Source organism: Actinomadura coerulea, assembly GCF_014208105.1.
Lineage (GTDB): Bacteria > Actinomycetota > Actinomycetes > Streptosporangiales > Streptosporangiaceae > Spirillospora > Spirillospora coerulea.
This window is the reverse complement of sequence record NZ_JACHMQ010000001.1, coordinates 5,722,990-5,780,494: the sequence shown is the minus strand read 5'-3', so window position 1 is coordinate 5,780,494 and position 57,505 is coordinate 5,722,990. Positions and strand designations below refer to the sequence as shown.

Here is a 57,505-nt window from a genome sequence, read left to right as displayed (position 1 = left end):
GGGCGGTGAAGACGCCGTCGCGCCGGATCCGCTCGTCCAGGTCGCGCAGGCGGTCGCGGTGGGCGTCGACGGTGAAGCCGGGGACGATCCAGATGACCTTGCGCAGGAAGTAGACGACCGCGCCGATGTCGAAGAACTCCATGCGGAGGCGCTCGGAACGCAGGTCCGTGATGTCGAGCCCCGCGGCCCGGGCCCCGGCGCTCTCGACTTCGGGGTCCCGTGCGTGGCGGGCCTCGGGCTGGGGGCCGAGGAAGAACTCGGTCAGCTCGAAGACGCTCGCCGGGCCGACATGCTGGGCGAGGTAGGTCCCGCCCGGGACGAGGACACGCGCGATCTCGGCCCACCGGACGGTGGCCGGATGGCGGCTGACGACCAGGTCGAACGCCTCGTCGGCGAAGGGGAGCCGCGACTCGCCGGAGCCGGCGACGACGACGGCGCCCCTGGGGTGCAGGAGGCGCGTGGCCTTCGCGATGTTCGGCGGCCACGACTCGGTCGCCGCCATCGCGGGCGGGAACTCCGCGGCGCCCGCGAGCACCTCCCCGCCGCCCGTCTCGATGTCGAGCGCCGCCCGCGCCCGGCCCAGCCGCTCGCTCATCAGCCGCTGGTACCCCCAGGACGGGCGCTGCTCGGTCGCGCGGCCCTCCAGCCAGGAGAAGTCCCAGCCCGCCACGGACACCGTCCCGGCCTCGGCGACCAGGTCGTCGAACGTCCGCTCCGTCATCTCGGGAGCCCCAGCATCGTCCGGCAGGGGGTGAGGCCCTCGATGGTGACGGGGACGGTGCGGTGGCGTTCCCAGTCGGCCCGGGTCAGCCGGTACCGCTGTTCGACGGTCACCGCCCCGCGGATGACGTGGCGTTCGATGCCGTTGGGCTGGTACCCGAGCTTGCGCGACACCGCGTTCGAGGCGTGGCTGTCCTCGAAGGCGGCGGAGGCGGCCTCCTCGGCGTCCAGGCCCGCGAAGGCCAGATGCAGGACGGCCGCTCTCATCTCCGTGCCGATGCCCTGGCCCTGGTGGCGCCGGCCGAGCCACGAGCCGGTCTCGACCTGCCGGAGGACGACGAGGTCGTGCGCCCACAGAGTCTGCTGCCCGACGACTTCGCCCTCATGGAACACGGTGAGGTCGAGCTCCCACTTCTCGGGAGTCCATTCCGCGAGCGTCTTCCAGTGGTGCTGGACGACGCCCCGCGCCACCTCGGCGGGCGGGCGGTCCGTCCAGGGCACCATGAACGGCATCGTCTCCGGGTCGTGGACGCCCTCGGCGGCGAGGTCGGCCAGCGCGGCGAGTTCCTCGGGCGAGGGCAGGCGCAGCTCCAGCCGCGGTGTCGTCAGCCGCAACCCGAGCGGCGGGAAGTGATCGACCAGCATCCCTTCACCATGGCCCTTCCGCCCGTCCCCGGCACCTTGTTTTGTCATTGCGGGCGAAGGCGCACGACCCGTGGTCGGACGATCCCGCTCGCTACGCGCGAACCGTCCCGGACTTCCTGGCCTGACCGGCGGGTCAGTGGCCCAGGACGAGGAAGACGATGCCGCCGACGACGTGGGCGATGACGGTCACGGCCAGGACGGCCACGAACAGGGCCTTCGCGGTGGGGTGGTCGAAGTGGGAGCCGGGGCGCCCGCGCTGGGACGACCTGCTCTGGGCCTGCTGTTCGAGCTCGTCCAGGGACGGCAGGAAGGACGGTCGCTTGAGGGCCATCGGGGAGCGTCCTCCTTGGTCGGGGGGCTGGGTCCACCTGCTTCAACGCGCCGCGGCCCTGTTTCTAATCCGCCGCCCGCGACCACCCGCGGCGTGTCGCGTGCTCGTCCAGCTCCAGGTCGATGAACGCGCCGATCATCGCGCGCCACACCGTCTCGGCGACCTCGGGCGAGAGCCCGGCGTCCGCGGCCCTCTCGCGCGCCAGCGCGACGACCCGCTCGACCCGGTCGGGCGCGCGGACGCCCTGTTCGTCGCGCTTGAAGGCGGCGGCCGCGCGCACCAGCCCCTCGCGTTCGGCCAGCAGCCGGACGAGCCGCCCGTCGATGGCGTCGATCCGCGCGCGCACGTCCGCGAGTGTCTCAGGAGTGTCCATGCGCATCAGCATGCCGCACGGCGGTCAGGAGAGGCGCAGCAGCAGGGCGAGGAGGGCCGCGCGGTCGTCCTCGGGCAGGGGCGCGAAGAGCTCGGCGAGGACCTCGTCGACGATCTGCCGGCCGGTGGCGAGGAGCTTCTCACCGGCGGGGGTGAGGTGGTGCTCGACGCTGCGGTTCCGGCCCGGGCGCCGGTCGATCAGCCCCTGGGCGGCCAGGCGTCCGGCGAGCGTCCCGAACGCCTGCTCGCTCTGGAACGTCTCCGCCGCCAGGGCGCGGGCGGACGCCCCGGGAGCGCGGCCGATCGCGCGCAGGCCGTCCCACTGCGCGGGCGTGGTGCCGGCGGCGGCGAGGCGGCTGTCGAGCGCACGGTGCTGCCGGTGGTGGGCCTGCCTGACCGCTCTCGCGAGTTCCTGCAGTTCGACGGACATGCGACCAGGGTAGAAGCGGCCGCCCGCCGGGTCCGTCAGCGACCCTTGGACGACGCGATGAGGTCCCGGTACCAGCCGTAGGACGTCTTCGGCGTGCGCTTCTGCGTCTCGTAGTCGACGTGGACCAGCCCGAAGCGGGGGTGGTAGCCCTCCGCCCATTCGAAGTTGTCCAGCAGCGACCAGGCGAAGTAGCCGCGGACGTCGACTCCCTCGTCGACGGCGGTGCGCACGGCCGCGATGTGGGCGTCCATGAACTCGATGCGGGACGGGTCGTCCACGGCGCCGCCGGGACCGGGCTCGTCGGCGAACGAGCAGCCGTTCTCGGTGATGTAGAGCGGCGGCAGGTCGTAGCGGGAGTCGAGGGTGCGCAGCAGCGACAGGAGGGCGTCGGGCACGATCGGCCAGCCCATCCCCGTCGTCGGGTACTCGGTGATGTCCACGATGTCGAACGGCAGCGGGCCCTCGGCCGGGGTCGCGATCCGCGTGGGGTTGTAGTAGTTCACCCCTAGGAAGTCGATGGGGGAGGCGATGACCGACATGTCCTCGGAGCGGATGAACGGCGCGTCCCCCATCAGGTCGGGGTAGCGGCCGAGCAGGACGGGGTCGGTGAACAGCCGGTTCATGAACGCGTCGAAGGCGTCGGCGGCGGGCCGGTCGGCGGGGGAGGCCGCCCAGGCCGGGGAGTAGTGGTTGGTGAGCCCGACCGTGCGCGCCCCCCGGCTGCGGAGGGCGTTGACGGCGAGGCCGTGGCCGAGGAGCTGGTGGTGGGCTGTGGGCAGCGCGTCGAGCAGGAGCGTCCTGCCCGGGGCGTAGACCCCGAACGCGTAGCCGTAGGCGGTGACGACCACGGGCTCGTTCAGGGTTATCCACATGTCGACGCGGTCGGAGAGGCGCTCGGCCGCCAGGTAGGAGAATTCGGCGAACCGGTAGGCGGTGTCACGCTCCATCCAGCCGCCGGCGTCTTCGAGCGGCTGCGGGAGGTCCCAGTGGTAGAGGGTGGCGGCGGGCGCGATGCCGGCGGCGAGCAGGCCGTCCACCAGCCGGTCGTAGAAGTCGAGGCCCTCGGCGTTGACGGCGCCGCTCCCGGAGGGCTGCACGCGCGGCCACGCGATCGAGAACCGGTAGGCGTCGACGCCGAGGCCCGCCATCAGCGCGACGTCCTCCGGCCAGCGGTGGTAGTGGTCGCACGCGACGTCGCCGGTGTGGCCGTCGCGGGTCCGTCCGGGCGTGTGGGAGAACGTGTCCCAGGTGGACGGTCCCCGCCCGTCCTCCCCGACCGCGCCCTCGATCTGGTAGGCGGCGGTGGCGACGCCCCAGCGGAAGTCCTCCGGAAGACCCATCCGCGCTTCCTTCCCCCATGGTCCGACCGAAAATGCGAATAGCCTTCGGATATTAGTGGCGGGGTGGTGCGGGCGGAAGACTCCCGCGACCCAGAGGTATGGCACGCAGTGCATGCTCGGCACCCCCGCGCGGGAGGGACAATGGCCAGGTGACCGAGATCCGAACCCCGCTCCGCCGCCGTCCCGCCCAGCGCCGCAGCGCCGAACGCGTCCAGCGGATGCTGGACGCCTGCGCCGAGATCCTGGACGAGGACGGCTACGACGGCCTGACCACCACGCGCATCGCCCAGCGCGCCGAGGTGGCGATCGGCTCGGTGTACCAGTTCTTCCCCGACAAGCGCGCGGTCGCGCAGGCGCTCGCGCTGCGCAACCTGGAGGAGTTCGGCGACCGGATCTCGGCGCGGCTCTCCGCGGGCAGGTTCGGCGACTGGTCCGACACCGTCGGCGCGATCATCGAGATCTTCGTGGAGATGCACCGCACCGTGCCCGGCTTCCGGGTGCTGCGCTTCGGCGACGTCGCCGACGTCAACCTGCTCGACTCCGACGCCGACAACAACGCGGTGGTCGCCGACCGGCTCCGCCGGATGATCGTGGACACCTTCGGCGTCCAGGACACCCCCGGCCTCGCCACCGCGCTCGCCATCTCGGTCGAGGCCGGCGACGCCGTGCTGAAGATGGCGTTCCGGCGCAGCCCGGAGGGCGACCCGCGGATCGTCGCCGAGGCCGAGCGGCTGATCCACGGGTACCTCGCCGCGCACATCCAGGAGTCCTGACCCGGACGTCGGACGCATCCGGAAACGCCGGATGAAAGGGACTTGCTATGGCAGACTCCCCTCCGCAAACCGACACGGAACGGGTGAGTTCGCTGGACGAGGAAAGACTCCAGGCACAGCGCAAGCTGCTGATCCGGCAGCGGGTGCGCCTGATGGTGAACCAGTACGAGGTGCACGCGGAGGGGCCGGACGGCGGGGAGGGCGAGCTGCTCGCCTTCGCGCAGCAGAAGCGGCTGGCGTTCAAGGAGCAGGTCACCCTGTACTCGGACGACTCCAAGACCCGCCCGATCCTCGGGTTCAAGGCGCGCAAGCGCATCGACCTCGCGTCGGCCTATGACATCACCGACGCCCACGGGCAGCCGATCGGGGTGTTCCGCAAGGACTTCAAGAAGTCGCTGCTCGCCTCCACCTGGCACCTGGAGCAGCCGGGCCTCGGCCTGACGACCGGCAGCGAGCGCAACAAGCTCGTCGCCGTGCTGCGACGTGTCTGGCAGTTCATCCCCTACGTCGAGAACCTGCCGTTCGCGTGGCCGTACCACTTCGACTTCTACGCCGGCGACCAGGTCGTGTTCAGCGTCGAGAAGAAGTTCGGCTTCCGCGACCGCTACATCGTCGAGATCAACGATCCGCGCCTGGACCGCCGCCTCGTCATCGCCCAGGCCGTCGGCCTGGACGCCCTCCAGTCCCGCTGACCCCGGGCCCTGCCGCCCGCTCGCCCGCACCCCCCGCCCGGGGGGCGCGGGCGAACGCGTTCCGGCGACTCCCTGGTTTAACCGGCCTTTACATGTTACGAAGGTATGTAAAGCCATGGGCGGTGCACACCCGCGTCGCGATCGTGCGGCGTCACCCCTGGAGGAGGATCCCCCCGTGAGTTCCCACGACCTCTACGCCACGCCGGTCCCGACCGACACGTGGAACGTCCCGATGGCGGGCGACACCCGCTTCACCTGGGAGTACGACGAGGGCCGCGACCGGCTGCTGAACCTGTACCAGAAGGGCAAGGACAAGCAGTGGGACGCGCAGAAGCGCATCGACTGGGACCTTGAGGTCGATCCGATCAACATCGCCGGGCTGCCGGAGAACTTCAACCCGCTGTTCGGATCCGACATCTGGGACAAGATGGGGCAGAAGGAAAAGGACGAATTCGGCCGCCACCAGGGCTCGTGGCTCTTCAGCCAGTTCCTGCACGGCGAGCAGGGCGCGCTGAACGTCTCGGCGCGCATCGTCCAGACCGTCCCCGACCTGGACTCGAAGTTCTACGCCGCCACCCAGACCATGGACGAGGCGCGGCACGTCGAGCTGTACGCGAAGTTCGTGCACGAGAAGATCGGCATGTACTACCCGATCAACCAGGACCTGGCGAAGCTGCTCGCCGAGTCGCTGGAGGACAGCCGCTGGGACCTGCCCTACCTCGGCATGCAGGTCCTGATCGAGGGCCTCGCCCTCGCCGCGTTCGGGCTGTACCGGGACATGTCGACCAACCCGCTGGTCAAGCAGCTTCTCGCGTACGTCATGCAGGACGAGGCGCGGCACGTCGCGTTCGGGCGGCTCGCGCTCAAGGACTACTACGCCGAGCTCACCGACAAGGAGCGGGCCGAGCGCGAGGAGTTCGTCGTCGAGGGCTGCTACCTGATGCGCGACCGCTTCAAGGGCCGCGAGGTCTTCGAGCAGCTCGACATGCCGGTCGAGCGGTGCATGGAGTACGTCGACAACTCCGACATGTACACCCTTTATCAGTCGCTGCTCTTCAGCCGCATCGTCCCGTGCGTCCGGGATGTGGGCCTCTGGGGCGACAAGGTGCAGGCCGCCTACGAGGACATGGGGGTCCTCGACAACGCCAAGGCCGACCTCGAAGCCCTGATGCGCCAGGACGAGGAGATCGCCGAGAAGGTCGACGAGGAGCGTTACGCGACCGAACTCGCCGCCCGCAAGGGCGAGGTCGACGAGGCCATCTCCCTCGGCGCCGCCGAGTAGCCCGTCCGGCCCGCGCGGGCGGGGGCGTCCCGAGGGGCGCCCCCGCCCTTGTTTTATCGAAAATTGTCGGCATTTGGTATTCCGCCGAACAGCTATGATCAGTTCATCTAGATCTTTCTGGTTTCCCCAAGTCATTTTCGAATCGGCCGCGTGCGGCACCGCGGTGTACTAGCGTCCCCGCTCGACGGTGCGCCGGGATTCACCAGCCGCTCGGGCGCACGCCACATGTGCAGGGCCAATCCGAAAACCCCGGGGGAAAAGATGAACCGCTCCGCCAGAAGCCTGCTGAGGGTCTCCGTCCTCGCCTCGTTCGCCGCCGCGGTCGCCGTGGCGGCCGTGCCGACGGACGCCGCGCCCGCGAAGGCGGCGCCGAGCGCCGCGGCCGGCCCGTCCACGCTGCTCCTCTACGAGACCGCCGCCACGGGCCATACCGTCATGCGCACGCTCCCGGAGCCGGTCGCCGGGACGGGCGCCCGGACCGCCGCCCTGGGCGGCGGCGCCGCGGACGGGGTGCTCCGGGCCGCTCCGGCGGCGTCTCGGATGCGCGCCGCCCGCGCCCGGTGCCGGGTGCGCCCGGCCGAGACGGTCGAGTCGAAGACCGGGCTGGGGTTGCCGGACGCGCAGCTGCCGGCCGTCGGCCAGGCCCCGATCGGCGGGCTTCCCCAAGGCGACTGCCCCGGTGCGACCCACCGCGACGCGCGCGACCGCAAGCCGGGGACGGCGCTGCCCGTCCTGTCCGGCGGAGGGGGCGACGTCCCCGGGACTCTGCTCGGCGGTACCGGCACGCTCGGCAAGGGCCTGCCCACCGGCAAGCTCCTGCCCGCGGGCAATGTCGGCCACCGCGAGGCCGCGCGGTCGGCCGTCCCGAACGGCCGCGCCGCCGAGGCGCCCATCAGCCTGGCGGGCCCCGGGCCGAACTCCGGGTTGCCGGACCTCGGGTCCCTGCTCGGCGGCGCGACTCCGGGCGGGCTGCCTCTCGGCAAGGTGCTCTTCCCGCCGGCCGCGCGGTACGCCGGGCCCGCTCCGTCCGGCGACCTGGTCGGGCAGGCCGACGGCACCGTGAACAAGGCCGGGGCCGGCCTCGGCCCGGCCGAGGGCGGCGTCGGCAACGTGGTGGACGTGCTGAAGGCGCGTGACGGCTCCCGCAGGATGGCGGACGGGGAGCCGGAGGACGGCCCGCTCTCCATGCCGGACGCGTCCGCGCTCGGCGTGCCGAAGGTGCCGGCGCTGCCCGCGGTTCCGAGGGTCCCGGCCCCCTCCGGGCGCGGCTGACGCGGACCCGTCGTCCCAGCTCGCGGGGCGGTCCGGTGGGAGTGATCTTCCGCCGGGCCGCCCCGTTCCGTTGTGCCGGATCCTTTGTTATCCGTCCGAGATCGGCGGTATGCACGCAGTAAAGACGATCTTGAAATGCGGTCACCCAGGGAAGTTGATCAGCTTCAGCGGGCAAAAGCTGAGGTGACAAATCCCACAAACAACGGCTCTACGTCTTGATCTGTGGAGGACACAACGTACGGTCAGGGAGTTGTGCGGCGCTTCAGCGATTTCGATAAATGAAGATGCCTTTCCAGCCGCACCTGCCGGACGCCGATACGCGATCAAGCGGGCGCGCCTGAGAGAGCGGCGCGGGGCGGGCTGAGGAGCCCGCGGGGCGGCGGGGGATCCGGGGACGGTCGACGTCGCCCGGCCACGCCGCGAGAGAACGGCGGTGATGTCCGCCTGGCGTCCGGGGTCCTGTCCCCTAACAAAGGACTCCTCTGTGGGTAGCCCTGTCAGGCGTCGTCTTCGAGCGCGCCTACGCACCATCCTGATCGTCCCCGGCGCCGCCGTCGCCGTCCTGGCCGTGGGCGCGTTCGCCCTGGCCGGGCGCGACGGCCCCGCCGACTCGGCCCAGGCGGCGCAGACCGCGCCGCAGGCCGCGGACCCGCTGGCGGACCGTCCGCACGGCGAGCCGACCCGGGCCGACCGAGGCCGGCCCCGCTCTCCGGAGCCGTCGCCTTCGAAGACTCCCAAGAAGATCAAGAAGAGGTCGCCGAAGGCGGACGACCAGGTCGCGAACCTGGCGAAGCGCAAGAAGAAGAAGCAGCACAAGGTCCTGGGTTCGGGATCCTGCGAGGCCTCCTACTACTGGGAGGGGCAGATGACCGCGAGCGGCGAGCGCTTCGACCCGACCGAGCTGACGGCGGCGCACAAGACGCTGCCGATGGGCTCGAAGGTGCGGGTGACCAACAAGAACAACGACCGTTCGGTCGTCGTCCGCATCAACGACCGCGGCCCGTACGCGGGCGGACGCTGCCTGGACCTGTCCAAGGCCGCCATGAAGAAGGTCGGCGGCACCGGATCGGGTGTCATTCCCGTCCGCTACGAGGTCCTGTCGAAGGGCTGATCCCGTCGGTTCCCATCCGCTCGGCGGGCGCCTCGGCGCGCCCGCCGGGCGGTCAGGACCCGCGGCCCAGCCCGGCGCCCGTCCGCGCGCCGGGGACGTTCCCGGCGCCGGACGACCACGAGCCGTGCCGCCGCTCCATCGGCTGCGTGTCGCCGTTCGCCTCGACCGGTCCGCCGGCGGGCGCGGCCTCCGCGGCCGCTCCGGGCGCGAGCGTGGCGAGGCGGTCGCGGAACCAGTCGGTGAGGACGCCGTCGACCCGGACGGCCTCGGTGATCGGCGGGCGCGGCTCGGTGCCGGGCTCGGCGGCCAGCGCGTGCCCCATCCGGAACGTGGTGGACTCCGCCTGCCCGCCGTGCCTGCGCAGCTCGTCGCGGAGCGCCGTGATCTCCCGTGCGGGGACGACGCGGTCCTTGGCGCCGCCGACGAGCAGGACCGGGACGCCGCGCGCGGCGATGTCGGCGGCGCGGGCCCCGAGGTCGAGCCGGTCGGCGAGCGCGACGGCGTGCTCGCTCCAGACGCGTTCCGAACCGGACCGCTTCTCCACCGCCCGCGCGGCGCGCGCCGGGGCGACGACGGGGGCGACGAGCGCGGCGGTGCTCACCGGGACCGCCCCGTGCGCGACGGCGAGCAGAGCGGCGGCGGCGCCCGCGCTGAAGCCCGCGAGGCCGACCGGGCCTTCCGGGACGCCGAGGTCGCGGCGGATCTCCGCGAGCGCGTCGGGCAACCGCCGGACGGCGTTCTCCAGGGCCGTGCAGTACGCCTCGATGCTCTCGGTCTCCAGGATCGCGCCGGAGCCGAGGCCGCCGGGCGAGCGGCCCGGCAGGTCCAGGTAGAGGCGCCACACGGGCACGCCCGTCATCGGGATCGCCGTCGCCAGCGCGCTCGCCGTCCGGGGCGGGTCGAAGCCGGGCCAGGCCACGATCAGGCGGGTCGGGCCGGACGCGGTCGCGTCGACGGCGGTCGGGGGCAGCGCGACGTAGGCGTCGCCTGCCGCGGTGCCGTGGACGGGGCGGTTCGTATGGTCGCCGCTCATATCGGTACGTCAGCTCCTGCGATGCTCGACGGGCCATGCCGGTCGTGCCGGGCGGAGGCGGCGCTCCCCCGGATCCCCCATGCTCGCAGCGGACGCCAGCCGACACGCCGCGAACCGCCGCAGGCCGACCACGAGAGTGATGAACAACTCACCCGAGGTCACTTGAATCGGGCTTGACCAGCGGATCCGCTCGCCGGCCCTCCCGGCGGCGGCCCGGACGGCCGGGCCGTGACCCGCGCCTCATGATCGATCGAGGGGAACAAACCCGGCACTCGTCGCGTCCTAGTCGTACGTGGGCGTTGCGGGGGCGCGCCCTCACCTACGTCAGATACAAGGAGTGCTGGTGGACAGGAAGCGCAGTGCGGCCGCCGCCGGGCAGGCCTGGCATATCTACCGCGAGACGCTCGAACCCGACGCGCCGGGATTCTGGGAGCGCGTCCGCGCCGTCCCCAGGATGCTGAAGTCGGTCCTGCGCGGGCAGTACAAGGGGATGTCCTTCGGGACGCTCGGACTGCTCGCCCTCGGGCTCGTCTACATCATCTCCCCGATCGACGCCATCCCCGACGTCATCCCCGTCGTGGGCATCGCCGACGACACGGGCCTGGCCCTCTGGCTGGCCTCCGTCCTGGTGAAGTCCGCGGGCGACTTCGTCGCCTGGGAGCGCGGCGGACGCCCCACCGTCATCGTCGGCGAGCCCGTCGACTGACCCGCACGGCCTCAGGGCGCGGCCGGGCCGAGTTCCCTGGCGAAACGGTCCGCGGCGTCGCGCATGATGGGCACGACGCTCGGAACGGCCTCGTGCGTCATCCGTCCTGAAGGCCCCGACACCGAGATGGCCGTCAGCGTCGGCGCGCCTTGCAGCGCCACAGCGACGCAGCGGACACCGACCTCCTGCTCCTCGTCGTCTACCGCGTAGCCCTGCCGGCGGATCCTCTCCAGTTCCGCCAGCAGGGCTTCTGCGTCCGTGAACGTGTTGGGGGTGTGCGCGTCCATGCCCGTCCTGGCGAGGATCTCGCGGACCCGCTGGTCGGGCAGTTGCGCCAGGAGCGCCTTCCCCACCCCCGTGCAGTGCGGCTGGACTCGCCGCCCCACCTCGGTGAACATGCGCATCGAGTGCTTCGACGGCACCTGCGCGACGTACACGGCCTCGTCCCCTTCCAGGACCGCCATGTTGGCCGTCTCGCCGACCTCCTCCACCAGCCGGGACAGCACCGGGCGCGCCCACGTGCCGAGCAGGCGGCTCGCGCCCTCGCCGAGCCGGATGAGGCGCGGGCCCAGGGCATAGCGCTTGGACGGCTCCTGCCGGACATAGCCCTGGTTGACCAGCGTCCGCATCAGCCGGTAGATCGTCGGCATCGGCAGCCCGGAGGCCTCCGTCAGCTCCGACAGCGCCATCTCGCCGCCCGCGTCCGCCAGATGCTCCAGCAGATCGAACGCGCGGGCCAGCGACCGAACGCCCTCCGTCACCCGTGACTCCTCTCCCTAGCGATCACCCGATTCTACGGAGATTCGATTTCGCTGTGCGAAAGAGGGTGGGTTGCTGTGATGCGGCACGTTAATTCAGTGAGTGACGCGGCAATAACTCCTTGTGTCCAGCATCGCGGCACCGCCTCCGGGTGGCCGTGAGGAGACCGCGAGGGGGAGCGTGTGCGAGGGGAGCGTCGGAGGGCCCGCTGGGGCGCGATCACGGTGAGCAGCGCGCTGGCCGCGCCGCTCACGCTGATGAGTCCCGCGGCTCAGGCGATACCGGAGGCGGCCCCGTCCAGGGTCAGGCTGCGCGTGTCCATGTCACCCGGCGGCGTCACGATCCAGGGATCGGAGTACACGCTGCCGTTCACCGTCCGGGTCCGCACCGAGGGCGGCGTCGCCCGCAAGGTCGGCCTTCGCCTCACGGCCGACCGCCCGTTGTCCTGGACGAGCCGCACGCCGGACTGCTCGCCCCTTGGCTCCGGCCAGGGACTGCGCTGCACCCTGGGCGATGTGGATTCGGGTGGGCGTCTCAGTAGCGGAACCGTCTTCTCGAAAGCCGCCCGGCACGCGCTGAAAAGCGCTTCGCCGATTCCGTCCAGCGCCGGCCCGGCTCATAGCCCGTCCACCGGGAACGAGCTCACGCCCTGCGAGCAAAGCAAGGCGAGCGCGGCCGCCACCCACCCGTGCACGTCGCCTTCCGGCGGCGAGCTCACACCCCGCGCCAAGCCGAACCAGAGTTCGCAGCCTGCTGCGGGTGGCGCGGAGACGCACTGTGTGGCCGTCCCCTCCGACAAGAGCGGTCGCCAATGCACGTCGTCTTCCGGCGGGGAGTCGGCGCATGGGGTCAAGCCGCGGCCCACCGCGCAGCCTGGTGGAGGCGGCGCGTCACCTTCCGGGGACGAGCCGGCTCATAGTGCAGGGGCTAACCCTAGTTCGCAGTCGGGTGGGGGCCGGCCCACGCATTGTGCAGGGGGCAACGTTGGCGCGAGCGGGCGTGCGTGCCCGTCGCCGTCCAGGGGTGGCTCGACACCCGGTGTTAAGCCGTCCGGTACTTCACCGGGAGCGGGAGGGACGCCGTCGAAGTGTGTGGATGGCAGTTCTGACGGAGCCGGGCGGCCGTGTGCGTCGTCTGGTGGTGGATCGACCCACGGTGGTAAGCCGAGCCCCAGTCGGAAGCCTGCCCCCGGGGCCCACCCACGGCCGGTGGGGCCGGGTGGGCCGTCTACGCCCTGCGTGGGGAGCAGCACGACCGTGGATGGGTGGCCGTGTCCGACGACGGTTGGCGGGAAGTCGCCTCACATCGCTGCGCCGTCCCATGGCGACAAGCCACGCCAGAGCGCGAAGCCGCCCTCTGACGTCCTGCCACCCCACAGCGCGAAGCCACGCCACAGCGCGAAGCCGTCCGGTAGTGCGAAGCCGGGTGGTGATACGAACTCGTTGCACGGCGGGAAGCCCCCGCACGGTGTGAAACCTTCGCAGGGCGCGAAACCCTCGGAGGGTGTGAAGCCTTCGCAGGGTGCTATGCCTTCGCAGGGTGTTGAGCCGAGTGTGAGCGCCAAGCCGGGGGAGAGCGCGAAGCCGGCGGAGAGTGCGAAGCCAGGCCAGGGTGGTGAGCCGAAGGCGGGGGGCCAGCCGGGCGGGGGCGGCCTCCCGGGCGGGGGCGGTCTGCCGTCGGGAGGCGGGCCTCCTGCGGACGGGCCGCAGGCGCCGGGTGGGGGCGTGCAGCCGGGCGACGGGGCTGCTCCGATTCCGCCCGGACAGGCGCTGCCGACGCCGTCGGCGCCCGTCGTCCTGCCGCCGGTGAGGCCTCCGAACCTGCCGCCGGTGGCCGATGCGAGTCGTACGAGCCTGATGTCCCCGGCCGGTGCGGAGGAAGGCGACGGTACGGACTGGGCGGTCGTCGTCGCCGTGGCCCTGGTGGCCGAGATCGGCCTGTTGTGGGGCGCGGCCTGCATCGTGGCGGCGCGGCGCCGGGGGGCGCTCGGCCGCGCCGAGTCCCGGGCAGAGCAGGACAGAACAGGCTGACACCGGCGAAGGGGCTAAGGCGAATCGAACGGACGCACATCCCCGTCCCGCATCCGAATCAGCGGGTGAGTGTCCTGGTATCGACCCGAAAAGGGCCCGGTGTCAGTATGCTGACCGGCGACGGTAAACGCGGGCGTGACGGACAGGGGATCCGGTATGTCAGACGCGACGCTGCAGTGCCCGAAGTGCGACTCCAGGCTCGACACCCACGAACGCCACGGGGTCGTGATCGAGGAATGCCCGGGATGCAAGGGCGTCTTCCTCGACCGCGGCGAGCTGGAGCAGCTCATCGACGCGGAGAGCCGCTACCTCGCCGAACTCCCGGACGAGGTGAACCCGGAGACGACGTACCAGGGGCGGCACCGCCGGGGCATCATGCAGCAGATCTTCTCCGCCGGCCGGTAGCCCCGGGCACGGTCGGTGACCGGCCGTGAGCCCAGGTGTGAATGGGCATTTCCTCTTGTCACGGGGATGACAAACCGTGCTTCGGCGAATGTGACCGGCAGCTAATATCGCCCACTGACTACCATCCGGTAGCTTGTGATCATCGCCGGTCACCGGGGCGTTCCAGACAGAGTCGTCCGGCAGGCGCGGCGCACCTCGCCGGCGGAGTGCGACCCCCTCACAGCACCGTCCACGGCCCCGTCCGGCCCGTCCCCTCGGGAGATGATCAATGGCATTGGGCTCGCTGCTTCCCGAACTCCTGCCCGGCGGCTCCGGCCGCACCCCGCTGATCGAGCGGGCCGCGCGGTGGGCGAGGGAGAAGCCGGACGCCCCGGCCTACACCTTCGTCGACTACTCGGCCGACCCGGCCGGCGCGCACCTCACGCTGAGCTGGGCCGAGACCGACCGGCGGGCGCGCGCCATGGCGGTGACGCTCCGGCAGGTCACCGGGCCCGGGGAGCGCGCCGCGCTGCTGCTGCCGCAGACGCTCGAATACATGATGACCATGCTGGGCGCCCTGTACTCGCACGTCATCGCGGTTCCGCTGTTCTCGCCCGACCTGCCGGGGCACGCCGACCGGCTGATCGGCGCCTACACCGACGCCGAGCCCGCGGTGATCGTCACGACGCGGAACGCGCTGCCGCACGTGGAGAAGTTCCTCGCCGACCACGACGTCCCGCAGCCGAAGGAGATCGTGTTCGCCGAGGAGGTCGACCTCGCCCTGGCGGACCGCTGGCGGGACGAGACGATCGCGTTCGACGACGTCGCCTACCTGCAGTACACGTCGGGATCGACGCGACGTCCGGCCGGGGTGGAGATCACCCACGGGAACGTGACGGCGAACGCCGCGCAGCTGTGGGCCGGGTGGGCGCCCGAGAAGCCGGACCCCGAGCTGGTGAGCTGGCTGCCGCTGTTCCACGACATGGGGCTGATCGCGACGATGGCGCTGCCGCTGGTGCGCGGCGACCACGCCATCTACACCGACCCGGTCTCGTTCATCATGAACCCGATGCGGTGGCTCCAGCTCATCGCCGGGCGTCCCGGCAAGAACGTCTACACCGCCGGGCCGAACTTCGCCTACGAGTACGCCGCCTCCATGGCCGCGCCGGAGAAGATCGCCGATCTGGACCTGTCCGGGCTGACGACCTGCCTGAACGGCGCGGAGCCGATCCGCACGTCGACGCTGTCGATGTTCGCCGACGCGCTCGCGCCGGCCGGGCTGCGTCCGGGGGCGCAGGCGCCGGGCTACGGGCTGGCCGAGGCCACCGTGTTCGTCACGGCCGCCGCCGAGGACGTCCCGCCGAAGATCATCTCCGTGGACCGGGAGGCGCTCACCCGAGGCGACCTGCGGCTCCGCGAGGACGGCGCGGAGGGGACGACCGAACTGGTGTCGTGCGGGCGCCCGTGCGGGCAGTTCGTCGCGATCGTCGACCCCGAGGCCCGCGTCGAGCAGCCGGACGGACGGGTCGGCGAGATCTGGGTGCACGGCCCCAACACGGCGCCGGGCTACTGGCGCAACTCCGAGCGGAGCCAGGAGACGTTCGGCGGCGAGCTGTCCGAGCCCGGGGACCTGCCGTCCGGGCCGTGGATGAAGACCGGTGACTACGGGGTCGTCCACGAGGGTGAGCTCTATGTGACCGGCCGTATCAAGGACCTCATCATCGTGGACGGCCGCAACCACTACCCGCAGGACATCGAGGTCACCGCCCAGGAGGCCCACCCGGCGGTCCGCCCCGACCACGTGGCCGCGTTCGCGCTCACCGGGGAGGAGACCGAGCGGCTGGTGATCGTCGCCGAGCGCAACCGCCGCGTCCCCCTCGGGCGGCTCGACGTGGACGAGGTGGAGTCGGCGGTCCGCGCGGCCGTCAACGTCGAGCACGAGATGAGCGTCCACGCGTTCGTGTTGATCGAACCGGGTGGCGTGTCGCGCACCTCCAGCGGGAAGATCGCACGGGCCGCCACCCGGCAGCGCTACCTGGACGGCGACCTGGCGACGACCGCGGACCGCCTGGCGACGCGCAGGTGACGACGGAACCGGCCGCGCGGGGGCGAGTGAGCCTCCGGGCGGCCGCGGCGAAACAGGAGGATCATGCTTTCGGGGCTGGGGCGTCTCATCCACCGGCGACGCTGGACCAGCCTCGTGCTGATTCTGATCATGACCGGGGTGGCGGGCGCCTGGGGACTCGGCGTGTTCGCCAAGTTCAAGGAGGGCGGCTTCGAGGACCCTGACGCGTCCTCGACGCTCGTCGCCAAGCTGGGCGCGACGTACTTCGGCAGCACCAACCCCGACGTCCTCGTCCTGTATTCGAGCGACACCATGACGGTGGACGACCCGCGCTTCGAGGCGAGCGTCGTCACCACCATCGCGCGGCTGCCCAGGGCACAGGTCGACGAGATCATCTCCTACTGGTCGTTCAACGGCGACGCCGCGCGCACGTTCGCCTCCCACGACCGGCACTCGACGTTCGTCGCGGTGAAGCTGAAGGGCAAGGAGGCCGCGGACAAGTCGGAGAACTACCACGCCGTCAAGGACCGCCTGGCCGCGCCGGGGCTCGACGTCCGGTACGGCGGCAACGTCCCGTTGGGCGAGGAGTTCGGCCAGCAGGTCGTGGCCGACATCGTCCGCGCGGAGACCATCACCGCGCTGCCCCTGCTCATCCTGCTCGTCATCCTGTTCGGCGCCGTGACGGCCTCGGTCCTGCCCATCATCGTGGGCGTCTTCTCGACGGTCGGCGGACTGGCCGTCCTGCACGTGGTGACGTACGCGGCGGACGTGACGTCCTTCGCCCTGGAAGTCGTCACGATGATGGGCGTCGGCCTGGCGATCGACTATTCGCTGTTCATCATCAGCCGTTTCCGTGAGGAACTCCAACGCGGCATGACCGCACAAGGTCTGCCACCGGGGAAACCGTGGAAGCGAGAACGCGACAAGGCGGCGCGCAAGGCCGCCAAGCAGGCGCACAGGACGGCGCTCAAGCCCATCCGTGAGGCCGCCTTGGCCGCCACCATGGCGACGGCGGGCCGCACCATCATGGTCAGCGGCGTCACCGTCTCGGCGGCTCTCGCCGGCCTCCTGCTCTTTCCGCAGATGTTCCTCCGCACGATCGGGCTCGCCGGCATAGCAACCGTCATGGTCGCGGTGTTCGGAGCAACCGTCCTGCTGCCGACTCTGTTGGCTCTTCTGGGGCCGCGTGTCGAGGGCGGGCAGATGTGGTGGCGGCGTCCCACGGCCAAGCGCGCGCGGCGAGACCCCGAGAGCGGCTTCTGGTTCCGGCTAGGCAACAGCGTGATGAAGCACCCGCTCCCGTACTTCGCGGCCGTGCTCGTCATCCTGGGCGTGATGTTCGTGCCGTTCCTGAACGTCCAGTTCGGCAGCGTGGACGCCCGCGTCCTGCCCAAGGACAGCCCCACCCGCGCCGTGGTGGAGACCATCAAGAAGGACTTCCCCAACGGGTCCGTCGAGCCCATCGACGTGGTGGTGTCCGGAGACCTCATCCCGCGCGACTGGACGCCGTCCGGCAAGGGCGACCCCATCCCGCCCTATCTGGAGCAGTTCAGGAAGCAGCTCGCGTCGCTCCCCGGCGTCACCGAGGCCCAGTTCACCGGCTACTCCGGCTCGTACGGGGGCGTGCGCATCTCCGTCACGCACAAGTACGAGCCGATGGACCAGCACGCCCAGGACCTCGTCACCGAGATCCGCGGGATGGGCCTGTCCAAGGACGGCTACCCGATGCACATCGACGTCGGTGGCAGCACCGCCGGCCAGATGGACCTGATGTCGAGCCTGATGAGATCCCTGCCGAAGATGGCGCTCGTCGTCGGGATCGCCACGTTCGTCCTGCTGTTCATGTTCTTCGGCTCGATCGTCCTGCCGCTCAAGGCCATCGTCATGAACGTCCTGTCGATCGGCGCCTCGTTCGGCGCGATCGTCTGGGGCTTCCAGTACGGGCACCTCGCCGGGCTGCTGAACTTCACCCCCACCGGCGGCGTCGAGGCCACCAGCATGATCCTCATCCTCGCGGTCGTGTTCGGCCTGTCCATGGACTACGAGGTCTTCCTGCTGAGCCGCATCCGCGAGGAATGGGACCTCACGCACGACAACCGCGTCGCCGTCGCATCCGGCATGCAGCACACGGGCGGCATCATCACCAGCGCCGCGCTGCTCTTCCTCCTCGTCATCGCCGCGTTCAGCATGGCCGGGATCACCGTCGTGAAGCTGATCGGCGTCGGCATGTTCGTGGCCGTCGTCGTGGACGCCGCCCTCGTCCGCTCCCTCCTCGTCCCCGCCACGATGCGGTTCATGGGCGCGGCCAACTGGTGGCTTCCGGGCTTCCTCGCCGGCCTGCACGCCCGCATGGACCTGCGCGAACGCACCGCCCTCGTCCCGGCCGGCGGCACCGTCGCCCCGCCCCGCCTCCCGGAGGAGCAACCCTTCCCCTACGCCATCAACTGGGCGGAATCGACCCCGCCTCCCGCGGCCGCGCCGCCGAACGGAAACGTCCGCCCGGACATCGCCGAGCCGGACGCTCCGGCGGAGGTGCCGCGCGCCCGGCGGCGGCCGGACGCGAACGCCGCGTTCCACGCCGTCCCGCAGCCGAACGCGGACGAGTCGCCGGAACTGGTCTTCCAGACGGCCCCCGACGGGGCGGCGCCCGGCCGGGCGCCCGAGCCCGAGGGCGCGCCCTGGGCGCCGTGGGCGGACGGCCCGCCGCAACCCGCGCCGCGCCCCGCCCCGCGCACCCGGCGCGTGATCGTCCCCAAGCCGGACGGCTCGGGCTGGCACTGGGGCGAGGAGTCCGGCACTCCCTGACACCGGGTGAAGCGCCCGGCCTTCCCCTCCCGCCCGAGCGCCGTCACAGGAGCGAGTCGATGATCTCCTGAGCCCGTCCGATGCCGTCCTCGGCCCTGACGCGCCGGCCCAGTTCGCTCGCCCGGTCGGACATCCCCTGGTCCCGGACCGCACGCCGGATCTTCCTGGCGAGCCGCGGGACGGTCATCGCGCGGAACGGCAGCGGGGCGGGCCCGGCCCCCAGCGCGGCGACGCGCTCGCCCCAGTACGGCTGGTCGCCGAAGAACGGGCACACCACGGTGGGCACACCAGCCCGCAGCCCCGCCGCCGTCGTACCGGCGCCCCCGTGGTGCACGACCGCCGCCATGCGCGGGAACAGCCATGAGTGCGGCACGTCCCGGACGGCGAACACGTCCTCGTCCGACGTCGCCGGGTCGCCCTGCACGATGCCCCGGACTCCGGCGAGCTTCAGGGCCGTCCGCACGGCCAGCCCGGTCATCTCGGCGTCCTTCGGCACCATGCTCCCGAACCCGACGTACACCGGCGCGGGCCCGGCCGCCAGGAACTCCGCGAGTGCGCCGGGAGGCTCCCACTCCGGCTCGTCGAGGAACCAGTAGCCCGTCAGGTTCACGTTGGAGGCCCAGTCTCCGGGGCGCGGAACCACCACCGGGCTGAAGCACGCGAGCACCGGCCCGCCGTCGGCCCGCCGGCCCCGCAGCGGCAGCCGCGGCAACCCGAGCGCCTCGTCCCGCCACGGGTTGATGAACGGGCGCGACAGCTGCCACGCGATCTGGTCGACCGCGCGGAAGCTCGCCCGGTTCGCCCACGGCCCGAGCACGCGCGCCTGCGGGACGAACGGGTGCGGGAACGCCCCGGTCGGCTCGCTCGGCTGGAAATGAATCAGCGCCCACGGAACACCGAGATGTTCGCCCAGATGCCGGGGAAGGAAACCGAGCGTGGGTCCGAGAATCAGATCCGCGCCCTTACAGGCGTCCGAACACTCCGCCAGCAGCCGTTCGGCCATCGGCCCGAGGATCCGCCGGAAGCCGCCGAGGAACTTCACCGGATTCCGCCCGCCGGCCAGCAGCTCCTGCCCGGCGTCCGATTCGAGGATCTCCGTCGGATCCGCCGTCAGCGGCGCGAGCTCCAGCCCCGCCGCGACGACCATCGGCGAGTACCGCGCGCTCGCCACCAGCCGCACCTCGTCCCCCCGCGCCCGCAGCGCCCGTCCCAGCGCCACGCAGGGCTGGATGTCCCCCCGCGACCCCGCCGCGAAGATCACGATCCGGCTCACGTCTACCTCCTACCAGGCGTCATTGCGCGGGACGATGCGAGGCTCCTCCACCGGCTCCGCCTCGGGCACGTAGGGCTCGTACCACCCCTCCGGAGGCGCCGGCCGCCCGTCCTCGCCTTCGGCGGACTCCGCCGCGTCCCCGCCGCGCTGCTCGTCCTCAAGCGGGAGACCGGCCTCGGGTGCCTTCTCCGGCTCCCCCGCGGGTTGCCCGAGATGTGTGGAGCCGTGCTCCTCGCCTTCCTCCGCGCCGCCCTGGACCGCCGCTCCAGGGGCGGTATCGGCCGCGTCCTCGACCGCCAGGGGTTCGCCTTCCTCTTCCGGACGGGAACCCGCGTCGCTCATGAGCGCCGGTCGCCCTTCCGGCTCGGCGGCGACTTCGTGAGGGGCGGTCTGAAGGGGCTGGACGAGGTCGTTCGGCGGGATCTTCGGACGCTCCCCGAGGGGGGCGGTGAAGCCGGGCGCTTCGTCGGCCGTGCTCTGCTCGCCGGTCTGGTCGGACGGCCCGGACGGCCCGGACGGCCCGGACGGCTGGGAGGCGGGCGTGCCGGGTGACGCCTCGGGGGGCGGCCAGTCTTTCCAGGGGTTGGGTGCGGGAGGGGGCGGGGGCCAGGGGGTTTCGGCGGCCCAGGTGGCGGTGTCGTCCCGGGGGTTCGGGGCGGTGTCGGTCCACCAGTGGGGGCCCGGGGTGGGGTCGGGCATGGGGTCTTCCTCCCAGGTGAGGGGGAGTGGGAGGGGCTCGCCCGGCGGGGTCGCGACGGCGACGGGGGCGGTCAGGGCGGGGACGGGCTCGCGGGGGGCCGGGTCGGGGCGGCGGGGCTCGGGTTCGACCAGCGGGGAGGACTTGCCGTGCTTCGGCCCCAGCCAGCCGCGGCGGCTGGGGAGGGTGAGGCCGCTGATCAGGCCGCCGACGAGGACGAGGGCGGCGCCGAGGATGAGCCCCGAGGCGGTGCCGCTGCGGAACGTCTCCAGCTCGGCGGCGCTCGCGCCCTCCGCGGGGACGTGGTGGACGAGCAGGCCGATGATGGCGATGCCGAAGGCGCCCGAGGCCTCGCGGATGACGTTGATGATGCCGCTCGCGACGCCCGCCTGCTGCTCCGGCACCGCTTTCAGGACGTACATGACGAGCGGCATGCCCATCGCGGCGCCGACGCCGACGGTCATGACGCCGGGCATGAGGTCGGCGTAGCCGTCGCCCTGCTGGATGGTGGAGAACAGGAACATGCCGAAGGCCATGAGGGCGAGGCCGCCGCCGATGGCGGGCCGGGGGCCGAGCTTGGCGGCCAGCCAGAACGCGACGGGCGTCATGACCATGATGGCGATGGACGGCGGCAGCATCACCAGGCCGGCCTGGGGCGGGGAGAAGCCGAGGAAGCGCTGCAGGAACGTCGCCGAATAGAAGATCATCCCGTTGAAGCCGATGCCGTAGAGCATCTGGGAGAGCAGGCCGCCGGCGAAGACCCGGTTGCGGAAGAACCGCAAATTGATCATCGGGTCGGGGGCCCAGTTCTCCACCAGCACGAAACAGGCCAGGGCGATGAACGCGAGGGCGAACACGCTGAGGACGGACGGGTCGCTCCAGCCGTGCTTGTTCCCCGACTCCAGCCCGTAGGTGAAGGCGAACAGCATCGTGGCGGAGATGAGGACGCCGGGCAGGTCGACCCGGGCGTCGCGGTTCTCGCCCTTGCCGGTGAGGACGACCAGGCCGAGCAGGATGACCAGGACGCCGGGCACGATGTTGATCAGGAAGATCCAGCCCCAGCTCCACTGCTGGACGATGAAGCCGCCGATGGTGGGCCCGAGGGCGGTGGCGCTGGCGCCGGCGCCGACCCAGACGATCGTGCCGAGGGAGCGCTGCTTGTCGGTGCGTCCGACGGTGACCATGACCTGCGTCGCGGGGAGGGCCAGGGCGGCGCCCGCGCCCTGCGTGACGCGGGCGAGGATGAGGGTCGCCGAGTCGGGGGCGAGGCCGCAGACGGCCGACGCGGCGGTGAAGACGACCATCCCGGTCACGAAGGTGACGCGGCAGCCGAAGACGTCGGTGAGCCGTCCGCCCGCCACCATCAGGCAGGAGAACATCAGGATGTAGCCGGTGGCGACCCAGTCCTTGGCGGAGTTGGACATGTCGAGGTCGCTCATGATGGTGGGCAGCGCGTTCGCGACCACCGTGTTGTCCATGGTGATCATGAACGCGCTGACGGCCACCACCGCCAGCGCCCATCGGTATCGGCCGCGGGTCAACAGTCCGTACGGCGTGAACTCCCGCACCGGCCGCGGAAATCCGCCGCTTCCCCCTAAAAACAGTCGTCGCTATTGTTACTATTGGTTGGCGCTTCGTTACTCGGCCCTGACTCCGGGCCGTGGTACCACAACTATCCCATCAGGCCACATTGGTTACTGCCGAGTCTTGTCATCGCCGTGACAAGACGAGAGGGAGAAAAGTGGTCTGGGTGCGCATCGTGAGTCGGTCATCGTAAGACAAAGTGGTCCCTCCGCTTCGACGAACGATCCCGGCTTCATGGGGGGAACCCACCGCATGCAGAGCAACGATCGTTCCGGAGCCGCGCGGGAGAACGCGCAGGACGAGACTCGGATCAGCGAGGATTCGGTCCGCCGGCACCTGGTCGAGCAGATCGCGCGCCGCTCCGGGACCACCGCCGCCGAAGTCGACCCCGACCGCCCGCTCGAGGAGTTCGGTCTGGCCTCCAGGGACGCCGTCGCGATCGCCGGCGAGCTGGAGCAGATGCTCGGGCGGTCCCTCCCCGCCACCCTCGTCTGGGAACATCCGACGATCAACAAGCTCTCCGTCGCGCTGGCCGGCGGGCCCCCCGCGCAGACCCCGGCGCCGGAGCCGGCCGCGCGGCGGGCCGCGAGCGACGAGCCGATCGCCGTCGTCGGCGCCGGGCTGCGGTTCCCCGGCGGCGGCCGCGACCTGACCGGGCCGGACGACTACTGGCGCTTCCTGACCGGGCGCGGCGACGCCGTCCGCGAGGTGCCGGACGGCCGGTGGGACGCCTTCGACGACGGTTCCCCCGAGGTCGGCGACCTGCTCGGCAGCACGACGCGGCTCGGCGGCTTCCTGCGGGACGTCGCCGAGTTCGACGCGCAGTTCTTCGGCATCACCCCGCGCGAGGCCGCGGTGATGGACCCGCAGCAGCGGCTCGTCCTCGAAGTGGCGTGGGAGGCGTTCGAGCACGCGGGCATCGGCCCGGCGTCGCTGCGCGGCAGCCGCACGGGCGTGTTCGTCGGTGTGTCGGCGCCGGAGTACGCCGCGTTCACCGCCTCCGACCTGGCGTCCCTCGAACCGTTCACGGCGACGGGCGCGTCCCTCAGCATCATCGCCAACCGGCTGTCGTACCTGCTCGACCTGCGCGGCCCCAGCATGATCGTCGACACGGCGTGCTCGTCGTCGCTGGTCTCCACGCATCTCGCCGTGCAGGCGCTGCGCGGCGGCGAGGCCGACGTGGCGCTGGCCGGGGGCGTGAACCTGCTGCTGTCGCCGACCGTCACGATGACGTTCGACCTCGCGGGCGGGACGGCGGCGGACGGGCACTGCAAGGCGTTCGACGCCTCCGCCGACGGCATGGTCCGCGCGGAGGGCTGCGGCGCCGTCGTCCTGAAGCGGCTGTCGGACGCGGAACGGGACGGCGACCGGATCCTCGCCGTGATCCGCGGCTCCGGCGTCAACTCCGACGGGCGCTCGAACGGCCTCGTCGCCCCGAACTCCGACGCGCAGCGCTCCCTGCTGCGGGACGTGTACGCGAGCGCGGGCATCGACACGCGGCAGGTCGACTACGTCGAGGCCCACGGGACGGGGACGTTCCTGGGCGACCCGATCGAGGCCAAGGCGGTCGGCGAGGTCCTCGGCGCGGGCCGCGACCCCGAAGAGCCGCTGCTGCTCGGGTCCGCGAAGTCCAATCTCGGGCACATGGAGTCGGCGGCGGGCATAGCGGGCCTCATCAAGACGGTCCTCGCGCTGCACCACCGGGTCATCCCGCCGAGCGCGCACTACAAGGAGCCCAACCCGCACATCCCGTTCGACGAGCTGCGCCTGGCGGTCGTCGCCGAGGAGACGCCGTGGCCCGACCGGGGACGTCCCGCACGGGCCGGTGTGTCCGGGTTCGGCTTCGGCGGGACGAACGCGCACGTCATCCTGGAAGAGGCTCCCGCGCGGGAGACGACCGTCCAGCCGGCCGCGGTCAGGACGTTCCCGCTGTCCGACACCAGCGACGACCGCATCCGCGACCACGCGGCCCTGCTGGCCGAGTGGCTCCCGAACCAGGACGTGAAGCTCGCCGACGTCGCCCGCACCCTGCACCGGCGCGCCGGCCGCGGACGGTCCCGGGCCGCCGTCGCCGCCAGAGACCGCGCGGGGCTCGTCGAAGGGCTGACCGCCCTGGCCGAAGGGCGTCCCCACCCGGGCGTGGTGACGGGTACGGCGCTCGGCGCGCCCGGCCGTCCCGTGTGGGTGTTCTCCGGGTACGGGGCGCAGCGCGCGGGCATGGCGCAGCGGCTCCTGGAGGAGGAGCCCGCGTTCGCCGAGGCCATCGACGACCTGGACGGCCTGTTCGCCGAGGAGGGCGGCCCCGACCTGTGGGCGCTCCTCGAAGAGGGCCGCAGGCCGGACGGCCCGGCCGACGCGATGCCGGTCCTGTTCGCGATCCAGATCGGCCTCGCCCGCATGTGGCGGGCGTACGGCGTCACGCCGGGCGCGGTCGTCGGCCACTCGATGGGCGAGGTCGCGGCGGCCGTCGTCGCGGGCGCCCTCACCCTGGAGGACGGCGTCCGCGTCATCTGCCGCCGGTCCCGCCTGCTGACGCGGCTCGTCGGCGGCGGGGCGATGGCGGTCCTCGGCGCGTCCGCCGCGGAGGTCGCGCGCCTCGGCGAGGGCCTGCCCGAGGTCTACGCGGCCGTGCACTCCTCTCCGAGGCAGACCGTGGTGACCGGCGACGCCGGCCAGGTCGCGGAGATCGTCGAGAGGGCCGAGGCCGAGGGCCGGCTCGCCCGGATGGTGCGGGCCGAGGGCGCCGGCCACTCGCCCCAGGTCGACCCGCTCCTCCCCGAACTGCGCGAACTCCTCGCCGGCGTGGGCGCCGAGCGGGGCGCCCCGCTCGCCGAGGGCATCAGGCTCTACACCACCGCCCTGGACGACCCCCGCGCGTACCTCGGCTCCGCGTCCGCCCTCGGCGTCGACCACTGGGCCGCGAACCTGCGGAACGCGGTGCGCCTCACCGACGCGGTCGCGGCCGCCGCCGACGACGGGTTCCGGACGTTCGTCGAGGTCAACGCGCACCCGATCCTGGCGCACGCGGTCGGCGAGACCCTGGAGGGGACGGGCGCGCTCGTCACCCACACGCTCAAGCGGGCGCCGAAGGGCCAGGAGACCGACGACACGCTGACGTTCCACGCGCAGCTCGCCACCCTGGCCGCGCACGGCCACGCGATCGGCAGGCCCGCGGACGGGCGGGTCGTCGACGTTCCGCAGTCGCCGTGGCGGCACGAGCGGCACTGGGTCGACCTGTCGGCGCGCACGTCGGGCGGGCGCGACGAGCATCCGCTGCTCGGGGCGCATGTGGAGCTTCCCGGCGAGGACCGGCACGCCTGGCGCGCCGACGTCGGCCTCGCGGCGCAGCCGTGGCTGCGCGCGGCGGCTGTTCACGGACTGCACCCGCTGCCGGTGTCGGCGTTCGCGGAGATGGCGCTCGCCGCCGGGGCGGCCGCGCTCGGCACCGAGGACGTCCGCGTCAACAGCCTGTGGATGGAGCGGCCGCTCGCGCTCGCCGACCACACGACCGTGACGACGACGTTCACCGAGGGGGAGCAGCGGGTGGAGATCCACGCGCTGACCCCGGCGGGCACGTGGACGCGGCTGGCCAGCGCGGACGTCGGGGAGGACCACCGTCCCCCCGCGGCGTCCGGGCCGGGCGCGGCCACCGAGGTCGCCGCGGCGGAGCGCGGCAGCCGCCACTACCGGCTGCACCCCGAGGTCTTCGGCCGCTGCCTGTCCGTCCTGTCGGACGAGGCGGCGGGCGGCGACGGCGGCGTCTGGCGGGCCGAGACGATCGGCAGCCTCCGCGTGTTCGGCCCGACGCACCGCGGCGGCCACGTCCAGGCGAAGGTCGTCCGGGCCGACGAGGGCGTGACGGGCTCGGTCGCGCTCCTGGCGGCGGACGGCCAGGTCCTCGCCGAGGCGACCGGCATCGTGCTCCGCCGGGTCGAGCGCCACGACATCCCCGTCCCGCTCGCCGACAAGCTCGTCGAACTCGTCTGGGACGAGACGCCCCTTCCGGAGGGCGCCGAGCCGTCCGAAGGCGGCACCTGGCTGGTCCTCGCCGAGGAGGGCGACGCGCTCGGCGACGCGACCGCCTCCGGGCTGGAGCGGCGCGGGAAGCGCGTCATCCGGCACCGGCCGACGAACCGGCCGCCGGACGACCATCCGGCCATGGCCGAGCCGGTCGAGGGCGTCGTGCTCGTCCCGTCCGCCGATCTCGTGGACGAGGAGCTCGTCCTCGCCGTCGCGGGGGTGAGCCGCTCGCTGCCCGACGGTCCCCGCCTCTACGTCGCGACCCGCTCCGCGCTGCCCCTGGCGGGCGAGGGCGTGCCCGGCCACGCGTTCGTCAGCGCGCTCACCCGGGTTCTGGCGTTTGAACGCACCGCCCAGCGGGCCACCCATGTGGACGTCGACCGTCCCGCCGATCTGGTCGCGGAACTGCTCGCGGGCGACGACGCGCGGGAGGTCGCCTGGCGCGCCGGCACCCGGCGCGTGGCGCGCCTCGCGCTGGCCGTCCTGCCGGAGACGCCGGCCAGGAAGAGGCGCGCCGTCCGGCGCGGCGGCGCGTACGTCGTCACCGGCGGGTACGGCGGGATCGGCCTGGTCACCGCGCGGCTGCTGGCCGAGCGGGGCGCCGGGCGCATCGTCCTGTCCGGGCGCGGCGGCCCCGGCGCCGACGCCGAGAAGGTGATCGCCCGCCTGCGGGAGGACGGCGTCGACGTCGGCGTCGTGCTCGGCGACATCGCCCAGCCCGGCACCGCCGAACGCCTGGTCAGGGTCGCCCAGGAGGGCGGGACCAGGCTGTGCGGGGTGGTGCACGGCGCCGGAGCGATCGACGACCGGCTGATCGCCGACCTCGGCCCGGAGGATCTCCACAGGGTGTGGACGGCGAAGGTCGAGGGCGCGCGGCGGCTCAGCGAGGCCACCTGGGACCTCGACCTCGACTGGCTCGTCACGCACTCCTCGGCGGCCGCGCTGCTCGGCTCCCCGGGGCAGGCCGCCTACGCCGCCGCGAACGCCGCGATCGACGCGCTCATGGCGTACCGGCGCGCGAACGGGCGCCCCGGAACGACCATCAACTGGGGCACGTGGTCGCAGGTCGGCGGCGCCGCCGAGACGTCGGTCGCCGTCATCGACCCGATCAGCCCGGCGGAGGGCGCGGAGGCGCTGGAGGCGCTCCTCGTGCACGGCAGGGCGGCGACGGGCGTGCTGCGCTTCGACCCCGCCACCGCCGTCGGCCTGTTCCCGGAGATCCGGAACATGCCGTACTTCGCCGCGCTCACCGAGGCCGCCGGGGAACTCGGCGGGGACGACGCCGGCGACTGGCCCGGCGTCGAGGCGCTAGGGGGGCTCGACCCGGCCACCGCCCGCAGAATGATCGCCGCGCAGGTCAGGCACCGGATCGCGGCCGTGCTCGGCTTCGACCCGCAGCGCCTGGACCCGTCCGTCCCGCTCACCGACCTCGGCCTGGACTCCCTCGTCGCGGTCCGGATCAAGAGCGGCGTCGAGCACGACCTCGGGCTGACCGTCCCGGCGTCGGTGCTGCTCCAGGGCGCCAGCGTGAACGTCTTCGAGGAGTGGGCGGCCGGCGAGCTCGGCCTCGCCGACGCCCCCGCCCCCGCCCCCGCGGCGGTGCCGAACGCCGAGTCCGGGTACGTCATGCCGCGCGACGCCGCCGAGCGCCTCGCCGTCCGCATCTTCGAGGACGTCCTCGGCCTCGACCGCGTCGGCGTCACCGCCGACTTCTTCGCCGACCTCGGCGGGCGGGACCGCGACGCCGACCGGGTCGTCGCGCTCGTCGCGCGGGAGCTCGGCGGCGAGGTCACCCGCGGGGAGCTGTTCGAGACGCCGACGGCGCAGAACGTCGCCGAGTACCTCAGGGCGGCCGACGAGGAGGCGGCGCGGCAGACCGTCCGGCCGCTCCACGGGCTTTTCTCCGGGGGGCGTGGGGGGTCGTCCCCCCACGATGACTCCGGCGGCAGGCGGCCGATCTTCATCGCGCACCCGGCCGGCGGCACCACCGCCTGCTACCGCCAGCTCGTCGACCTGCTCGGCGACGACCAGCCGGTGTACGGGCTGGAGCGGTTCGAGGACGCGCCGCCGGTCGAGGAGCGCGCCGCCCGCTACGTCCGGCACCTGCTGGAGGCGCAGCCCGAGGGCGCGTTCCGGCTCGGCGGCTGGTCGTTCGGCGGCGTCCTCGCCTACGAGACGGCCCGGCAGCTGCGGGCGGCGGGCCGCGAGGTCGAGTTCGTCGCGCTGTTCGACGCCGGCCTCCCGCTGGCGGTGGACGACGAGTCCGACACGCTCGCCCGGCGCTTCTCCGCGTTCGCCGACTACATCAACGAGACCTACGGCCTGGAGGTCGCCCTCACCTACGAGGAGCTGGCCGGGCTCGACGAGGAGTCGCAGTTCGCGCTGGTCATGGAGCGTGCGGCGCCCCTGGTGGACCACATCCCCCCGGCGGCGCTCACCCACCAGCTCACGTCCCACCAGGACACCCGCTCCCTGGAGGCGTACAAGCCGGAGCCCTACGACGGCCACGTCGTCCTCTACCACGCGCCCGAGGAGACCCCCTGGGCCGTGCGGGACGCGCGCTACGCGCTCGACGGGACCAACGGTTTCGGTGGGCTCTGCGCCGACCTGGAGATCGTCACGATCCCCGGCGCGCACCATCTCAACCTGCTCGATCCGCCCGGTGTGGGCGTTCTCGCCGCGCACCTGGAGGCCCGGCTCGCGGGACGGCGGGAGAGCGACGCCGTCCCCGCGCCGATCACGGCCCGCTGAGGGCCGCCCCCCGAACCCGTTCCACGGAGGACATCCCCATGGCCCACCCCGGCCCGTCCCACGCCCTGCTCGACGCCGTCCGGTCCGGCGCGAGCGGTCCCGAGCTGCAGGAGATCGACCTGCCGACCCGCTTCCGCGCGGCGTTCACCCGCAAGGACGAGGTCGGGATCTTCGAGGGCCAGACCGACAAGGACGTGCGCCGCTCCCTGCACGTCGGCGAGGTCGAGATGCCCGAGCTCGCGCCCGACGAGTGCGTCGTCGCGGTGATGTCCGCCGCGATCAACTTCAACACCGTCTGGTCGGCGATCTTCGAGCCGGTCCCCACGTTCGCGTTCCTGGAGAAGTTCGGCCGGCAGGGCTGGTACGGCGCCCGGCACGACCTGCCGCACCACATCCTCGGTTCGGACGGCTCGGGCGTCGTCGTGCGCACCGGCAGCGGCGTGAAGAGCTGGAAGGTCGGCGACAAGGTCGTGCTGTCCCCGTCCTACGTGGACGAGGAGGACCACGGCTCCTACGACGACGGCATGATGTCGGAGAGCCAGCTCGCGTGGGGCTTCGAGACGAACTTCGGGTCGCTCGGCGAGTACTGCATCGTCAAGGCGAACCAGCTGATCCGCAAGCCCGCCCACCTGACGTGGGAGGAGGCGGGCTCGAACACGCTGTGCGCCGCGACCGCCTACCGGATGCTCGTCGGTTCGCACGGCGCCCGCATGAAGCAGGGCGACGTCGTGCTGATCTGGGGCGCGACCGGCGGCCTCGGCTCCTTCGCGACGCAGCTCGTCAGGAACGGCGGCGGTATCCCGGTCGCCGTGGTCTCCTCCGAGGAGAAGGCGGAGATCGTCCGGTCGCAGGGCTGCGAGCACGTCATCAACCGCAACGACCTGGAGCTCGGCGAGCAGGGCCTGCGGCACCCCAAGGCCGGCCGGATGCTGGGCGAGGCGATCCGCCGGCTCGTCGGCGAGGACCCCGGCATCGTGTTCGAGTACCTCGGCCGCGAGACGTTCGGCGCGTCCGTCTACGTCGCCAAGCGCGGCGGAAAGATCGTCACCTGCGGTTCCTCCACCGGGTACCGGCACGAGTACGACAACCGGTTCCTGTGGATGCGGCTGAAGAGCATCATCGGCTCGCACGGCTTCAACTACCACGAGGCCGTCGAGACCAACCGGCTGATCGGGCTCGGCATGATCCATCCGACGCTGTCGAAGGTCTTCCCGCTGGACGAGGCCGGGGACGCGACCCGCGCCGTCCAGACGAACCAGCACATCGGCAAGGTCGCGGTCCTGTGCGCCGCCACCGGCGAGGGCCAGGGCGTGGACGACCCGGCGCTGCGCGAGCGCATCGGCGAGGAGAAGCTCAACCTCTACCGCCGCTGACCCACGCCGGCGGGACGGGCCCGGAGCGCGGGGCCCGTCCCTTTGTTTCTACGCCTTCTGAAGGCGGGTTGAAAAACGTTTCGTTGACAGTACGAGGCGCGGATAGCGATTCTTTGGGACGGCATTAGCGCGCGCTAGCAGACCGCCCCCCGCCAAAAGGAGTCGCGTGATGCAGCGTCGAACCCTGCTCGCCTGCGCCGTTCTCGCCGCCTTTACCGCCATTCCCGCCGCGAGCGTCTCCGCGGCGCCGGGCCCCGCTCCCGACCCGTCCGGCCCGAAAAGCGGGCACGTCGCGGGCGCCCGCACATTCATCCCCGACGCCCGCAACGCCCAGGCCGTGCGGAGATTCCGCGACCTGCACCGCTCCCGCCTGCGCCGTGAGCAGATCCATCACTTCTGGGGCGTCGAGCCGGCCGCCGGCTCCCACGACGGGCTGACGGCCACCCACAGCGTCGACACGAGCTACCGGGTGTCGAACGGCGCCGACTTCACCTACACGCCCACCATCAAGGCCGCCGGGTCCTGCATGGAGATCACGACCGTCTACTCCCAGGCCGTCGGGAACGAGATCTGGGCCTGGGACTGGTGCGGCGGCAACGGACCCGCCAAGGAAGTGAAGATGGACGCGAACTTCCTCCGGACCTACACCAGGAGCGTGAACGGGCGCCCCTCCTACAGCGTTCAGCTCGTCAAGACGAACGCCTCCACCAACGCGTGGTCGGCGTACCTCTACAACCACACCACGAATTCCTGGAGCCTCTTCTACAGCAAGTCGGGCCGGGACACGAGCTCGCTCGCCTACGGCTGGGACATCTTCGAGATCTACGCGTCCCGCGACCCGAGCACGGGCAACGCCTACTACTGCGCGGACGCGAAGAACGTCGTCTTCGAGAGCAGTTCCATCCAGCTCCGCCGGAACGGCGCCTGGAGCCCGGCGACCGCTTCGGACTCGCCCTGGCAGCCGACCGCGACCCCGAATCCCCGCGACTATCTGTGCCCGTCGCTGCGATTCGTCCGCGCCGGCGCGAACGACCACTGGATCGTCAGGCAGTAGCTCAGGTGGGCAGCGGCCGATCGTTCACGACGTGCTTCATGACGAGCGTGGAGTTCAGCCGCTGCACCCCCGGCAACGCCGCGAGGACGTCGTCCTCCAACTCCTGATAGGCCTTCAGATCCGCGGTGACGATGCGCAGCAGATAGTCGGGATCGCCGAAAAGACGCTGGGCCTGCACCACCTCCGGCACCCGCGCGACGGCGGCCTCGAAGCCGAGCAGCGTGTCGCGGTCCTCCTGCCGCATGGTGACGAAGACCAGCGCCTGGAAGGTCAGGCCGAGCGCGGCGGCGTCCACGACCGCGCGGTATCCGCGGATCGTGCCGCCGCGCTCCAGCTCACGCAGCCGCCGATGGCACGGCGAGACGCTCAGCCCCACCCGCGCCGCCAGCTCGGTGACCGTCAACCGGCCGTCCTCCTGGAGCACGGCAAGGATCTTCCGATCGATGGCGTCCACAAAGCAGATTCTTCCACAAAACGATTTCAATCGGCCAAAAGTTGAAACCATTTTCCGCCAGTTCAAACGTATTCTCCCCGCAATGGCCGCCAGCCGGGGAGGAACGCGATGGCGACGGAACCGGTGCTCGCGTTCTGGGCGGTGGCGCTGCTGCTGATCGCCGTCCCGGGCGCGGACTGGGCGCTCACCATCGGCGCCGGACTGCGCGGCGGGGTCGTCCCCGCCGTGGCCGGTCTGGTCACCGGCTACGCCGCGGTGACCGCGATCGTCGCCGCGGGCGTCGGCGCACTCGTCGCCGGTTCCCCGTCCGCCCTGACGGCCCTCACCGTCGCCGGCGGTCTCTACCTCGTCCAGCACGGCGCGACGACCTTCGCCCGCCCCTCCGCCCTCGACGTCCGGACCGGCGCCGGCGCCGGCTGGAGCACCTACCTGCACGGCATCGGCGTGAGCGGCCTCAACCCCAAGGGCCTGCTGATCTTCCTCGCCCTGCTGCCCCAGTTCACCGACCCGCGCTACGCCTGGCCGATCCCCGCGCAGCTCGCCGTCCTGGGCCTCACCTTCATGACCACCTGCGCCGCGTTCTACCTCTGCCTCGGCACCCTGACCCGCACGGTCCTGGACCCCCGCCCCGCAGCAGCCCGCGCGGTCACCCGCCTCTCGGGAGCCGCGATGACCGCCCTGGGCGCATGGCTCGTCCTGGACCACATCCTGCCCTGACCAGCACCGACACCGTCCTCCCCGGCCAGCCCGATGGCGCGATCGAGCTATCGCGATCCTCTCTGCCATGGCCCGCAGGGAGGAAAACACCTCATTAGCTCAACGTTGCCAAGTGATTACTCTTAGCTTGCTCTCATGCCCACCAACAACCACGAGCTGCCGCTGGAGATGGTCCGCAACAGGCCGCAACTCGTCCCCGAGATGTTGCGGAGCGTCTTCGGCCTCGACGTGTCCTGCAACGCGCGAGCCACGCTGGCCTCAGAGTCCTACGCCGACACCAACCCCGCCGAACTGCGCTGCGACGCCACCGTCCTCCTCGGCGACCCGGAGTCGCCCGCCCTGGGCGTCGTAGTGGAATCCCAGCTGCGAGTCTTAAGCCAGAAGACCTTCAGCTGGCCCGCCTACCTGGCGTCACTGCGCCTGCGGCGCCGCTGCCCCGTGATGCTTCTCGTGCTGTGCCCGGACGAGGCCACGGCCAAGGGGTGCGCCGTCCCGATCGACATGGGGCACCCCGGCTGGGTGCTCGAACCCCTGACCGTCCATCCCGGGACGCTCCCGCCGATCACCGACCCGGCCCAGGCCCGCCGCCTCCCCGAACTGGCGATCCTCAGCGCCCCCGCCCACGTGGACGGCCCTCAGTCGGACGCCGTCATCCGAGGCCTCCCCGCAGCCATCGGCTCACTCACCGGTGACATCGGAAAGCTTTATCATGACTACGTACTGTCGCGGTTCTCTGACGCCGCCCGCAAACTCCTGGAGGAAACGGTGAAAATCGATAACTACGAGTGGCAGTCAGAGTTCGCCCTCACCCACCGCGCCGAGGGCCGGGCCGAGGGCCGCGCCGAGGGCTGCGCCGAAGGTGAGGCCAAAGCACTCCTGCTCATGCTCAAGACGCGCGGGCTCGAAGTTTCTGCGGACGTGCGTGCCCGGGTCGAGGGGTGCACCGATTCCGAGCAGATCGAGCGCTGGATCCAGCGTGCGGTCAGTGCCGATTCGGCTGAGGATCTCTTCACCTGACGCCTTGACCAGCAGCGCGGTGGACGATCGCATTGCCGCACGAAGAAGACCGGCTCGTGCCCCGAAGGGAACGAGCCGGCCCGGTGGTGTTGCTGTGGTCGTGCCGACCCGCGCCCGAAGGCGCGGGCCGACACGATTCACTTGCTGCCGTTCCGCGAGTTACGCGGCGCGGCTGGTGCGCGAGGCCGCCTCAGCGGCCTGCGCCTTCTCGAGTTCGGCCATGATGACCTCCCAGAGAAGGGCGAACCAGATGACGGCCTGGTAGACGTACGCCTGGTTCAGGTTCCCGAGGGCGCGGCCCCCGGGGGTGTTCTCCTCGGAGGCCTGCCGCACCCGGTTGAAGGTGCCCATCAGCTCCCCCATGAGGGTCTCGGCACGCTGGAGCATGCCGAGCTGGAGGAACACGATGGCCAGCCAGCCCGTGATGTTGTTGAACAGCCCCTCCTCGGCGAGGGAGATGCCGTCCTGGAACTCGGCCGCGTGGTAGCGGACGTGCCCCTTGCCGACACGGAGCCCCTTGAGGGGTCCCGCGGTGGTGTGGGGTTCGTCGATGGCGAGCGCCGTGGCGCGCACCAGCTCCTCGTCCCCGGACTCGAACATGTCCGGCGCCTGCATGAAGGCGAGGAGGATCGACGAGTCCAGCACGGGCACGTCGGGCGCGGCCACGATGACGCCGCGCTTGACGCAGTTGTCCCGCACCCACGGCATGACCTTGGCGGCCAGGGCCTTGTACTCCCGAGCCTTGTCCTGCTCCCCCGCCATCTCGAAGATCTTGGAGAAGTAGGCCAGAGCCTGGCCGTTGAGGATCTGCGCCGAGGCGTAGACCCTCAACTTCGCGCCGTTCTCCTGGTTCTCCGCGGGGCGGATCTCCCAGACGCCGGAGCACGGCTTGAACATGGCGTCCCTGGCCTGCTCGGCGAGGGACGCCACGAACTCCAGGTCGATCAGACCCTGGAGCGCCAGGCGGTAGCACACCTCCGCCGCGTACGAGGTCCAGTCGTGCTGCTTCTGGTCGCCCGCGCCGTTGCCGACGCGGTAGACCGAACCGCGGTGACCGATCCCCGGGATGATGATCTCGCCGTTGTCCGCGACGTTGCCGCCGTCGACCTCGTGCATGATCGCCAACCTGTGGCGGATGTCGTGCAGCTTCTTGTACCACCGGTACCGCGCCAGGAGGACCTTCTGGTCTCCCGCGTCGGTCAGGCTGAGAACCGTCAGGCCGGCGTCACGCTCCCAGTCCTTCAGGTAGTCCCAGCACCGCACGGCCAGGCCGAGCCGCGGGTCGTCCTCCGGAAGGCTCCGGGTGGCGGCGGCGTAGAACGAGCCTCCGTCCCCGTAGCCCAGCAGCCGCAGGTTGATCGCGCTTTGGATCGCGATCCCGGCGTACTTGCCGCGGAGGTTCCGCAGGCTCTGGACGTACTTCAGCCAGCCCTTCTCGGACTCGACGATGAGGCGCTTGGCCTCCTTGTCGGTCCGCGGCGACAGGCTGTCGTGTCCCCCGACCGCGAAGAAGGCGGACTTCTTGGCCTTCAGGGGCAGAGACCCCCTGACCGAGGTCCCGCCCTCCCCGAACGTGAGGTGCATGTTGGTCGTGAAGAACATCTTCACGTTCCCCACGGTGGCGACGTACTCCGTGAAGCCGCGCCCGGAGCGCAGGACGGTCCACTGGACCGGCTGCTCGCCCGCGTGGCCGTAGCGGAGGCGGAAGTCCAGCGTGGCGGTGATGCTCCCCCTGTCACAGGTGAGCCTTCGCACCAGCTGGTTGCCGTCGGGGGTCGTCGGGGACCCCACCATGACGGCCCGCTCCCGGGCTTGCCCCGTGGGGCTCGTCCAGGTCGACACCAGGGTGGCCGAGTTGGCCTTGAGCCGCATGTCGGTCGGTCGGTCCTGACCGGCGACACCGAGTCGGAACGCGGTGTCCTCCGTCCCGTCGTACAGGCCGTTGCAGACCGGCACGCCGTGGCCGAAGGGAACGTTCCACGAGCAGACGTTCCCGTCGGGGCCGAAGACCGCGAGGCGGCCGTGGCCGTTCCCGATGACGGCGGTGTCGCCGATTTCGGGCGACTCGTACTTGCGGCCGATGACGCCGGCGATGCCGGCGGCGACGGCCGTCGCCGCGGCGTCTGCGGGGCTTCGCCACCGCATCCGCTGCAGCTCTACTGAGAGCTCGCTACGCATAGCGTTCTCTCCTCTCTGGGTTGTTGGGTGTGTTGCGTGCGCCACGTGAGGTGGCACACATTCGTGACTGTCCGTGGATGTCAGACGGAGGCAACACACCGGACACACGCAGGACTTGCGGGCGTCACCGTCCCGCCATTCACGCCGACGTGATCATTGTTGAAAGGGGCAGGGGGGTGATAAATTGCCGCCTTTCGGCGTCGGCGAAGCCGGATCCCGGGACGTCGCGAAGTCGGCCTGACGGGCGCGGCGCGGGAGTCGCCAGGCACGACGAGGCTTACGACGCCGATCATGCGCGGAGGGCGGTCACTGTCCGGAGTCGTGTGGTCCGCATCGAGTCCCGCAGTCAGCGGTGTCAGGACGTCGATTTGGCCGCGTCCGGCCAACCCGAAGGATTCGGGCGCGACGCCTCGGTCGAGAGCGATACGGGCGAGCGCGAACGAGTAGCCGGGGCACGGTGCCGGGCAGTGGCCGGTGACCGGGCCGGCGTCGTAGTCCGCGCCCGCGGCGATCGACTTCAGATAGTTGCCGTACTGCACCACGAGCGGCTCGTCGAGGCCGAGGCGCTCCTCGATCGCCTCGGTGGTGGCGGCCCGGCCGACGTAGGCGGCGGCGATCTGGTCGTGCGCTGCCCGGCCGGCTTCGGTAACCAGAAGAAGATGCCGAAGGTCACCAGCGTGGTGAGCAGGAGCATGAGGACGGCGCCGACGAGGCGCCGGACGAAGTAGGCGAACACGTGTCCCGGTCCCGTCCGGCCCGGCCTCGCACCGGGCCTGAGCCAGGATGAGCGCCCTGTCGATCAGGCCGGTCTCGGGGAAGTCACGGAACCGCTTCCCCCGCGGAGAAGATTGTGAATTCTTCTCACGTCACCGGCCGAACCTGGTCGTTCGCCGACCTAGACTTTGCGCCTCGGGCAGGTCGCGGGTCATGATTTGCCCCACACAGGTCCCATAAGTAAGTAATTACCCCGTGTGAACGGCGCGCAACGCAGGGGGACGGAGCTGGGAGGTTCTGTGGCGAACGACGGTTCGACCACCAGCGGGCGCCCGTGGGCGGATCTGCCGAGGGAACTGGCGGATCACATGCGACCCCACCTCGACGAGGTGGCGGACGACATGATCCAGGAGATTCAGACGCGCGTCAGGGAGTACGACCGGCCGGGGGACGGCTCCTACTCGGGGACCCTCCGGCTCGCCGTCGAGCGCGTGCTCCACTTCTTCGTCGAGCGGGTGGCCGACCCCGGCCATGATCCCGCTCCGGTGACCGACTTCTTCCGCGCCATCGGCCGCGGCGAGGCGGGCGAGGGACGCAGCCTCGACGCGATGCAGACGGCGATGCGGGTCGGCGGCATGGTGGCGTGGCGCCGGATGACCGAGGGCGCCGAGGCCCTGCAGGTGCCGCCGCGCACGCTCGGCGCCGTCGGCGAGGTCCTGATGCAGTTCCAGGACGAGCTGGCGCACGCGGCCGCCGAAGGGTTCTCGCAGGCCAAGGCGGCGGTCGCGGGCGAGATGCAGCGCCGCCGCAAGCGCCTGCTCGACCTGCTGTTCGCCGACCCGCCGGCCGCGCAGGAGGCGATCGCCGACCTCGCCGCCGCCGCGCACTGGCCCGTCCCGCGGACGGTCGCCGCGGTCGCGCTGGGCCGGCACCACGCCGACACCCGCCAGCCCGCGTTCCCGCCGGACGTGCTGGCCGACCTGACCCGCCGCACCCCCAGCCTGATCATCCCCGACCCGGACGGCCCCGGCCGCGCCAAGCTGGTGGACCGCGCCCTGTCCGGGACGCTCGCCGTCGTCGGCCCGACCGTCCCGCTGATGGAGGCGGCGCGCTCGATCCAGTGGGCCCGCAAGACGCTGTGCCTGGTGCAGCGCGGCGTGATCGAGGCCGACAGCGGCGTGATCCGCAGCGTGGAGCACATGTCCACGCTGATCCTGTTCCAGGACGAGGGGCTCATCACCTCGCTGGCCGACCTGCGGCTCGCGCCGCTGGCGCACCTGCGGGCCAGCCAGCAGGACCGGCTCGCCGAGACGCTGCTGGCGTGGCTGCAGTCGGGGCGCAACGCCAACGAGGTCGCGATGCGGCTGCACGTCCACCCGCAGACGGTCCGGTACCGGCTGCGCCAGCTGGAGGAGCTGTTCGGCGACCAGCTCCTGGACCCGGACCTGCGCTTCGACCTGGAGATCGTGCTGCGCGCCCGGGCGCTGCTGGCCGACAACGCGGGGGAGCGGATCATGCCGCCGGCCCGCGCGGCGGTCGGGGAGTCCGGTGAGGTCGTCAGCCTGCGGCGGGGCTGACCGGGGGCGCCTGGCCGGGGCGGGAGGCCCGCAGCCGCTCGGCGGTGGCGACGCGCTCGGCCAGCCGGGTCTGCGCGTCGCAGAGCAGCCAGAGCTCGCCCTCGTCGGCGGCGACGATCTCTTCGAGGCAGCCGTTGAGGAGCTGGTAGTCCGACAGGGGGGTGACGCGGGTCGCGCGCAGGCCGGCGTCCGAGCGTTCGCTGTGCCAACCCGGCATGCACATGGTCGCCGACATGAAGCGGGGCTCCCTCGGTCGGTTCATGGTAGGTCTACCATAGGACCACCAAACACTGACCACAATGCGTTCGGCGCAACCCCAAGAGGGGGCGGGCGCGTGTGGGATCTGTACGGTATGAGGTCAATGCACCGACCTGGAGCAGGATCTGGTATGCCGCGACCCCCCGCGAAGGCACAGGCGATCAGCAGCGCGCTCGCCGCTCGTATCGTCGAGGGCGAGCTCGACCCGGCGGCCTGGCTGCCGTCCGAGCGGGAGCTGGCGCGCGTGTACGAGGCCGACCGCTCCACCGTCCGGCGGGCGCTGCGGCTGCTGGCCGAGCAGGGCCTCGTCCAGCTGAGGCACGGCGCGGGCGCGCAGGTGCGGGCCGCTCCGAGGGTGCGGCGCGCGGCGTCCGACATCACCCGGCAGGTCGGGGAGTGGCGCGGCTTCCACGTGTCGGCGCGGCGCGGCGGGCGGACCCCGTTCACCCGGACGTCCGTCGCCGAGGCCGAGGCCGACGACCGGCTCGCGTTCCGCCTGGACGTCCCGGTCGGGACGCGGGTGCTGGAGCGGGCTCGCGTCCAGGGCGTCGAGGGGGAGCCGCCCGTCCAGACGGCGACGACCTGGGTGATCCTTGAGATCGTGGAGGAGATCCCGGTGCTGCGCGAGGTCGACACGGGCCCGGGCGGCATCTACTCCCGGCTGGAGGAGGCGGGCTACCGGATCACGTTCGAGGAGTCGGTGACGTGCCGGCTGCCCCGCCCGGACGAGCAGGAGACCCTGGAGATCAAGCCCGACCAGCCCGTCCTGACGCTGTGGCGCCGCGCCCACGACCAGCACGACCGGGTCGTCGAGGTCACCCACCGGGTGGTGGTCGGCGACCGGCACGAGCTCGTCTACCGCTACGGGGCGGGCGTATGAGCGGCGAGGAGCGGCCCGCCGTGCGCCAGGTCGCGTCGCGGGTCGTCTACGAGAACGCGTGGATGGTCGTCCGGGAGGACGAGGTCGAGCGGCTGGACGGCTCGCGCGGCATCTACGGAGTGATCGACAAGCCCGACTTCGTGCTGGTCATCCCGGTGGAGGGGGACGGGTTCCACCTCGTCGAGGAGTACCGGTACCCCATCGGCCGGCGCACGTGGAGCTTCCCGCAGGGTTCGGCGCCCGGCCGGCGCGAGGCCGACCCGGAGGAGCTCGCCCGGCGGGAGCTCGCCGAGGAGACCGGGCTGCGCGCCGGGACGCTGCGGCGCCTCGGGTACCTGAACTGCTCGCACGGGATGAGCGGCCAGGGCTTCACGATCTTCGTCGCGTCCGACCTGGAGGCCGGGGAGGCCGACCGGGAGCCCGAGGAGCAGGACATGCGGCAGAAATGGGTGTCGCGGGAGGAGTTCAGGGCGCTCGTCCGGGACGGCCGCATCACCGACGACTCGACCCTCGCCGCGTACGCCCTGCTCACCATGGATCCGGACGGGTAGCGGGGTCCGGCGGGATCACCACCCGGATGCGGCAGCCGCTGGGGGTGTCCATGACGGTGATGTCGCCGCCGTGCAGTTCGGTGGCCCAGTTCGCGATGGCGAGGCCCAGCCCGGTGCCGCCGCCGGGCGTGCCCGCGCCGGACGCCGACCCGCGGGAGAAGCGCTCGAACACGCGGGCGCGCTCCTCGGGCGGGATGCCGGGTCCCTCGTCGGCCACCTCGATGACCAGTCCGCCGGGCGGGTTCGCGGGACGCGCCGTGACCGTGACGGGGCGGCCGTCCGGGCTGTGCCGGGCGGCGTTGTCGAGCAGGTTGGCGACGACCTGGTGGAGGCGGTCGCGGTCGGCGGCGGCGCGCAGGCCGGGCGCGACGTCCGGTTCGAACACCGCGTCCGGGCGGCCCGCCCGCGCCTCGGCGACGACGTCGGCGACGAACGCGGCGATGTCGAGGTCGGTCACGTCGAGCGCCGCCGCGCCCGCCTCGACCCGCGACAGGTCCAGGAGCTGGGTGACGAGGCGTCCGAGCCGCTCGGTCTGGTCGAGGGCCGTCTCCAGGACGTCCGGCGTCGCGGGGGTGACGCCGTCCGCGACGTTCTCCAGCACGGCGCGGAGCGCGCTGATGGGGGTGCGCAGCTCGTGCGAGACGTTCGCGACGAACTCGCGGCGCTGCCGGTCGACCTCGGCGAGGTCGGCGGCCATCCGGTTGAACGCCTGCGCCAGCTCGCCGACCTCGTCGCGTGAGGTGGCGCGGACCCGGCGGCTGTAGTCGCCGCGCGCCATCGCCCGCGCGGCCGCGGTCATCTCGCGCAGCGGCGCGGTCATGCCGTGGGCGAGCAGCTGGGTGACGACCAGCGAGAGGAGCACGCCGACCGGCATCGTCTGCCGCGCGCGGAATCCGAACGGGTACCCCCACAGCACGATGAGGACGGCGACGCACGCGGTCACGACGACCACGACGCCGAACTTCACCTTGATCGACTGGAGCGGGTCCAGCGGCCGGGGCAGCCGCGCCCACAGCCTGCGGGCGAAGCGGGCGCTCTCGGCGGTCACGGGGCGGCCTCCAGGCTGTAGCCGACGCCGTGCACGGTACGGATCAGCTCCTGGCCGAGCTTGCGCCGCAGCGCCTTGACGTGGCTGTCGACGACCCGCGTCCCGGACGCGTCGGCCCAGTCCCACACCTGCTCCAGCAGGACGGCGCGGGTGAGCACCGCGCCCCGGTTGCGCAGCAGGCACGCGAGCAGGTCGAACTCGGTCGGGGTGAGGTGCACCTCGCCGCCGTCGCGGCGCACCCGGCGGGCCCGCCGGTCGACCTCCAGCTCTCCGACGCGGACCGGCCCGTCGTCGGCGTCCATCGCGGGCCGCTCGACGCGGCGCAGCACGGCGCGGATGCGCGCCACCAGCTCGCGCATGCTGAACGGCTTGGTCACGTAGTCGTCGGCGCCGACGCCGAGGCCGACGAGCAGGTCGGTCTCGTCGTCGCGCGCCGTCAGCATCAGCACCGGCACGGGACGTTCCGCCTGGACCCGGCGGCAGACCTCGAGGCCGTCGAATCCGGGCAGCATCACGTCCAGCACGATGAGGTGCGGCTCGTACGCGCGGGCGCGTTCGACCGCGGACGGCCCGTCCCCGGCCGTCTCGACGCCGAACCCCTCGGCTGCCAGCCGGTCGGCCACCGCCCGCGCGATCGTCGGCTCGTCCTCAACGACGAGGACGCGCGTCTCGTGTCCACTCACGTCACCCGACTCTAGAAGGCCGGTTTGGGCAGGCAAGGTGTGATTTGTGCGGGAGCTGTGAAGATCTTCGGGTTACCAGGTGTGGACGGGCTCGTTGTCGCGCAGGTGCTCGACGTAGGCGCGGGTCATCATGCGCAGGGCGTCGTGGCGGCCGACGCCGTGCTCCTCCTCCAGGCTCCGGACCGTGTTGATCTGCCAGGCGGCTCCGGTCTGGCCGGTGACGCAGCGGCGCTCGATGATGCCGAGGAGGCGGTCGCGGCGGGCGGGGTCGACGCCCCAGCGGTCGAGGCCCTCGTAGGCGAGGGGCAGCAGCTTGCGCAGGACGAGCTCGGCGGCGGGCACCTCGCCCATGCCGGGCCAGTAGAGGGTCGATTCGAGGCCGTCGCGCGCGGCGCGGTGCAGGTTCTCCTCCGCGGTGGCGAAGGACATGCGGGACCAGACGGGACGGTCCTCCTCGGCCAGCATCCGGACGACGCCGTAGTAGAAGGCGCCGTTGGCGACGACGTCGGCGACGGACGGCCCGGCCGGCAGGACGCGGTTCTCCACGCGCAGGTGGGGGCGGCCCTTCACGACGGCGTAGATGGGGCGGTTCCAGCGGTAGATCGTTCCGTTGTGGAGGGTGAGCTCGCCGAGTTCGGGGATGCCGCCCTGGTCCAGCACCTCGCGGGGGTCCTCGTCGTCGCACAGCGGCAGCAGGGACGGGAAGTAGCGGGTGTTCTCCTCGAAGAGGTCGAACACGGAGGTGATCCAGCGTTCGCCGAACCACACGCGGGGGCGCACGCCCTGCGTCTTGAGCTCGTCGGGCCGGGTGTCGGTGGCCTGCTCGAACAGGGTGATGCGGGTCTCGTGCCAGAGCCGGTGCCCGAACAGGAACGGCGAGTTGGCGCCCATCGCGACCTGCGCGCCCGCGATCGCCTGGGCCGCGTTCCAGTACGCGCCGAACTCGTCGGGGCTCACCTGGAGGTGGAACTGGACGCTGGTGCAGGCGGCCTCGGGGATGATCGTGTCGGTGTGCATGCGCAGCGGCTCGGGGCCGTCGATGTCGATGCGCATCTCCTCGCCGCGCGCGGCGAAGATCTGGTCGTTCAGCATCTTGTAGCGCGCGTTGGACGACAGGGTCTCCTCGCCGATGTCGGTGCGCCGCAGGGTCGGCAGGATGCCGATCATCACGAGCCGGCCGCCGACCTCGCGGGCCCGGTCGTCGGCGTGCGCGAGATGGTCGCGGACCTCCGTCTCCAGGGCTCCCGTGCCCGCGCCGCCGAGCTCGCGGGGCGGGATGTTGATCTCCAGGTTGAACTGGCCCAGCTCGGTCGCCCAGGCCGGGTCGGCGATCGCCTTGAGCACGTCCGCGTTGCGCATCAGCGGGTCGCCGAGCGAGTCGATCAGGTTGAGCTCGATCTCCAGCCCTATGTGGGGGCGCTCGAAGTCGAACTGGGACTCGCCCAGCATCCGGGCCAGTACGTCGAGGCACCTGCGCACCTTGTCGCGATACCGCCGCCGGTCCTCGCCGCTGATGGCGACCGAAGCCACGTCCCTGCCCATGTGTGTCCGTCCCTGTGTGCCGGAGGGAATCGTCATAAAACGGGATGTCCCAGTAAGCGATGGTGAAAACACGGCGTGCAGTTTCGGGCTCCCCGTTTCGTGACCGGCCGGTAGCGTGTGTCGTCCCGCCGGGAAACCGGTACGCCGGTCGTGGAGGACCCATGCGCATGCGCCCCCGGTCCATCCGGGGCAGGGACACGCTCGTCGCCGCCGTGATCGCCGCACTGGTGCTCGGCGCCACCGCGATCGGCGTGGACGTCGCCGTGCGCAGCGCCGTCAAGGCGGAACTGCTCCGCCGGACGCAGGTGGACGCGCGCCGCGTCAGCGGCGGAGTGCGCGACGGGACGCTGGAGGGCGCGATCCGCGGCGACTCCCGCGGCCGCGTCCTCATCCAGGTCGTCGAGCCCGGCGGACGGGTGACGAACGCCACACCCGCCGCAACGGACAGGCCGCCGGTGAGCAGACTCTGGCCGCCGAGCCACATGCGGGTCCAGGACTTCACCGAGTGCCGCGGCCGGTGGCCGGGCCGCGAGTGCTTCGTGGCCGAGGCCATCCGGGTGAGCACCGCGCCCGACTCCGTCGTCGTGTACGCGGCCGCCCGGCAGCCGTCCTACCTCGTGAACGGTCTGCTGGAGGGGATGCTCGGCTCGGGCGTGCTGCTGCTGGCCGCCGTCGCCGCGGGGATCACCTGGCGCGTCGTCGGGCGCACGCTCGGCCCCGTCGAGGCGATCCGCGCCCAGCTCGCGGAGATCAGCGCCACCGACCTCAGCCGCCGGGTGCCGCAGCCGGCGGGCCAGGACGAGATCGCGCAGCTGGCCCGCACCGCCAACGAGACGCTGGACCGGCTGGAGCGGGCCGTCGCGCGGCAGCGGCAGTTCGCCTCCGACGCCTCGCACGAGCTGCGCACCCCCATCGCCGGGCTCCGGGCCAACCTGGAGGACGCCTCCATGCACCCGGAGGACAACGACCTGCGGGGCGTGATCGCGTCGGCGCTGCGCGACACCGACCGGCTGGAGTCGATCGTCGCCGACCTGCTGCTGCTCGCCCGCATCGGCACCGGCGGGAGCGCGGCGCAGGAGCCGATCGACCTGGCCGCGCTCGCCGGCGCCGAGGTCCGGCGCCGCCCGTCCGATCTGAAGATCGTCACCGAGCTGTCCCCCGGCGTCGTGGTGCGCGGGGTGCGGATGCAGCTCGTCCGGCTGCTGGGCAACCTTCTCGACAACGCCGAGCGCTACGCCGGCTCGCGGGTCGCGGTGGAGGTGGGGAGGCGGGACGGCCTGGCGCTGCTCGTCGTCACCGACGACGGAATCGGCATCGCGCCCGCCGACAGGGAGCGCGTCTTCGAGCGCTTCACCCGCCTGGACACCGCGCGCAGCCGCGGCGCGGGCGGCGCCGGCCTCGGCCTCGCGATCGCCCGCGAGATCGCCCGCGCGCACGGTGGGACGCTGAGGATCGAGGACCACCCCTCCGGCGCACGCTTCGCCCTGCGTCTCCCCCTGGAATAGCGCCCGCCGCCGGAGCGGCGCCTGCGCTGGGGGAGTCGCCGCTCCTGAACCGGCGCCCCGCCGGAGCGGCGGCCTCGCTCCCGGGAACGCGAAAGGGCCGCCCGGGAGGGGCGGCCCTTTCGGCAGTGGCGGGAGCGCTCAGGCGCGGACGGCCTGGATCTCCAGCTGGATGTCGACCTTGTCGCCGAGGAGGGCCTTGTCGCCCTTCAGGGGCACGTTGAACTCGATGCCCCAGTCCTTGCGGTTGATCGTGGTCTCGGCGGAGAACCCGGCGCGGGTGCCGCCCCAGGGGTCCTCGCCGACGCCGTTGTACTCGACCGTGAGGGTGATCGGGCGGGTGACCTCCTTGATCGTCAGCTCGCCGTCCAGCAGGTACTCGCCGTCCTGCGCGCGGACGCCCTTGGTCGAGAACGTCATGACCGGGTGGTTCTCCACGTCGAGGACGTCCGAGGTCCGCACGTGGGCGTCGCGGTCGGCGTTGCGGGTGTCGATCGAGGCGACCTTGATCTCCGCCGTGGCGGTGGACTCCGACAGCTCCTCGGCGATCTGCACGGACCCGGCGAAGTCGGTGAACGTGCCGCGCACCTTGGTCATCAGGTGCCGGATCACGAAGGTGACCTCGGAGTGGGCGGGGTCGATGTTCCAGGTTCCGACGGTCAGCTCGGGGGCGACGGCGGCGATGCTCATGGGGACTCCTGTTCAATGCTTGAAACTTCAACGAACTCGTCGAAGGTTAGTTGAGGGTTCAAACAGATGTCAATCCCCGCTTGTTCCCGGTGCCGCCGCACCGGCCGGAGGCGGCGGCGGGGCACGGACCGCGATTCCTTCCGCACACCGTGCAACCTCCCAGGTCCCTCGCGCGTAGAGAGCGGGCACAGAGGCGTGCCGGAGCCCCTCTCCGGCGGGATCACTTGGAGTTCTTTCGTGAGCGACGAACCACCGCGCGCCGCCGGGCGGACGGCCCGGACGGCGGCACCCGCCCTGCTGGCGACGGCCCTGCTGGTGACCGGATGCGGGGGCGGCCACAAGGGGGCGTCCGCCGGCGCGTCCCCCGCGGGCGGCATGGAGAAGCTGCCCGAGGCCACCACGTACACGACGCTGGACGACCTGCCGCGGGACGAGGCCCCGTCCGCCAAGAGCGACGGAACCGTCGTGCACCCGGACGACACGGTCCCGGTCTCGGCGAAGCCGGGCGCGCCCGCCGTGGCGGAGCTGCCGAGCACCCAGCTCAAGGGCCCCACGTGGGTGCCCGTCCTGGAGAGCCGCCCGGGCTGGCGGCGGGTGCTGCTGCCGAGCCGCCCGAACGGTGTGACCGGCTGGATCCCCGACTCCGGCCTGAAGTCCGCGCGGAGCTCCAGCACCGTCAAGGTGGACCTCGGCGACCGGAGGCTCACCCTGTCCCGGGACGGCCGCCAGGTGGGCGCCTGGTCCGTGGCGGTCGGCGCGCCGAAGACGCCGACGCCCACCGGACGGACGTTCCTGCTCGCCTCGCTCGCCCCCGAGAAGCCCACCTTCAGCCCGCTGGTCCTGCCCGTCGGCGCGCACTCGGCAACCCTCGACACCTTCGGCGGCGGTCCCGGGACGGTCGCGTTCCACGGCTGGCCGACGAAGTCGGTGTTCGGCAAGGCCGTCACCCACGGGTGCGTGCGGGTGCCCGCCGACGCGCTGAAGCAGCTTGCCGAGGTGCCGCTCGGGACGCCCGTCCAGATCACGGACTGACGGTTCCGCGATCCGCCCGGCCGCGCGGCCGGGCCGCCCGAACCCCGCCCCAACCCCACGATCAAGAACCCCCTGAGGAGAGAACCGTGCGTTTGCAGGCACTCACCAAGTGCGCGGCCGTCGCCGGCGCGCTGGCCCTGCCGTTCGCCCTGTCCGCCGCCCCCGCCTCCGCCGCGCCGTCCGCCGCCCCCGGCGGGGCCGGCTCGGCGGTCGCCATCTCCGCCACCGGCACCGTCGCCGTCCCGCCGACCTCCTCGGTGGCGTCCGCGGCGCAGCGGCCCACCAGCAAGAGCGTGGCGGAACTGCCCGCCAACCCGCTCGTGGCGGCGCGGCTGCTGAACGGCTCCGCGTGGGCCGGGCACGGCCGCGCGTCCGTCGCCGACCTGCGGGTGGCCAAGCTCGGCCTGTCCGCGCACGCCGTCTCCGCCAAGTGCGAGAACGGCAGCGGAGTCTCCCACGTGGCGGGCGCGAAGCTGGGCACCCGGGCGCTGGAGATCGGGGCGACGCCCAACACCACCGTCACCACCGACCTGAAGGGCCTCGGCAACGTCAGGGTCACGCTGAACAAGCAGGTCCGCGGCCACGACGGGAACCTCACGGTGACCGCCATCGAGGTCGCGGCGACCCTGGCGGGCAAGACGCAGACGATCAGCATCGCGTCCGCGAGCTGCGGCAAGGGCGGAGGAGGCCGGCCGGAACAGCCGGGCCGGCCCGGTCAGCCGTCCCAGCCGTCCCAGCCGGGCAAGCCCACCTCGCCCTCGGCTCCGCCCGGTGAGGCCCCCGCCCCGACTCCGGTTCCCGGCGACCTTCCGGTGACCGGCTGAGCCGAGCGGGCATGAGGCCGGGGTCCGCGCGGCCGGCGCGCGGACCCCGGCCTTTCACGTGCGGGCCCTCACCGGACGGGACGCCGGAAGGTCACGCGGTAGTCCTTCGGCCGCCGCCCGGTGTGCCTGGCGAAGAGGGCCGCGAAGGTCCCGGGGTCCCGGTACCCGACCGCGGCCGCGACGGCGGCGACCGTCCGGTCCGTGGTCTCCAGGAGGTGGCGCGCCCGCCGGACGCGGGCCGACTGGAGGTACTCCAGCGGGCTCCGGCCCGTCTCGTGCGCGAAGCGGCGCAGCAGCGTCCGGGTGCTGACGTTGAACGCGTCCGCCAGCGCGGCGAGGTCGTACCGGGCGGCGAGGCTCTGGTCCAGGTGCCGCATGACCCGGCGGGAGAACTCGTGACCGGGCTGCGGGAGGAGCCTGGCGTCGACGTAGGGGGCCTGGGACGAGCGCGCGTCGTCCACAAGCGCCATCCGCGCGGTCGCCCGCGCCACGGCGGGGCCGCTGTGGCGGCGCACCAGTTCCAGGGCGAAGTCGTACATGGCGCTGAACGCCGCCGTCGTCGTCACCCCGGCGTCGGTGACGACCAGGAGGTCGGGCCGGACGTCGGCGCCGGGGCAGCGCCGGGCCAGCTCGTCCGCGAACAGCCATGCCGTCGTGGCCCGGCGCCGGTCGAGCAGCCCCGCCGCGGCGAGCAGGAACGCGCCGACGCAGATCGAGACGACCGCGCCTCCCGCGGCGGCGTGCGAGCGGACGGCCGCGGTCTCCGGGCCCAGCCCCGCGAGCTTCGCGTCCACGTCGAGGCCCGGATGGAGCTCGAACCCCGGCACGACGAGGACGTCGACCTCGCGGAGCGGGGAGACGGCCAGCGCCACGCCTCCCGAGGCGACGACGCGGCGGCGCGGCGACACCACCGACACCGCGTAGCCGGCGCGGTCCGGGCCCGCGACGTGCCCGGCCATCGTCAGCAGATCGGGCACGCCGAACACCTCCGACGCGAAGCAGCCCGGATAGGCCAGCACCCCCACCCGCAACGCGCTCACGCCCGACTCCCGCCGTCCTCCACGATGGCGAGATTACCCCCGCACATGGCGATCCGGCCTCTCCCGGCCGGGCCCGCCGCCCGGCCACGCTGTCTCCATGAACACTGACAGCGGGCGTCCTGACGACCCGATCGCGGATTTCTCCCGCCGGTACGTGGACGTGGACGGAGTCGTGAAGACCGTCCACGTCGCGGGAACGGGGCCGGCCGTCGTGGTGATGCCGGAGATGCCCGGCATCAGTCCGGACGTCCTGCGGCTGGCGCGGTGGGTGCGGGACGCGGGCTTCACCGTCCACGTGCCGTCGCTCTTCGGCCGCGACGGCGCCCGTCCCACGGTCGAGGACGGCGAGCGGATCGTCCGCCGGGCCTGCGTGAGCGCCGAGTTCCGGGCGTTCGCCGGGGGCGGCACCAGCCCCGTCACGGCGTGGCTGCGCGGGCTCGCCCGGCAGGCCCACGCCGAGTGCGGCGGGCCGGGGGTCGGCGCGATCGGGCTCTGCTTCACCGGGAACTTCGCCCTCACCATGGCGCTGGAACCGGCCGTCATAGCGCCGGTCGTCAACCACCCGTCACTGCCCCTGGACGACCCCGGCGGGCTGGAGCTGAGCGAGGACGACGCCCGCGCGGTCAAGGAGCGCGTCGCTCGCGACGACCTGACCGTCCTCGCCTACCGCTTCGACAACGACCGGTGGTGCACCGGCCAGCGGTTCGCCGCCTACCGGGCCCTGCTCGGGGACGCCTTCGACGGCCGCGTGCTCCCGGGCGGCGTCGCGAACACCGACCCGCCGCCGTTCTTCCGCGACGTGGTCGGGACCCCCCACAGCGTCGTCACCGCGCACCTCGTGGACGAGGACGGGCACCCCACGCTCCGGGCCAGAGACGAGATCCTCGCCTACCTGACCGAGCGCCTGAGGCCCGGAAGCGCCTGAACCCCAGGGGCCTGTCTCGAAGTGGCCTCCGGCCACGCGCGCGAACGCGTGACCTGCCTAGGACGCGGCGGCTTCGGGGCGGGCGCCGCGGAGGGGATGCGCGCTGCCCTCCAGCAGGACCTTCGCCACGAGGGCCGGGTCGTCGGCCATCGGGACGTGGCCGCAGCCCTCCAGCCAGACGAAGCGGGCGTCGGGAAGGCGGCGCTGGGCGCGGATGGCCTGGCTGCGCAGGAGCAGGCGGTCCTTGGTGCCCCAGGCGATGGTCACGGGGACGTCGGCGCAGGAGCCGAGGAACCGGGTGGTGCGGCCCGCGCGGAGGGTGGGCTCGAAGCCCGGGGCGTCGCGCATGGCGCGGGCGTCCCCCGCGAGGGTCTCGACGTCCATCAGGTCGGGACGGCCGTAGATCATGCCGAACATGAGCGTGCGGCGGCGCGGGGAGCGGGCCAGCCGGGTGAGGAACGTCTCGGGGACGCGGGCGCCGAGCCGCGACGCGCGCAGCACCGACATGCCGTAGCGGAACTCCAGGTTGTTGAAGAAGCCGGCCGGGGACAGGACGGTCGCCGAGCTGGCGAGGCCGCGGTCGGCGGCTTCGAGGGCGAACAGGCCGCCGAGGGAGTTGCCCGCGATGTGCGGGCGGTCCAGGCCGAGGGCGGCGAAGGCGTCCGCGAGGGCGGAGACGGCCGTGTCCAGCGTGTAGGGGGCGCCGTCGGGCAGCGGCGGGGAGTCGCCGAAGCCGGGCAGGTCGACCGCGAAGACCTCGCGTTCGGCGGCGAGCATGTCCATGACCGGGGCCCACCCCTGGCGGCGGTGGCCGATGCCGTGCAGCAGGACGAGGGGCGGCCCCTCGCCGCGGCGCTCGAAAGCGATGTTCACCCGCGCGTTGTCCACGGGCGAAGGTTAGGCCGGAAGTTACTCAGCGGTCACTAGTGACGCTCGTCACTGCGCACTCGGCGGGGCGGCGGTGCTCCAGGGCGGTCCGCAGCTGCGCGCGGCCCCGGTGGATGCGGGAGCGGACGGTGCCGAGCTTGACGTTCAGCGACGCGGCGATCTCCTCGTACGACAGGCCCTCGATGTCGCACAGGACGACGGCGGCGCGGTACTCGGGGGCGAGGCCGTCCAGCGCCTTCTGGATGTCGTGGTCGAGGTGCCGCTCGTCGTAGGCCTGCGCGGGGCCGGGCTCGCGGCCCCGCAGCCGCTCGGCGGCGTCGTCGCCGAGGGAGTCGAACCGGATGCGCTGCTTGCGGCGGGCGCGGTCGAGGAACAGGTTCGTCGTGATCCGGTGCAGCCAGCCCTCGAACGTGCCGGGACTGTAGGAGGACAGGGAGCGGAAGACCCGGATGAAGACGTCCTGGGTGAGGTCCTCGGCGTCGTGGCGGTTGCCCGTCAGCCGGTACGCCAGCCGGAACACCCGGGTCGAGTGCTCGCTGACGATCTCCTCCCACGTCGGCGGGGTCCACGCCATCGCACCTGCGCTCACCACTACCCCCGTCTGATATTCAATCGTTACGACCAAGCATGCCGGTACCCAGATAAGAGCCGTGTAAGAACCTTGAGCGTGGCCGGATCAGGCACGTGAGATGTGACTCATCTCATTGGACGGAATGTCGACAAGGATTGAGCCGGCGCCGGTCCGCATGGAGGATCGGGAGCAGTCCCCCACCCCGAATTGCGAGGACGTGGCATGGCGCGAAGCTACAATCTGGCCGACCTGCTCGAGATCCTGGCCGCGGCGGGGCCCGACCGCCCGGCCCTGGTGGCGGGCGGGGAGCGGCGGACGTACCGGCGGCTCAGCGAGCGGGCGAGCAGGGTCGGGCACCATCTCGCCGACGCCGGGGTGCGGCCCGGCGAGCACGTGGCCATCCTCGCCCACAACCGGGCCGAGTGGATCGAGGCGATGCTCGGCGTCTTCAAGATCCGCGCGGTGCCGATCCCGGTGAACTACCGCTACGTCGCCGCCGAGCTGCGCCACGTCCTGGCCGACTCGGACTCGGTGGCGCTGGTCGGGGAGCGTTCGCTGCTGGCCAGGGCGGAGGAGGTCCGCGGCGAGCTGCCGGCGCTGCGGCACGTCGTCGTGCTGGAGGACGGCTCCGCCGCGGAGATCCCCGGCGCGGTCGAGTACGAGAAGGCGCTCGCGGGCGCCTCCCCGGACGACGACTTCCCCGAACGCTCCGGCGACGACCGCTACATCATGTACACGGGCGGCACGACGGGCTATCCGAAGGGCGTCGAGTGGCGCTGCGAGGACATCTTCTTCGGCGCGCTCGGCGGCGGGAACGTCCTCGGCGACCCCATCGGCAGCCCCGAGGAACTGGCCGCGAACGCCGACCAGCCCGCCATGGCCGTGCTCGACTGCGCGCCCGTCATGCACGGCGCGGGCCAGTGGGTCGCGTTCATGGGACTGTTCAGCGGCGCCAAGGTCGTCCTTTACACCGACCACGCGTTCGACGCGGACAGGGCCCTGCGGCTGCTCGCCGAGGAGCAGGCGAACGTGATGATGCTGGTCGGCGACGTCATGGCGCGCCCGGTCGCGAAGGCGCTCGCCTCCGGCGACCACGACACGTCCTCGCTGATGGCGATCGCGTCCGGCGGCGCGCCGCTGACCGAGGGGGCGAAGGCGGCCCTGCGGGAGCATCTGCCGGACATCATGTTCCTCGACAACTACGGCGCGTCGGAGACCGGCGCGTGCGGACCGTCCGTCGGCGCCAAGGAGGGGACGGCCCGGTTCATGATGAAGCCCGGGATCACCGTCCTCGACGACGACCTGAACGTCGTGCGGCCCGGCGAGATCGGCAGGCTGGCCCGGAGCGGCCACATCCCGCTCGGCTACTACAACGACCCCGCGAAGACGGCGTCGACGTTCTTCACCGCCGCGGACGGGACGCGCTGGTCGATTCCCGGCGACTTCGCGAGCCTGGAGGAGGACGGGACGATCACGCTGCTCGGCCGCGGCTCCCTGGTGATCAACACGGGCGGCGAGAAGGTGTACCCGGAGGAGGTCGAGGTCGCGCTCAAGGACCACCCCGCCGTGGAGGACGCGGTCGTCGTGGGCCTTCCGGACGAGCGGTTCGGGCAGCGCGTCGCGGCCGTCGTCGCCCCGCGCCCCGGCGCGACGGTGACCCTTGAGGATTTGACCGAATATTGCCGTGAACGTCTTGCCGGTTACAAACTTCCGCGGCAGTTGGCCCTGGTCGGCGAGGTACAGCGAACTGCCGTCGGGAAGTCAGATTACAAGTGGGCCAGGAGTGTGTTCGCGTAGAGTCTTGGTAAAGTCACGGTGTGTGGGTTATACCACGCCCGGCCACTTTTTCCTCGGCGCCTGCCAGTCAAGAATCAATTGATGCCGAGGGAGCGTGCCTTGGGCGCGTTCCGGCGATTAACCGCCGCATGAGTGGGGATCGGCTGATACCGCTCGCGCGCCGGTATCGCCTGCTCTCTGTCGTCGGCAGAGGCGGCATGGGCACCGTCTGGCGGGCGTACGACGAGATGCTCGACCGGGACGTCGCGGTCAAGGAGGTCCACCTCCCCCCGCGCATCACCGAGAGCGAGCGCAGGGTGATGTGCAGACGCCTGTTCTCCGAGGCCCGCGCGACCGCCGCCCTGCGCCATCCCGGCGTGGTCGCCGTGCACGACCTCATCATCGAGAACGGCCGTCCCTGGATCGTCATGGAGTTCCTGGAGTCGTGCTCCCTGCACAGGCTCGTCACGGAGGACGGCCCGCTCGGCGTGCGCCGGACGGCGGAGATCGGCGCGGCGGTCCTGTCGGTGCTGCGCGCGTCGCACGCGGCGGGCATCCTGCACCGCGACGTCAAGCCCAGCAACGTCCTGCTGTGCGACGACGGGCGGGTCCTGCTCAGCGACTTCGGCCTCGCCGTCCACACGGGCAAGGGCCCGCAGCCGGCCGACACCCTGCTCGCCGGGATCGAGGGCTCTCCCGCGTACCTGCCGCCGGAGCGGGTGAACGGCCTGCCGAGCGTGGAGGCGTCCGACCTGTGGTCGCTCGGCGCGACGCTTTACACGGCGGTCGAGGGCTTTTCACCTTTCCTGCGCTGCCACGCCCTCGCGTCGATGGTGGCGGTTCTTCTGGGCGACTATGCGCGCCCGGTACGGGCCGGGCCGCTGGGTTCGGTCATCGAAGGGCTGCTGCTGCAGCGGCCGGAGGACAGATTGACGGCCGAGGCCACCGCCGAAATGCTGCAAATGGTGATCGGAACTGTTCCGGAACCGGGTTTCACCCGCGCGCCGATTCCGCATCCCCGCCGTTTCTCCGCGCACCGCACCGTCCTGCGGCGCCGTGTCCCGTGGGCGCTCAGCGGCGCCTGGGTGTCGAGGGACGCCCCGAGGGCGCCGGTTCCGCGCGGGCCGCGGGTCCCGTGGACGCTGCGCGGCGGCAGGCCGCCCGGCGACAGGTCCGGCAAGCCGCCGTGCGGTTCGCGGCAGGCGGGGTGGCGCGTCCCGGCGCTGCCGTCGCGGCGCCTGCGGCCCGGGACGGTCGTCAGCGTGGCGCTGCTCGCGGCGGTCGCGGCCGGGGCGGGGACCTGGACGGCCCGGTGGACGGCGGTCGGAAAGGGCGACGCGGTCGCGCTGCGTCCGGCGGCGGGCGTGTCGGTGAAGACGGCGAAGTACCACGAGGCGGGCGCCTACTCGGTGCGGGTGCCCGCGGGCTGGCAGGCGGAACGGCGCGGCAGCGTGATGACCTGGAAGGACGTCGGCGCGGCGCGGGGGCTGCGCATCGCCCCGGCCCCCGGCGACCCGCTGACCGGGCTGCGCTCGGAGGAGCGCGGCGCCGTGGCGGAGCACCGCTATCCGGGCTACCAGCGGCTGCGGCTGGAACCGGTGCCCGAGGTCGTCGACGGCGCCGCCGAATGGGAGTTCACCTGGCGGGACGGTGTGCACGACGCGGTCCGGCACGTGCTGTGCGGCCGCGCGGCCGGGTACGAGTTCTGCTTCCACGCGCCCGATCCGGAGTGGACGCCCGGCCAGCGCCTCTACGACAGGATCCTCAGGTCGTTCAGGCCGGAGAACGGCGGCTGAGCGCCCGGACGCGAAGGCCGGTCAGGTCGTCTGCTGGAGGCGCAGGAGGAACTCGGCGTTGGAGGAGGTGCCCTTCATCTTCTCCAGGAGCTGCTCGACGGCGCCCTGCCTGTCCAGGCCCTGGAGGGCGCGGCGCAGGCGCCAGGAGAGGGCGAGCTCCTCGGGGGACATGAGCAGCTCGTCGCGGCGCGTCCCGGACGCCTCGATGTCGACGGCGGGGAACACGCGGCGGTCGGCGAGGCCCCGGTCGAGCTTCAGCTCCATGTTGCCGGTGCCCTTGTACTCCTCGAAGAAGACGTCGTCCATGCGGGACCCCGTCTCCACCAGGGCGGTGGCGAGGATGGTGAGCGAGCCGCCGTTCTCGATGTTGCGGGCGGCGCCGAAGAACTTCTTGGGCGGGTAGATCGCGGTCGTCGCGACGCCGCCGGCGAGGATGCGGCTGCTGGAGGGCGCCGCGAGGTTGTAGGCGCGGCCGAGCCGGGTGATCGAGTCGAGCAGCATCACGACGTCGTGGCCCTGCTCGACGAGGCGCTTGGCCCGCTCCACGGCGAGCTCGGCGAGCGCGGTGTGGTCGCGCGCGGGACGGTCGAAGGTCGAGTGGATCACCTCGCCGCGGACGGTCCGCTGCAGGTCGGTGACCTCCTCGGGCCGCTCGTCGATGAGCAGGACCATCAGGTGCACCTCGGGGTTGTTCTCCGCGATGGCGTTCGCGAGGGCCTGCAGCACCATCGTCTTGCCGACCTTCGGCGGCGACACGATGAGCCCGCGCTGCCCCTTGCCGATCGGCGCGACCAGGTCGATGACGCGGGTCGCGAGCGGGCCGGTGTCCAGGCGCAGCCGCTCCTCGGGGAACAGCGGGGTCAGCGCGCCGAACTCGGGCCGGTTCGCCGCCTCCGCCACCGGGAGGCCGTTCACCGTCTCGACGCGGACGAGGGAGGGGGAGTCGCCCCGGCCCTGCTTGGGCGCCCTGGCGAAGCCGGCGACCACGTCGCCGGGACGCAGGTGGTGCGCCCTGACCTGGGCGAGGGAGACGTGCACGTCCTCCGGGCCGGCGAGGTAGCCGGACGTGCGGACGAAGGCGTGCTTGTCCTGGAGGGACAGGAGGCCGTGGAAGGGGACGGTCGGACCGTCGTCGGCCGGGCGCCGCGGCTGCCGGGCGTCCTTGCGGGCGCTCTGCGCGGACACGGTGTGCGCGCCGCGTGCGGGGGCCTTGCGGCCTGCCGCGGGTTCTGTTTCGAGAGTGGGGGCGGACATACGGGTCCCTTCTCAGGCGGGCGCGCGGCGGGCGGCGCCGCCCGGGGTCGGAATCCGCGTACGGCGGCGGAACCCGCGGCGCGTACGCGAGAGGAATGCGAAGGATGCAGCTCGGTCCACCGGGCTGACGTCGGCTCCCTTGTGCGGTGGCCCCGCACGCCGTGTGCGTGCCGGACCGAAACTCACCGGGCGCTCAGATGGCCCGGGCGGGGAAGAGACGTCCTCGACGCGAGTCGTGAGAATCCAAGGACGTTGCCTCGACAGTACAGCAATCGAGGGCGCTTTCGCATTCCCCCGGTTCGGTGACGGCTTTCACGCGGATGTCCCCCTGCGCTCGTCCGGTGCCGCGGCGTCCCCGGCCGCGGTCCCGGTGCTCATGCTGACAGTGCCCATGCCGGCGATGGTTATGACTACCGGACCGGCCTCCAGGTTCCGACGGCCCCCGGACCGGCCCTCCCGCGGCGGGGCGCCGGGCGGCGGGCGAATACGATGAGCCGCGCTGCGCGGGGCGAGGGAGGACGATGGGCGAGGGGCTGCGGTTCGAGACGGCCGGGGGCGTCGGGACGATCACGATCGACCGGCCGGCCAAGCGGAACGCCATGTCGGCGGACATGTGGCGGGCGCTGCCCGGCATCCTGGACGGGTTCGCCGCCGACCCCGGCGTCCGGGTCGTGGTGCTGACGGGCGCGGGCGGCGACTTCTGCGCGGGCGCCGACATCTCCGAGCTGGACGACATCCACCGCGACGACGACTCGCACCTGTCGACGGTCGCCGAGCGGGCGCTCGCCGCGTTCGGCAAGCCGACGCTCGCCGCGATCGAGGGATACTGCGTGGGCGGCGGCTGCCAGCTCGCGGCCGCCTGCGACCTGCGGTTCGCGGCGGAGGACGCGCGCTTCGGGATCACGCCGGCCCGGCTCGGCATCGTCTACCCGGCCGCCGCGACGGCGCGCCTGGTCGGGCTGGTGGGGCCGTCGGCGGCGAAGTACCTGCTCTACTCCGCCGACCTGGTCGACGCCGCCCACGCGCTGCGCGTCGGGCTGCTGGACGAGGTGGTCCCCGGGAACGCCCTGCGCGATCGCGTCGCCGCGTTCACCGAGACCCTCGCGTCCCGCTCCCTGCTCACCCAGCAGGCCACCAAGGACATCGTGGACGCCATCGTCGCCGCGGGCCCGGTCGAGGAGAAGACCCGGCGGTGGCTCGCCGAGGTCGCCGCCAGCGGGGAGGTCGAGGAGGGCATCGCCGCGTTCCTCGAACGCCGCGCGCCCGAGTTCCCCTGGAAGTCCCCCCTGCGCTGAGGGCGACCGCCGGCGCCGGCCCGTGACGGTTCAGGCGTTGAGAGCGGGCCAGGCGGACACGTCGCAGAACCGGCCTTCGGGCAGCCGGTGGAGGCGCCGGGCGGCGACGTCCGGGTCGTCGAGCAGCCCGTCGGCGTCGGGGCCGCGCAGCTCGGCGAGCGGCAGGACCCCGCACACCAGCGACTCCGGCGTCCGCGCCATGAGGAGCGGCCCGATCCGCGCGCCGCCGCCGTCGACGTCGCGGAGCGCGCCCAGCAGGGCCCGCGCCGGGCCGGTGGACTCCGCGCGGTGCTCGCGCAGCGCGGCCACGAGGTCGAGGAAGTCGCGTTCCAGGCCGCGCGGGCTGCGTCCGGACAGGTAGTAGCGGTCCCCGTCGGTCAGCTCGACGCGCAGCCCGTGGTGTTCGGCGAACCGCTCGAACGGGCCGGACAGCGCCGGGCGCGCCTCGGCCGGCACGACCGCGAGGGACCCGGTGACCAGGTCGGCGGGGTCGGCGCCGAGGGACTCGGCGGCCGCCTGGTCGAGCCGCCGGGCGAGGTGCCCGCGGAGCACGGCCATCTCGGCGGCCAGCCGCTCCACCGCGGCGCGCTGCTCCTCGGCGGCCTCCCGCTGCTCCTTCAGCCGGCCGCTCACGTCCGGCACCAGCCGGTCGTTGATCTGGGCGACCAGCGACCGGATCCGGGCGTCGGCGTCGTGCAGCCGCGCGCGGATGTCGGCGATCTCGGGCGCGCCCGGCGTCCGCCCGCGCTCGAACGCCAGCCACAGCTCCCGCCCGGCGATCGCCAGGCACA

48 protein-coding genes and 1 pseudogene (2 of these 49 running past the window's edge) are annotated in these 57,505 nt (G+C 72.4%); 25 read left to right on the top strand and 24 right to left on the bottom strand.

What is annotated here, in order from left to right; translation table 11 throughout:
* From BKA00_RS26560 to BKA00_RS26535, 6 genes are all read right to left on the bottom strand, one after another.
* Positions 1 to 721 carry the 5' portion of a class I SAM-dependent methyltransferase gene (locus BKA00_RS26560; RefSeq protein WP_185029292.1) on the bottom strand. It extends 41 nt beyond the left edge of the window, so the window shows 721 of its 762 coding nt (coding positions 1-721); it begins with the start codon at positions 719 to 721; its stop codon lies beyond the left edge, outside the window.
* Positions 718 to 1,365, bottom strand: coding sequence for a GNAT family N-acetyltransferase (locus BKA00_RS26555; RefSeq protein ID WP_185029291.1), 648 nt, complete (start codon positions 1,363 to 1,365; stop codon positions 718 to 720). Before BKA00_RS26555 ends, BKA00_RS26560 begins: the two co-directional genes overlap by 4 nt.
* 133 nt (positions 1,366 to 1,498) lie before the next feature.
* Entirely contained in the window at positions 1,499 to 1,696 is a 198-nt protein-coding gene (locus BKA00_RS26550) for a hypothetical protein (protein ID WP_185029289.1), read from the bottom strand.
* A 64-nt stretch (positions 1,697 to 1,760) separates the two neighbouring features.
* Positions 1,761 to 2,069, bottom strand: coding sequence for a chorismate mutase (locus BKA00_RS26545; RefSeq protein WP_221493299.1), 309 nt, complete (start codon positions 2,067 to 2,069; stop codon positions 1,761 to 1,763).
* Between the two features lie 24 nt (positions 2,070 to 2,093).
* The gene (locus BKA00_RS26540; RefSeq protein WP_185029285.1) at positions 2,094 to 2,498 is read right to left on the bottom strand and encodes a MarR family winged helix-turn-helix transcriptional regulator; all 405 of its coding nucleotides are present in this window, start codon (positions 2,496 to 2,498) and stop codon (positions 2,094 to 2,096) included.
* Between the two features lie 35 nt (positions 2,499 to 2,533).
* The gene (locus BKA00_RS26535; RefSeq protein ID WP_185029283.1) at positions 2,534 to 3,838 is read right to left on the bottom strand and encodes a GH1 family beta-glucosidase; all 1,305 of its coding nucleotides are present in this window, start codon (positions 3,836 to 3,838) and stop codon (positions 2,534 to 2,536) included.
* Between the two features lie 149 nt (positions 3,839 to 3,987).
* Here BKA00_RS26535 and BKA00_RS26530 point away from each other — a divergent pair, with 149 nt between their 5' ends.
* The 5 genes from BKA00_RS26530 (at position 3,988) to BKA00_RS26510 (ending at position 8,968) form a co-directional block, all read left to right on the top strand.
* A complete protein-coding gene (locus BKA00_RS26530; RefSeq protein WP_230298767.1) occupies positions 3,988 to 4,611 on the top strand; it encodes a TetR/AcrR family transcriptional regulator in 624 nt (207 codons plus the stop codon).
* A gap of 83 nt (positions 4,612 to 4,694) precedes the next feature.
* On the top strand, positions 4,695 to 5,303 hold the full coding sequence (locus BKA00_RS26525; RefSeq protein ID WP_230298768.1) for an LURP-one-related family protein: 609 nt from the start codon (positions 4,695 to 4,697) through the stop codon (positions 5,301 to 5,303).
* Between the two features lie 175 nt (positions 5,304 to 5,478).
* Complete coding sequence (locus BKA00_RS26520; RefSeq protein WP_185029279.1) at positions 5,479 to 6,585, top strand: ferritin-like domain-containing protein; 1,107 nt, start codon at positions 5,479 to 5,481, stop codon at positions 6,583 to 6,585.
* A gap of 261 nt (positions 6,586 to 6,846) precedes the next feature.
* Positions 6,847 to 7,857 carry a hypothetical protein gene (locus BKA00_RS26515; RefSeq protein ID WP_185029278.1) on the top strand — a complete coding sequence of 337 codons (1,011 nt, stop codon included), beginning with the start codon at positions 6,847 to 6,849 and terminating at the stop codon, positions 7,855 to 7,857.
* Positions 7,858 to 8,341: 484 nt separating this feature from the next.
* Positions 8,342 to 8,968, top strand: a complete 627-nt coding sequence (locus BKA00_RS26510) for a septal ring lytic transglycosylase RlpA family protein (protein ID WP_230298769.1) — start codon at positions 8,342 to 8,344, stop codon at positions 8,966 to 8,968.
* Between the two features lie 52 nt (positions 8,969 to 9,020).
* Here BKA00_RS26510 and BKA00_RS26505 read toward each other — a convergent pair whose 3' ends face one another.
* The gene (locus tag BKA00_RS26505) at positions 9,021 to 10,001 is read right to left on the bottom strand and encodes an alpha/beta hydrolase (RefSeq protein ID WP_185029274.1); all 981 of its coding nucleotides are present in this window, start codon (positions 9,999 to 10,001) and stop codon (positions 9,021 to 9,023) included.
* A 343-nt stretch (positions 10,002 to 10,344) separates the two neighbouring features.
* On the opposite strand from BKA00_RS26505, the gene BKA00_RS40620 reads away from it, so the two are divergent.
* A complete protein-coding gene (locus BKA00_RS40620; protein ID WP_185029272.1) occupies positions 10,345 to 10,707 on the top strand; it encodes a YkvA family protein in 363 nt (120 codons plus the stop codon).
* An 11-nt stretch (positions 10,708 to 10,718) separates the two neighbouring features.
* Here BKA00_RS40620 and BKA00_RS26495 read toward each other — a convergent pair whose 3' ends face one another.
* Together BKA00_RS26495 and BKA00_RS26490 are read right to left on the bottom strand one after the other, a co-directional pair.
* Positions 10,719 to 11,468, bottom strand: a complete 750-nt coding sequence (locus tag BKA00_RS26495; RefSeq protein WP_185029270.1) for an IclR family transcriptional regulator — start codon at positions 11,466 to 11,468, stop codon at positions 10,719 to 10,721.
* Between the two features lie 269 nt (positions 11,469 to 11,737).
* On the bottom strand, positions 11,738 to 11,926 hold the full coding sequence (locus BKA00_RS26490) for a hypothetical protein (protein WP_185029268.1): 189 nt from the start codon (positions 11,924 to 11,926) through the stop codon (positions 11,738 to 11,740).
* A 1,264-nt stretch (positions 11,927 to 13,190) separates the two neighbouring features.
* Here BKA00_RS26490 and BKA00_RS26485 point away from each other — a divergent pair.
* From BKA00_RS26485 to BKA00_RS26470, 4 genes are all read left to right on the top strand, one after another.
* A complete protein-coding gene (locus BKA00_RS26485) occupies positions 13,191 to 13,496 on the top strand; it encodes a hypothetical protein (protein ID WP_185029266.1) in 306 nt (101 codons plus the stop codon).
* Between the two features lie 156 nt (positions 13,497 to 13,652).
* Complete coding sequence (locus BKA00_RS26480; protein WP_185029264.1) at positions 13,653 to 13,901, top strand: TFIIB-type zinc ribbon-containing protein; 249 nt, start codon at positions 13,653 to 13,655, stop codon at positions 13,899 to 13,901.
* Between the two features lie 268 nt (positions 13,902 to 14,169).
* Positions 14,170 to 15,966, top strand: a complete 1,797-nt coding sequence (locus BKA00_RS26475) for a fatty acyl-AMP ligase (RefSeq protein WP_185029262.1) — start codon at positions 14,170 to 14,172, stop codon at positions 15,964 to 15,966.
* A gap of 114 nt (positions 15,967 to 16,080) precedes the next feature.
* The gene (locus BKA00_RS26470; protein WP_338072164.1) at positions 16,081 to 18,750 is read left to right on the top strand and encodes an MMPL family transporter; all 2,670 of its coding nucleotides are present in this window, start codon (positions 16,081 to 16,083) and stop codon (positions 18,748 to 18,750) included.
* Positions 18,751 to 18,793: 43 nt separating this feature from the next.
* Here BKA00_RS26470 and BKA00_RS40615 read toward each other — a convergent pair whose 3' ends face one another.
* Both BKA00_RS40615 and BKA00_RS26460 read right to left on the bottom strand, forming a co-directional pair.
* Positions 18,794 to 20,023 carry a glycosyltransferase gene (locus BKA00_RS40615; RefSeq protein WP_185029258.1) on the bottom strand — a complete coding sequence of 410 codons (1,230 nt, stop codon included), beginning with the start codon at positions 20,021 to 20,023 and terminating at the stop codon, positions 18,794 to 18,796.
* 9 nt (positions 20,024 to 20,032) lie between these two features.
* Positions 20,033 to 22,261: an MFS transporter gene (locus tag BKA00_RS26460; protein ID WP_185029256.1), complete on the bottom strand. Its 2,229-nt coding sequence runs from the start codon at positions 22,259 to 22,261 to the stop codon at positions 20,033 to 20,035.
* Between the two features lie 295 nt (positions 22,262 to 22,556).
* Between BKA00_RS26460 and BKA00_RS26455 the strand changes: the two genes are divergently transcribed.
* The 3 genes from BKA00_RS26455 (at position 22,557) to BKA00_RS26445 (ending at position 31,502) form a co-directional block, all read left to right on the top strand.
* Positions 22,557 to 29,075 (top strand): type I polyketide synthase, encoded by a 6,519-nt coding sequence (locus BKA00_RS26455; protein ID WP_185029254.1) that lies wholly within the window; start codon positions 22,557 to 22,559, stop codon positions 29,073 to 29,075.
* Positions 29,076 to 29,113: 38 nt separating this feature from the next.
* Positions 29,114 to 30,448 carry a crotonyl-CoA carboxylase/reductase gene (ccrA, locus tag BKA00_RS26450; RefSeq protein ID WP_185029252.1) on the top strand — a complete coding sequence of 445 codons (1,335 nt, stop codon included), beginning with the start codon at positions 29,114 to 29,116 and terminating at the stop codon, positions 30,446 to 30,448.
* Positions 30,449 to 30,617: 169 nt separating this feature from the next.
* Entirely contained in the window at positions 30,618 to 31,502 is an 885-nt protein-coding gene (locus tag BKA00_RS26445) for a carbohydrate-binding protein (protein ID WP_185029244.1), read from the top strand.
* A gap of 1 nt (position 31,503) precedes the next feature.
* Here the strand turns inward: BKA00_RS26445 and BKA00_RS26440 are convergent, their stop codons facing one another.
* Positions 31,504 to 31,956 (bottom strand): Lrp/AsnC family transcriptional regulator, encoded by a 453-nt coding sequence (locus BKA00_RS26440; RefSeq protein WP_185029243.1) that lies wholly within the window; start codon positions 31,954 to 31,956, stop codon positions 31,504 to 31,506.
* Between the two features lie 108 nt (positions 31,957 to 32,064).
* Here BKA00_RS26440 and BKA00_RS26435 point away from each other — a divergent pair, with 108 nt between their 5' ends.
* Together BKA00_RS26435 and BKA00_RS26430 are read left to right on the top strand one after the other, a co-directional pair.
* On the top strand, positions 32,065 to 32,673 hold the full coding sequence (locus BKA00_RS26435; RefSeq protein WP_185029241.1) for a LysE family translocator: 609 nt from the start codon (positions 32,065 to 32,067) through the stop codon (positions 32,671 to 32,673).
* A gap of 135 nt (positions 32,674 to 32,808) precedes the next feature.
* A complete protein-coding gene (locus BKA00_RS26430; protein ID WP_185029239.1) occupies positions 32,809 to 33,690 on the top strand; it encodes an RpnC/YadD family protein in 882 nt (293 codons plus the stop codon).
* A gap of 159 nt (positions 33,691 to 33,849) precedes the next feature.
* Here the strand turns inward: BKA00_RS26430 and BKA00_RS26425 are convergent, their stop codons facing one another.
* Positions 33,850 to 35,868 (bottom strand): glycoside hydrolase family 15 protein, encoded by a 2,019-nt coding sequence (locus BKA00_RS26425; protein ID WP_185029238.1) that lies wholly within the window; start codon positions 35,866 to 35,868, stop codon positions 33,850 to 33,852.
* A gap of 80 nt (positions 35,869 to 35,948) precedes the next feature.
* Positions 35,949 to 36,410, bottom strand: a complete 462-nt coding sequence (locus BKA00_RS40900) for a hypothetical protein (protein WP_476692262.1) — start codon at positions 36,408 to 36,410, stop codon at positions 35,949 to 35,951.
* A 429-nt stretch (positions 36,411 to 36,839) separates the two neighbouring features.
* Here BKA00_RS40900 and BKA00_RS26415 point away from each other — a divergent pair, with 429 nt between their 5' ends.
* Positions 36,840 to 38,159, top strand: a complete 1,320-nt coding sequence (locus BKA00_RS26415; protein ID WP_476692261.1) for a PucR-like N-terminal domain-containing protein — start codon at positions 36,840 to 36,842, stop codon at positions 38,157 to 38,159.
* Here BKA00_RS26415 and BKA00_RS26410 read toward each other — a convergent pair.
* Entirely contained in the window at positions 38,140 to 38,421 is a 282-nt protein-coding gene (locus tag BKA00_RS26410; protein ID WP_185029234.1) for a hypothetical protein, read from the bottom strand. The two genes, BKA00_RS26415 and BKA00_RS26410, sit on opposite strands and share 20 nt — an antisense overlap.
* Before the next feature lie 126 nt (positions 38,422 to 38,547).
* Between BKA00_RS26410 and BKA00_RS26405 the strand changes: the two genes are divergently transcribed.
* Positions 38,548 to 39,297, top strand: coding sequence for a GntR family transcriptional regulator (locus BKA00_RS26405; RefSeq protein WP_185029232.1), 750 nt, complete (start codon positions 38,548 to 38,550; stop codon positions 39,295 to 39,297).
* Positions 39,294 to 39,848: an NUDIX domain-containing protein gene (locus BKA00_RS26400; protein WP_185029230.1), complete on the top strand. Its 555-nt coding sequence runs from the start codon at positions 39,294 to 39,296 to the stop codon at positions 39,846 to 39,848. The genes BKA00_RS26405 and BKA00_RS26400 overlap by 4 nt, the downstream gene beginning before the upstream one ends.
* On the opposite strand, the gene BKA00_RS26395 is transcribed toward BKA00_RS26400, so the two are convergent.
* From BKA00_RS26395 to BKA00_RS26385, 3 genes are all read right to left on the bottom strand, one after another.
* The gene (locus BKA00_RS26395; protein WP_230298770.1) at positions 39,826 to 40,896 is read right to left on the bottom strand and encodes a HAMP domain-containing sensor histidine kinase; all 1,071 of its coding nucleotides are present in this window, start codon (positions 40,894 to 40,896) and stop codon (positions 39,826 to 39,828) included. The genes BKA00_RS26400 and BKA00_RS26395 overlap by 23 nt on opposite strands.
* Complete coding sequence (locus tag BKA00_RS26390) at positions 40,893 to 41,579, bottom strand: response regulator transcription factor (RefSeq protein ID WP_230298771.1); 687 nt, start codon at positions 41,577 to 41,579, stop codon at positions 40,893 to 40,895. Before BKA00_RS26390 ends, BKA00_RS26395 begins: the two co-directional genes overlap by 4 nt.
* Positions 41,580 to 41,651: 72 nt before the next feature.
* Positions 41,652 to 43,121, bottom strand: a complete 1,470-nt coding sequence (locus BKA00_RS26385) for a glutamate-cysteine ligase family protein (protein WP_185029225.1) — start codon at positions 43,119 to 43,121, stop codon at positions 41,652 to 41,654.
* Positions 43,122 to 43,282: 161 nt separating this feature from the next.
* On the opposite strand from BKA00_RS26385, the gene BKA00_RS26380 reads away from it, so the two are divergent.
* Positions 43,283 to 44,626: a sensor histidine kinase gene (locus BKA00_RS26380; protein WP_185029223.1), complete on the top strand. Its 1,344-nt coding sequence runs from the start codon at positions 43,283 to 43,285 to the stop codon at positions 44,624 to 44,626.
* 138 nt (positions 44,627 to 44,764) lie between these two features.
* Here BKA00_RS26380 and BKA00_RS26375 read toward each other — a convergent pair whose 3' ends face one another.
* On the bottom strand, positions 44,765 to 45,313 hold the full coding sequence (locus BKA00_RS26375) for a YceI family protein (RefSeq protein WP_185029221.1): 549 nt from the start codon (positions 45,311 to 45,313) through the stop codon (positions 44,765 to 44,767).
* Positions 45,314 to 45,550: 237 nt separating this feature from the next.
* Between BKA00_RS26375 and BKA00_RS26370 the strand changes: the two genes are divergently transcribed.
* Both BKA00_RS26370 and BKA00_RS26365 read left to right on the top strand, forming a co-directional pair.
* Complete coding sequence (locus BKA00_RS26370; RefSeq protein WP_230298772.1) at positions 45,551 to 46,345, top strand: L,D-transpeptidase family protein; 795 nt, start codon at positions 45,551 to 45,553, stop codon at positions 46,343 to 46,345.
* A gap of 86 nt (positions 46,346 to 46,431) precedes the next feature.
* Positions 46,432 to 47,169: a choice-of-anchor P family protein gene (locus tag BKA00_RS26365; RefSeq protein ID WP_185029218.1), complete on the top strand. Its 738-nt coding sequence runs from the start codon at positions 46,432 to 46,434 to the stop codon at positions 47,167 to 47,169.
* Positions 47,170 to 47,237: 68 nt separating this feature from the next.
* Here BKA00_RS26365 and BKA00_RS26360 read toward each other — a convergent pair whose 3' ends face one another.
* Positions 47,238 to 48,209: a GlxA family transcriptional regulator gene (locus BKA00_RS26360; protein ID WP_185029216.1), complete on the bottom strand. Its 972-nt coding sequence runs from the start codon at positions 48,207 to 48,209 to the stop codon at positions 47,238 to 47,240.
* A 97-nt stretch (positions 48,210 to 48,306) separates the two neighbouring features.
* Between BKA00_RS26360 and BKA00_RS26355 the strand changes: the two genes are divergently transcribed.
* Complete coding sequence (locus tag BKA00_RS26355) at positions 48,307 to 49,134, top strand: dienelactone hydrolase family protein (protein WP_185029214.1); 828 nt, start codon at positions 48,307 to 48,309, stop codon at positions 49,132 to 49,134.
* Between the two features lie 57 nt (positions 49,135 to 49,191).
* Here the strand turns inward: BKA00_RS26355 and BKA00_RS26350 are convergent, their stop codons facing one another.
* Together BKA00_RS26350 and sigE are read right to left on the bottom strand one after the other, a co-directional pair.
* Positions 49,192 to 50,022 carry an alpha/beta fold hydrolase gene (locus BKA00_RS26350; protein ID WP_230298773.1) on the bottom strand — a complete coding sequence of 277 codons (831 nt, stop codon included), beginning with the start codon at positions 50,020 to 50,022 and terminating at the stop codon, positions 49,192 to 49,194.
* 25 nt (positions 50,023 to 50,047) lie between these two features.
* The gene (gene sigE, locus BKA00_RS26345; RefSeq protein WP_185034829.1) at positions 50,048 to 50,596 is read right to left on the bottom strand and encodes an RNA polymerase sigma factor SigE; all 549 of its coding nucleotides are present in this window, start codon (positions 50,594 to 50,596) and stop codon (positions 50,048 to 50,050) included.
* A 219-nt stretch (positions 50,597 to 50,815) separates the two neighbouring features.
* On the opposite strand from sigE, the gene BKA00_RS26340 reads away from it, so the two are divergent.
* Together BKA00_RS26340 and BKA00_RS26335 are read left to right on the top strand one after the other, a co-directional pair.
* Positions 50,816 to 52,390 (top strand): acyl-CoA synthetase, encoded by a 1,575-nt coding sequence (locus BKA00_RS26340; RefSeq protein ID WP_185029212.1) that lies wholly within the window; start codon positions 50,816 to 50,818, stop codon positions 52,388 to 52,390.
* A gap of 128 nt (positions 52,391 to 52,518) precedes the next feature.
* Positions 52,519 to 54,165, top strand: a complete 1,647-nt coding sequence (locus BKA00_RS26335) for a serine/threonine-protein kinase (protein WP_268248214.1) — start codon at positions 52,519 to 52,521, stop codon at positions 54,163 to 54,165.
* A gap of 21 nt (positions 54,166 to 54,186) precedes the next feature.
* On the opposite strand, the pseudogene rho reads toward BKA00_RS26335, so the two are convergent.
* Positions 54,187 to 55,254, bottom strand: a pseudogene (gene rho, locus BKA00_RS26330) (transcription termination factor Rho); the annotation flags it as partial.
* Between the two features lie 686 nt (positions 55,255 to 55,940).
* On the opposite strand from rho, the gene BKA00_RS26325 reads away from it, so the two are divergent.
* A complete protein-coding gene (locus tag BKA00_RS26325) occupies positions 55,941 to 56,714 on the top strand; it encodes an enoyl-CoA hydratase/isomerase family protein (protein ID WP_185029207.1) in 774 nt (257 codons plus the stop codon).
* 30 nt (positions 56,715 to 56,744) lie between these two features.
* Here the strand turns inward: BKA00_RS26325 and BKA00_RS26320 are convergent, their stop codons facing one another.
* Positions 56,745 to 57,505, bottom strand: the 3' portion of a protein-coding gene (locus BKA00_RS26320; RefSeq protein ID WP_185029205.1) for a hypothetical protein. It continues 22 nt past the right edge of the window; 761 of the gene's 783 nt are visible here — the last part of the coding sequence; its start codon lies beyond the right edge, outside the window — the gene reads right to left on this strand; it ends in the stop codon at positions 56,745 to 56,747.

Bases quoted from the DNA above. Each gene is read 5' to 3' on its own strand.
- BKA00_RS26430 (WP_185029239.1), top strand. From the start codon at position 32,809: ATGCCCACCAACAACCACGAGCTGCCGCTGGAGATGGTCCGCAACAGG.
- BKA00_RS26355 (WP_185029214.1), top strand. From the start codon at position 48,307: ATGAACACTGACAGCGGGCGTCCTGACGACCCGATCGCGGATTTCTCC.
- BKA00_RS26375 (WP_185029221.1), bottom strand. From the start codon at position 45,313: ATGAGCATCGCCGCCGTCGCCCCCGAGCTGACCGTCGGAACCTGGAAC.
- BKA00_RS26550 (WP_185029289.1), bottom strand. From the start codon at position 1,696: ATGGCCCTCAAGCGACCGTCCTTCCTGCCGTCCCTGGACGAGCTCGAA.
- BKA00_RS26435 (WP_185029241.1), top strand. From the start codon at position 32,065: ATGGCGACGGAACCGGTGCTCGCGTTCTGGGCGGTGGCGCTGCTGCTG.
- BKA00_RS26335 (WP_268248214.1), top strand. From the start codon at position 52,519: ATGAGTGGGGATCGGCTGATACCGCTCGCGCGCCGGTATCGCCTGCTC.
- BKA00_RS26380 (WP_185029223.1), top strand. From the start codon at position 43,283: ATGCGCATGCGCCCCCGGTCCATCCGGGGCAGGGACACGCTCGTCGCC.
- BKA00_RS26480 (WP_185029264.1), top strand. From the start codon at position 13,653: ATGTCAGACGCGACGCTGCAGTGCCCGAAGTGCGACTCCAGGCTCGAC.
- BKA00_RS26385 (WP_185029225.1), bottom strand. From the start codon at position 43,121: ATGGGCAGGGACGTGGCTTCGGTCGCCATCAGCGGCGAGGACCGGCGG.
- BKA00_RS26475 (WP_185029262.1), top strand. From the start codon at position 14,170: ATGGCATTGGGCTCGCTGCTTCCCGAACTCCTGCCCGGCGGCTCCGGC.
- BKA00_RS26340 (WP_185029212.1), top strand. From the start codon at position 50,816: ATGGCGCGAAGCTACAATCTGGCCGACCTGCTCGAGATCCTGGCCGCG.
- BKA00_RS26540 (WP_185029285.1), bottom strand. From the start codon at position 2,498: ATGTCCGTCGAACTGCAGGAACTCGCGAGAGCGGTCAGGCAGGCCCAC.
- BKA00_RS26555 (WP_185029291.1), bottom strand. From the start codon at position 1,365: ATGCTGGTCGATCACTTCCCGCCGCTCGGGTTGCGGCTGACGACACCG.
- BKA00_RS26535 (WP_185029283.1), bottom strand. From the start codon at position 3,838: ATGGGTCTTCCGGAGGACTTCCGCTGGGGCGTCGCCACCGCCGCCTAC.
- BKA00_RS26325 (WP_185029207.1), top strand. From the start codon at position 55,941: ATGGGCGAGGGGCTGCGGTTCGAGACGGCCGGGGGCGTCGGGACGATC.
- BKA00_RS26400 (WP_185029230.1), top strand. From the start codon at position 39,294: ATGAGCGGCGAGGAGCGGCCCGCCGTGCGCCAGGTCGCGTCGCGGGTC.
- ccrA (WP_185029252.1), top strand. From the start codon at position 29,114: ATGGCCCACCCCGGCCCGTCCCACGCCCTGCTCGACGCCGTCCGGTCC.
- BKA00_RS26505 (WP_185029274.1), bottom strand. From the start codon at position 10,001: ATGAGCGGCGACCATACGAACCGCCCCGTCCACGGCACCGCGGCAGGC.
- BKA00_RS26455 (WP_185029254.1), top strand. From the start codon at position 22,557: ATGCAGAGCAACGATCGTTCCGGAGCCGCGCGGGAGAACGCGCAGGAC.
- BKA00_RS26425 (WP_185029238.1), bottom strand. From the start codon at position 35,868: ATGCGTAGCGAGCTCTCAGTAGAGCTGCAGCGGATGCGGTGGCGAAGC.
- sigE (WP_185034829.1), bottom strand. From the start codon at position 50,596: ATGGCGTGGACCCCGCCGACGTGGGAGGAGATCGTCAGCGAGCACTCG.
- BKA00_RS26445 (WP_185029244.1), top strand. From the start codon at position 30,618: ATGCAGCGTCGAACCCTGCTCGCCTGCGCCGTTCTCGCCGCCTTTACC.
- BKA00_RS26545 (WP_221493299.1), bottom strand. From the start codon at position 2,069: ATGGACACTCCTGAGACACTCGCGGACGTGCGCGCGCGGATCGACGCC.
- BKA00_RS26515 (WP_185029278.1), top strand. From the start codon at position 6,847: ATGAACCGCTCCGCCAGAAGCCTGCTGAGGGTCTCCGTCCTCGCCTCG.
- BKA00_RS26410 (WP_185029234.1), bottom strand. From the start codon at position 38,421: ATGAACCGACCGAGGGAGCCCCGCTTCATGTCGGCGACCATGTGCATG.
- BKA00_RS26405 (WP_185029232.1), top strand. From the start codon at position 38,548: ATGCCGCGACCCCCCGCGAAGGCACAGGCGATCAGCAGCGCGCTCGCC.